The organism is Nonomuraea sp. ZG12 (assembly GCF_052068115.1).
In the GTDB taxonomy this organism is placed as follows: Bacteria; Actinomycetota; Actinomycetes; order Streptosporangiales; family Streptosporangiaceae; genus Nonomuraea.
The window spans coordinates 227970-284687 of sequence record NZ_JBQHCW010000009.1; the positions used below are offsets into that span (position 1 = coordinate 227970).

The following is a 56718-nucleotide window of genomic DNA, read 5'->3' on the forward strand; positions in this document are numbered from 1 at the left end:
GAGCTGGTCACCACGGGCAAGGCCAAGCGCCCCAAGATCGGCATCGTGCTGGACCGGGAGTACACCGGCGAAGGCGTCCGCATCGCCACCGGCAACCTGGGCGGCCGGCCGTCGGTGGACAAGGGCGGCCCCGCCCACCAGGCGGGCCTCAAGCCCGGCGACGTGATCGTGGAGATCGACAGCGTACGCCTGCAGGACGGCAACGAGCTGATCGCGCTGATCCGCAGCAAGGCGCCCGGCGCCAAGCTCACCATCAAGTACGAGCGCGACAACGAGGAGCACACGGCGACCCTGACGGTGAGCGCCGACGAGGAACCAGCCCCCACCCCGTCCTGACGCGCCCCGCCCGCTATGGGGGTTATAGGGTCCGGACGGGGCCCAAAAGGCTTTCGCCCTATGTGTGGTGAATTGGTACCGGCAGGAGAGGTCGGCTCACGCCGGACAGCCCTTACCCTGGGGATAGGCCGAGGCCGATTCCTCGGGGCGGTGGATTGCTAGGAGCTCAGGTGTTCGGACTTGGCTGGATGGAAATCGGCGCGCTGATCATCATCGCGTTGCTGGTCTTCGGTCCGAAGAAGTTGCCGGAAGTGGCTTCCCAGGCCGGCCGGACGCTGCGCAACCTGCGCCGGATGGCCAACAACGCGCGCGACGACCTGCGTGCGGGCCTGGGCCCGGAGTTCTCCGACTTCGACCCGGCCGACCTCAACCCGCGCAACTTCGTACGCAAGCATCTCCTGGACGACGTCGAGGACGACTGGAACGCCAAGCCCGAGCTGGACCCCGCGCCCGCCTACGCGGGCGCTCCCGGGGGCGAGCTGGGCTTCGGCGAGATCCCCCCGTACGACTCCGAAGCCACCTGAGACTGCCGCAGCTGAACACGTGAAGGCCCTCCCGGACATTCCGGGAGGGCCTTACCCATGGGCCCCTCCGAGGAGGGGCGAGCCGGGCGTGGGCGGTCAGGCGCGGTTGGGGGCGAGGCCCAACTGGAGGCCCTTGAGGCTGGAGGAGCGCTTGCTCAGCCGGTCGGCGATCTGGCGCAGCTCCGACGCGGCGGGCGAGTCGGGGTCGGTCAGGACCAGCGGCTTGCCTTCGTCGCCGCCCTCGCGCAGGCGCAGGTCGATGGGGACCTGGCCGAGGAGGGAGACGCGGGTGCCGAGGGTGCGGGTGAGCGCGTCGGCGACCGTCTGGCCGCCGCCCTCGCCGAAGACGTTGATGCGGTCGTCGCAGTGGGGGCAGGGCAGCCAGGCCATGTTCTCGATGACGCCGGCGATCTGCTGGTGGGTCTGGGCGGCGATGGAGCCCGCCCGCTCGGCCACCTCGGCGGCGGCCATCTGCGGGGTGGTGACGACCAGGATCTCGGCCGACGGCAGCCGCTGGGCCACCGAGATGGCGATGTCGCCGGTGCCGGGCGGCAGGTCGAGCAGCAGGACGTCGAGATCGCCCCAGTAGACGTCGGCGAGGAACTGGTGCAGGGCGCGGTCGAGCATCGGGCCGCGCCACACCACGGCGCTGTTGCCCGGCGGCTTGAACATGCCGACCGAGATGACCTTGATGTCATGCGCCACCGGCGGCATGATCATGTCTTCGACCTTGGTGGGCCGTTCGGCGGCGCCGAGCATGCGCGGGATGCTGTGGCCGTAGATGTCGGCGTCGACGATGCCGACCTTGAGCCCGTTCGCGGCCATGGAGGCGGCCAGGTTGACGGTGACGGAGGACTTGCCGACGCCGCCCTTGCCGCTGGCCACCGCGAAGACGCGGGTCAGCGAGCCCGGCTGGTTGAAGGGGATCTCCTTCTCCGGACCCCGGTCGCCGCGCAGCGTGGTCTGCAGCTTCTTGCGCTGCTCGGTGCTCATGACGTCGAGCTCGATCTCGACGGCGGTGACGCCGTCGAGCTTGGCCACCGCGGCGTTGACGTCGCGGCGGATGGTGTCCTTCATCGGACAGCCGGACACCGTGAGGTAGATCCCGACGCCGACCTTGCCGTCCGCGGCGATGTCGATGCTCTTGACCATGCCGAGGTCGGTGATCGGGCGACGGATCTCGGGGTCGATGACGGTGGCGAGGGCGGCCGTCACCTGTTCCTGGGTTGGTGCCATCGAAGTCTCGGCACACCCATGACCGAGGGGTGCCGTCCCTCCTTTGCCGGTATATGTAGGACAGGCGCTGGACGCCAGTTGAGGATGCCCCTCAATGGTATGAACCTGCGGAGCGGCCTCGGTAATCCACGTGGGCGAACCGAGCTTTCCCAGGCTACTCCGTGACCCCCCTGCCCGACGAGGAGCCGCCTCACCGGTGCTCCCCGAGCTCATCGCCCAGCCGCTGGAGCTCCGCGCGCAGATAGTCGCGGGTCGTCACCTCGCTCAGGGCCAGCCGGAGGCCGGCGATCTCGCGGGTCAGATACTCGATGTCGGCCCGGTTGCGCTCGGCCGTCACCCGGTCGTGCTCGTACTGTACGCGGTCCCTGTCGTCCTGCCGGTTCTGCGCGAGCAGGATGAGCGGCGCGGCGTAGGAGGCCTGCAGCGACAGCATGAGCGTGAGGAAGATGAACGGGTACGGGTCGAACTGGAGGCCGGCCGGGACCGAGGCGTTCCAGATGATCCAGATCGCCACGAAGACGGTCATGTAGACCAGGAAGCGGGCCGTGCCGAGGAAGCGGGCGATCCGCTCCGACAACCGGCCGAACGCTTCCGGGTCGTAGTGCGGCCGCCGTGCGCGGCGCAGGTCCCGTGGCTGGTCCAGGCGTTCTGTCGTCACGGTTGGGCCCTCTCGCGCCAGTCCTCGGGGAGAAGGTGGTCGAGGACGTCGTCGACCGTCACGGCGCCGACGAACCTGTTGAGCTCGTCCACGACCGGAGCCGCGACCAGGTTGTAGTTGGCCAGGTAGAAGGCGACCTCCCGGAGCGTGAACTCGGGCTTGATCGGGTCGATCGACGGGTCGATGACGCCGCCCAGCAGCGTGGACGGCGGATCGCGCAGCAGCCGCTGGAAGTGCGTCACGCCGAGGTAGGCGCCCGTGGGCGTCTCGTTGGGCGGCCTGGTGACGAACACCTGGGCGGCGACGGCGGGCAGCAGGTCCTGCTGGCGGATGTGCGCGAGCGCCTCGGCCACCGTGCTGCTCGGCGGGAGGATCACCGGCTCGGTGGTCATCATGCCGCCGGCGGTGTCGGGCGGGTAGGTGAGCAGCCGCCGCACCGGGGCGGCCTCGTGCGGCTCCATGAGCGCGAGCAGCTCTGCCGCCTTCTCCTCGGACAGGTCGTGCAGCACGTCGGCGGCGTCGTCGGGGCCCATCTCCTCCAGCACGTCGGCGGCCCGCTCCGGCTCCAGCATGCCGAGGATGGTGATCTGGTCGCCGGGGGGCAGCTCTTCGAGGATCTCGGCGAGCCGTTCGTCGTCCAGGGCGCGGGCGATCTCGATGCGCCGCTTGCCGGGCAGGTCGTGCAGGGCGCCGGCGATGTCGGCGGCGCGCATGGACTCGAAGGAGGCGATCAGCCCGGCGGCTCCCTGGTCCTCCTGCAGGATGTCGAACCCCGACACCTCGCTCCAGTCGACGATCGCGGGGTCGCGCCTGCGCCTGCTGCGGTAGACGGCGACCTTGGTGATCTCCCAGGTGGACGGCCTGGTCTCGGTCATCGCCACGTCGTAGACGGTCACCGGCTGCCCGTGCACCCGGACGGTCAGGTCCAGCATCTCGCCGATCACCAGCGTCTCGGTGGCGCGCTGCTCGAACCTGCGGACGTTGATCCGCCCGGTGAAGACGACCGCGCCGGCCTCGATGCCCCGCACCCGGGTGATGGGTAGGAACACCCTGCGACGTGGTTGCACCTCGACCACCATGCCGTGGACGCTCGGCGGCCGGCTGCCGCGCAGTCCGGTCACGACGTCCCTGATGCGGCCGATCTTGTCGCCGGCGGGGTCGAAGACCGGCGTGCCGGCCAGGCGAGCCACGAAGATCTGCACGTCAACCAGGCTAACAGTGCCATGGCATTGCGCCTGGGACCCGAGACGTGTCAGTATCAAACGTTTTCTACGCTCATTACTTCTCAGGCGGTGTGTCATGCGGTATACGGGGCTCGCGATCGCTTTCGTGTCCTCGGTCTGTTTCGCCTTCTCCGGCCCTATGGCGAAATATCTCATCGCCGCCGGAATGGCCCCGATGGAGGCCGTCTGGGTGCGCATGGCGGGCGCGGGGGTCCTGTTGATCGCCGTACTGGCCGTGGTGAAGCCGTCGGCGTTGCGGATCCCGCGCGAGCGGCTGCCGTTCTTCGCGATGTACGCGATCGTCGCCGTGGCCGGGGTGCAGTCCCTCTACTTCGCGGCGATCACCCGGCTGCCGGTGGGCGTGGCGTTGCTGCTGGAGTTCATGGCGCCGGTGATGGTGGTGGTCTGGGTGCGGTTCGTGCAGAAGGTACGGCTCGCCCGCGCCGCCTACGTGGGCGCGGTGATCGCGGTGATCGGGCTGGCCATCGTGGTGGAGGTCTGGGCCGGGCTCCAACTGGACGCGCTGGGCCTGCTCCTGGCGCTGCTGGCCGGCGCGTGCTGCGCCGGATATTTCCTGATGAGCGATAGCTTCGGGTCGGATGTGGACCCACTCGGCCTGATCGCCTGGGGGATGACCGGCGCGGCCGTGGTGCTCGTGCCGTTCTCCCAGCCGTGGAACATCCCGTGGAGCGCCTTCACCACGACCGCCACCCCCGACGGCGCCACCCCCCTGCCGGTGCTGGGCGCGTATCTGTGGATGGTGCTCGTCGCCACGATGGCCGGCTACATCCTCGGCGTGAACGCGGTGCGCCGGCTGTCGGCGGCGGTCGGGGCCACGGTGGCCTCGCTGGAGGTCATCGCCGGCGCCGTGGTGGCGTGGGTGCTGGTGGGCGAGGCGCTCGGCGCCTTCCAGATCATCGGCGGCCTGATCGTCCTGTCGGGCGCGCTGCTCGCCCAGACCGCCACCGTCGCCCGTCAGCCGGCGGCGGTGCTCGCGGAGCCGGTGCGTACCGGCTGAGGCGTGAGCCGCACGACCGTGGAGCTCTCGGCCCAGCGCTCGGTGAGGTGCTCGCTGTCGCGGGCGTTGAGCCGCTCCTTGGCGAGCAGGGCGATGGCCTCGGCCTCGGCCGACTGGTCCACCACCGTCGACTGGTCCACGACCGTGACGGCGGCCTCGAAGTCCACCAGCCTGGCGCCGTTGTCCTTGCTGCGCAGCGTGACGCGGACGGAGCCCAGCGCGGCGAGACCGGGCAGGTCCTGCTCCTGCCCGCCCGTGACCACGTAGAGGGAGCCGTCGTGCCAGGAGTGCCAGGCCAGGCGGGGGCGGTCCAGGTCCAGCCAGCAGATGCCGGACTTCTTGGCGCCTTCCTGGATGGCGGCTGTGGGGTCGCTCACAGCACGACTCTAACCCGGCTCCCGCCTCCGCGAGAGCCTGCACGAGTGCCTGTACGAGTGCCTCCGCGAGTGCCTCCGCGAGGGTCGGAGAGCCGGGGCGGGGACGTTGCCGCTAGCGTGTGTGCGCATGCGCTCACGTCGGTCCGTTCTCGCAGTCCCCGGCAGCAGCCCCCGCTTCCTTGAGAAGGCGCAGAGTTTGCCGGTCGACGAGGTCTTCCTCGACCTGGAGGACGCGGTCGCGCCACTGGCCAAGCAGGAGGCGCGGCAGAACATCGTGGCCGCCCTGCGCGAGGGCGACTGGACCGGCAAGACACGGGTCGTGCGGGTCAACGACCTGACGACGCAGTGGACGTACCGCGATGTGATCGAGATCGTGGAGGGCGCCGGCGACAGGCTCGACTGCCTGATGCTGCCGAAGGTGCAGGACCCGACCGAGATCGTCTGGCTCGACACGCTGCTCACCCAGATCGAGAAGACCATGGGCTTCGAGGTGGGCCGGATCGGCATCGAGGCGCAGATCGAGAACGCGCGCGGCCTGGTGAACGTCGACGCCATCGCCGGATCGTCGCCCCGGCTGGAGACGCTGGTGTTCGGCCCGGCCGACTTCATGGCATCGATCAACATGCGCACGCTCGTCGTGGGCGAGCAGCCGCCCGGCTACGAGGAGGGCGACGCCTACCACTACATCCTGATGAGGCTGCTCATGGCCGCCAGGATGCACGACCTCCAGGTCATCGACGGACCGTACCTGCAGATCAAGGACGTCGACGGCTACCGGCGGGTCGCCCGGCGCTCGGCGGCGCTCGGCTTCGACGGCAAGTGGGTGCTGCACCCGTCGCAGATCGACGCCGCCAACGAGGTGTTCTCGCCGTCGCAGGAGGATTATGACCACGCCGAGCTGATCATCGAGGCGTACGAGCACTACACCACGGTCGAGAAGCGCGGCGCGGTCATGCTGGGGGACGAGATGATCGACGAGGCCTCGCGCAAGATGGCGCTCGTCGTGGCGGCCAAGGGCCGGGCCGCCGGGCTGAGCCGTACGCAACGGTTCAGCCCGAACGGTTAGACCTTGAAGCCGATCGTGGTGAAGAACCAGAAGGACGAGGTCAGCCAGAGCCCGACCAGCGCGGTGAACGCCAGCCCGCCCAGCACCGGCAACGTCCAGCCCGGCGCGTCCTGCTTGCGCAGCGACAGCAACTTCGTGGTGAACACCCCGTAGAAGAAGCAGCCGAGCACCGAGTGGATCAACACCCGTGGCGCGTCGTACTGCAGGCCCAGGGCGTACAGGCAGTGGAAGGCGACCGGGATGGTGAGCAGGAAGGCCAGCCTCCCGGACCAGCGGTGCACGCCGGCCGGGATGTCGACGCCGAGCCTGCCCCACATGGACAGGGCCGACACGACCTGGACCACGGCGAGCACGGTCGCGCCCGTCGTCAGCCACACCTTCATCGGCAGCGCGGCGGAGAAGCCCGCGATGCCGACCGCGAACCCGGTCGGCGGGTGCACGCGCCCGTAGACGCCGAGCGCGACCATGATCAGGCCGCCGACGAACAGCGGCATCAGCAGGGAGGCGGTGTCACGCGCCGGAGGTCGCTGGATGGCGGTCATCGCATCTCCTCGATGAAGCCGTCGACGTCCTCAGGCGTGACGGTCGTGCCGTTGACGGATACGGGGCTGGTGGGCGAGTCGCCGTCCAGCTCGGGGATCGGCACCCGCTTGTCGTCCTGGAACGCGGTGCCGACCTGCGTGAAGCCGCCCTGCGGCCGCTTCAGCACGATCCAGCCGGCGCGTACCCTGGCGCCTCTGACGATCGCGCTGGCCCGGTACAGGCCGGAGGGCTTCACCGCGGTGGGGGCGACGAAGCTCCACTTCTTGCCGCCGACCGCGACCTGGCCGGTGGCCTTGCCGCCGGCCAGCTCGGCCGTGACCTTCGCGCCGCCGAAGCCTTCGAGTTCGAGGTCGCCGCTGCCCGCGTCGCCCTTGAACCAGGCCTCGATCTTGCCGTCGCAGAAGTAGCCGACGGCCTTGCCCTTGCGCAGACTGATGGCGATGAGGCCGCCGTTGCCCTTGACGCGGCCCGCGTAATCGGCCTTCTTCGGCGCGGGAGGCGTCGATTCCTCGAACGTGGGCGTGTCGGTGGGCGACGGGCTCGGCTCGGCCGCCGCCGTCTCGGTGCCCTCAGGGGTTTCCTCGGGTGCTTGGCTCGCTGTTTCTGTGTCGTTCGCTGTGGCGGCGGTGTTGTCCGCCGCCGGTGTCGCCGTGATGCTGGCGACACCCAGCCCCAACGCGAGCACGGCGCCCGCCGTCAGGGTGACGATAGGTCCCAGCCTTGACATGGACTTCTCCCAGGGTCGAAATGCTTACCCCCCGAGCATCCGCCGAAATAGCTCGACCGTCTGTGAACTATTGCGCACCGGCCGGACAGAATATACAGATGCAGGAGAACCCCGGGTCTCATCCGCCGTTCGGCGCGCAACCGCCCTATCCATACACACCACCCCAGCCACCACGGCCGTCGTGGTTTCTTCCGGTGCCCCTCGGCGCCCGTTATGACCACCTGGCCAGGACCACTGCGAGTGAGCTGTGGCGTCAGGTCGTCGGCACGCTCCTGGTCGCGGTGAGCTTCTTCGCCGTCGGCGTGATGGTGATCGGCGGGGGCGCCGTCGTGGCGTGGCTGCTGGAGATCCCGCCGCCGGCGGATCCGGAGCAGATCTCCAGCGACCCGGTGTTCGGGCTGGTGGTGTTGCTGCTGTCGCTCTCGGCCGTGCTCCCTCTGGTGTTCGGTACGGTCGCGCTGGTGCAGCGCCGCGCGCCCGGGACGCTGTCCTCGGTGGCCGGGCGGCTGCGCTGGTCGTGGCTGCTGCGTTGCTCGGGCGTGGCCGTGCTGGCGCTCGCGCTGGGGCAGATGGCGCAGTTCGCCGCGCTGGCGTCCACCGGGGAGACGGTGGACGGCATGTTCGGCTGGACCGGGTGGGAGCGGTTCCTGCCGGCGCTCATCGTCATCGTGCTGCTGGTGCCGTTCCAGGCGGCCACGGAGGAGTACATCTTCCGTGGGTGGTTCCTGCAGGCGTTCGGGACCCGGCTGCGCAATCCGCTGTGGGGCATCCTGATCAGCTCGGCGCTCTTCGCGTCGCTGCACGGGTACTCGTGGGCGGGGCTGGTCGACGTGTTCGCCTTCGGGGCGGCGATGGGGTTCCTGGCGGTGCGCACCGGCGGGTTGGAGGCGCCGATCGCCCTGCACGTGGTGAACAACATGGTGGCGTTCGGGCTGAGCGCGGCGGCCGGGCAGCTCGAAGACGCTCTTCAACAGGACAAGGTGCCGGTGCCGTGGCAGTCGCTGGTGGGGACGGTGGTGCAGCTCGGGGTGTTCATCATCGGGGTGCTTTACCTCACAAGAAAGCGGTCAATCAGCACTATTTCCGGATAAAACTCCGAGGGGTGCCGGGAATCTCGCTAGAGAGCTCTCGCCATTCCGGCTTCGGCATGCTGCTCTGGACGTTGTGGACGTACGAGAAAATCGGAGGTGATCATTTCCGGCGGCCGGGGTAAAAGTAGTCCCGGGTTCCACCAACTCGACGAGTTCGACTAGGAGGTACGGCGCGTGGCCTCCGGCGCCAGTGAACCGCCACGGCGACCGCCGGGTGACGACGATCCGCGTGCTGACGACGGGCGCGCCCCGGATCGGCATCCTTCCGATGAGCCCAGGATTCGGCATTCCCCGCCCGGCCCCTCGGACGACAGGACCGGCGCACCGCCGCTGAGCTCACCCTGGGGCATGCCGCCCTTCGCCGCACCCACCCCCGAGGACCCCCAGGACCCCCCGAAGGGCCGCAGACCGTACAGCTCCCCGACGGCGGAGCCCGAGGTCGAGCCGCGCCGCCGCCGCACGGTCGACCGCCCCGACAAACTCGTCGCCAGCGGCCCACCCCGCCCCACCACCCCGCCCTCCCAGCCGCCCTCCTCCGAGCCGCCGTCCTCTGGGCCGCCGCCATCCGATGCGCCGCCTGACGTCCGCGAGCAGCCGGCCCGCCGCGACCCCAGAACGGCCCCCTACCGCATGGCGCACCGCCCACCCGCCCCCGGCGCCGCCCCCACCCATGCCGGCGAGGACCCCGTACGCCCACCTGACGCAGCGTCGCCGTACGCCGGTGAGGAGCCCGTACGGGCATCCGACGCCGGGCCCGCGCACGGCGGGGAGGAGGTCGCGCGGGCCTCTGGCGTCGCGCATGACGACTTCGGGCACGACGAGGAGTTCGTACGGCCGCCCGATGAGCAGGCGGATGACGGCGAGGAGTCGGTGCGGCGGGTGGGTCGGCCGCCCGGCGGTCGGCCCACGCGGCCGGATCTGCTGGTCGCGTCCGGGCCGGAGCGGTCGTCCAGCGGCAGGCACCACCGGGGGCCGGCGCCGGCCGCCCTTCGACGGGCGGGGCCGATGCGGCGGCGGCGCGGTGTTCCCGTCCCGGTCGTGCTGGCGGTGGCGCTGGCCGTGCTGGTGGCGGGCGGGGTGCTCGTGTGGCAGTGGGGCGGCGCCGGTGATCCGGGGCTGAGCCTGGCCACGGGCACCGGGCGGTCGGGGGACGACCTGTTCACCGTCCCCGCCTCCACCGGCCAGGGCTCGGTCCAGAAGCTCAACGACGTGGTCGCGGTGGGCGGCGCGGTCGTGGCTGTGGGCAGTGACACCACGAGCCCGACGCCGCGCCCGCTCTTCCTGTTCTCGCCGGACGGCAAGAAGTGGCAGCTCGGCAAGGTGACCGGCTCGACCACGCCCACGGTGCGGCGGGTCGTCGGCGGCGCGGGCCGCTGGCTGGCCAGCGGCGGTGACGGGCTGACCGAGCGTGGCATGTGGACCAGCGCCGACGGGCTGACCTGGCAGGCCGTGGAACCGGCCGGTATGGCCGCCTTCCGCGACGGTGACCTGGTCAACGACATCGCCAGGACGGCCTCGGGTTTCGTCGCGGTCGGCCGGGTGGCCCAGCAGGACGGCGGTTCCGGGACGGCCGCGTGGCGGTCGACGGACGGGCGTGCCTGGGAGCGGGTGGAGACGCGCGGCCTGGGCGTGGGGGAGCTGAAGGCGGTGGTCGCCAAGGGTGACACCGTGGTGGCGCTGGCCCAGCCGGGGCAGGGCGACGGCTCGCGGGTGATCCGCTCGGCCGACGGCGGGCGCAGCTGGCAGGCGACCGGCTTCCAGCTGCCCGAGGCGCAGCCGAGGATCGGCTCGCTGGCGGTGGCGCCGAAGCGGTTCGTGCTGGTGCCGACGCGGCAGCGGACGATCGCGGGCGACGTGCGCGTCTACTGCTCGCCGACCGGCGCCGAGTGGTCGCAGTGCGGCACGATCGGCGGCCTGAGCAGGACGAGCCCCGGGGTGGAGTCGCTGATCTCGCACGCGTCCGGGGTGGCCGCGATCAGCCAGGCGAGCCTGGGCGGCTACTCGGTGCTGAACAGCGCGGACGGCCGCGACTGGGACGAACGGGCGGAGCTCCGCGACCTGGCGGGGGCGACGCTGCGCGGGTTCGCGATCTCGCGGGGCGGCACCCTGTTCGCGGGCGGCGACCAGGCGGCGGCGGACGTGGACAACCAGCTCGTCCTGATGACCGTGCCGTCGCGGGGCAAGCCGTCGCGCGTCCGGCTCGAACAGGTGGCGGGCCTGTCCAGGGTGGCCCGCGAGACCAGCAGAGTGGCCGGCCACGAGGGCAGGTACGTCGCGGTCGGCTCGGCGTCGGGCGACGCCGGCATCTGGACCAGCCTGAACTGGCAGGACTGGAGGTCCATCAGCCTCGGCGGCCAGGGCTCGCAGCAGCTGCACGACGTCGCCTTCGGCCGCCGCGGCTGGCTGGCGGTCGGCGGCACGCAGACGGCCTTGCAGGTCACCGAGCCGCTGCTGGTCACCTCCCGGGACGGACGCCAGTGGAAGAGGGTGGGGATCTCCGGTGACCTGGCGCGTCCGGGCGACCACCCGTACCTCGACGCGCGGGTGCTCGCCGCCGGGCCGGAAGGTTACGTGCTGGCGGGCGAGGACAGAGCACCTTCCGGTACGGTCTCCGCCGCCGTCTGGTTCACCCCTGACCTGCGCAGGTTCACCCGGTCCAAGAAGCTCCCGCAGGGCGGCTCGAACGTGCGCCTCCACGACCTGGCGGCGACCCCTGCCGGGTATGTGGCGGTGGGCGGCGCGGGGGCCGGCGGGGACGAGAGCGGCGTGGTCTGGGTATCCGAGGACGGCGTCAACTGGAAGGCCCGCAAGCGGGTGGCGCCGCCGGAGTCGACCTCGGCGGGGCTGCGGCAGGTGGCGGCCTTCCAGGACCGGCTCGTCGCGATCGGCACCGCGCAGCCGTCCACCGGCGGCCGGCGTGCCTTCTCCGCGGTCTCCGAGGACGACGGGGTCACCTGGACGACGGCCTGGCTCCCGGCGGAGCGGGCGGCCGAGGTCTACGACCTGGCGGCGGCGGAGCAGGGCCTCGTCGCGGTCGGCCGGCACGGCGAGCCGGGCGAGGGTGACAGCGCGGCGTGGATCTCCCGGGACGGCTCGGCATGGAGCCGCCTGGACCTGGCCCAGGACCGGCTGGGCGGTCCGGGCGGCCAGTGGCTGACAGCGGTCACGGTGGCGGGCGAGGAGGTGGTGGCACTGGGCCGCTCCACGACCTACAGCGACGACCACCTCATCCTGTGGACCTCCACCCTCACCGCCAGCCGATAGTCCCCGGCTGGAGATCAGTGCTCGGGCAGGACGTTCCAGAGGGTCAAGGCGTCCAGGAGGCCGGGCGTGAGCGGGAGGCGTACCAGGTCGTCGTGGGCGCACCAGCGGGCGTCGGCGGCGTCGTCCCCGGCGGTGAGCGAGCCGCCGGTCACGGTGGCGAGGTAGTCGCGGATGACGTACGTGTCGCCGCCGAGGCCGGGCCGGTCCACCGCGCCCGCGAGCTCGCCCACCCGCACCACCAGGCCGGTCTCCTCCAGCACCTCGCGCCGCACGGCCGCGCCGTCCGTCTCGCCGGGCTCCACCCGCCCGCCGGGCAGGGACCACAGCCCCTCGCCAGGAGGCCGGCCACGCCGGATGACGAGCAGCCGCCGCGAGGAGTCGAAGATGATCGCTCCCACACAATTTACGCGCACCTGACCAAGATTACGACGAGATAACGGGCAGCGGCCTTGACGGGGCGGTGGCCGAGGAAGCACCGTGGGTAGCTGTGAGAGCGGCTCCGACCTGCCCGCGGTGTTTTGGCCCGCTTCACGGGCCCAGTGCGTTGAGCGCATGGCGATGCGACGCGCACGGTGACGTCCTGCCCTATCAGCCACCCTGGCCGCCGTCGCAGGCGGCGGTGGAGGCGATGCGCAAGAACTCCCTGCTGCCCGTGTGGCTGCCCTGGCCGTTGCCCGCCGGCTGGCTGGTGACGGGCTTCGGCGAGGTGGGCGACGAGCACCGGGGAGGCCGGGCCAGCGTGGTCGCCCTGTCCGGGCCGGCGCTCCTGCACGGCCCCGCCGACCTGCTGATCATCGCCGAGGAGCCGGGCGTGGGGCTCGGCGCCGCGTTCGCCGGGCTGGACGGGCCCGATCCCGGCGAGGGATTCGACTCCGGGCCGCCGAACGCCAAGATCGAGGTGCTCGGCCACCCGACGCCGCTGTGGTGCGTGGGCGGCGCGCCCGACCGGGCCGTCTACGCCGGTGAGGCGCTCGGCAACTGGCTGTGGACCATCGCCTGGCCGGCGGAGGCCGGATGTCTCATCGGGCTGGGCGACCTGAGCCTGCTCGACCTGCGCGACCACGACCTCGACGTGCCCTTCGGGGCGTTCTCGCCGAGGCTGGAGGACTAGGACCGGCCAGATCCGGATCGCGCGGCGGCATGTCGCGAACGTGATTCGCTCATTCACCCAGACGGACTAGAGTTCGGAGGCGTGACAGCGCGTATCGAGCGAGTGGTGACCGAGGGCGTCGTCGACATCGACGACGTCGAATACAAGGTCGAGAACAACACCTGGATCATCGGCGACGACGACGAGGTGATCGTCATCGACCCGGCGCGTGACGCCGACAAGATCCTCGAGCAGGTCGGCGAGCGCGAGGTGCTCGCCGTGATCTGCACCCACGGCCTGCCCGACCACGTCGGCGCGGCCATCGAGGTGGCCAGCAGGGACGAGGCCGTCATCGCCCTCCACCCCAAGGACAAGCCGCTCTGGCGGGAGACCTGGTCGGAGACGTGGCCCGACATCGACATGGAGGACGACGGCATCTTCGGTGTCGCCGACGTTCAGCTCGACGTCATGGAGACGCCCGGCATCACGCCCGGCGGGGTCTCCCTCTACTGCGAGGGGCTCGGGGCCGTCTTCTCCGGCAAGACGCTGCAGGCCGACGGGCCGGGCAAGCTCGGCGGCGAGTATCCCCGCCTGGCCGACCAGCTGACCGCGATCGGCGGGCGGCTGTTCACACTGCCCGGGGAGACGCGTGTGCTGGCGTCGCACGGTGACGAGGTGACGGTCGGCGACCTGGAGCCGCACTTCGACGACTGGATCTCGGGTTCGCTGACCCGCACCGCGGCCGAGCCCGCCGCCGAGGGCCCGCTCTCCGACGGCACCAAGATCTCCGGCATCAAGCTCAACGGGGGCGACGAATAGGGTGCAGGACCAGCTCCCGCTGGAAGGGATGCCGCGGCGGCTCTACTCGTGCACGCCGTCGCGGTTGAACGCCTGGCTCGACTGCAGGCGCCGTTACCGGTTCAGCTATCTGGACCGGCCCCAGCCGTCCAAGGGTCCGGGCTGGGCGCACAACAGCGTGGGGGCGAGCGTCCACAACGCGCTGGCGGCCTGGTGGCGAGAGCCGTACGAGCGCCGTACACCGTTGACGGCGGCCATCCTGCTGACCAACGGGTGGATCGGGGAGGGGTTCAGGGACGCTCAGCAGTCGGCTGAGTGGCTCGGCCGCGCCCGTGACCTGGTGTCCGGATATGTCGCCACGTTAGATCCGTCGGATGATCCCGTCGGCGTCGAGCGCACCGTGGCCACCCGCACCAGCGTCATCGCGGTCTCCGGCCGCATCGACCGCCTCGACCGGCGCGGGGACGAGCTGGTGGTCGTCGACTACAAGACCGGGCGGCGGCCGCTGACCCAGGACGACGCGCGCTCCTCGCTCGCGCTGGCGATCTACGCGGTCGCGGCGACCCGGATGATGCGCATCCCCGCCCGCGCCGTCGAGCTGCACCACCTGCCCACCGGCGAGATCGTCGAGTGGCGCCACACGGACGAGTCGCTCGGCCGTCACCTGGCGCGTGCGGAGGAGATCGCCCTGGAGGCCTCCGCCGCCGACGAACGCTACCGAGAGGTCATGGGCCCTCCGGCCGCCAGGACCCGGCGGCCCTCAGGGGCCGCTGGCGGGCGCTCCGGCACGGCGGGTGGCGCTGGTGCCCCCACGGCGGCGCAGGGCGCGAGAGGCCCCTCTGGGGCGTCCCACGGCTCGCGTGAGGACAGGCCCTCCGTGGGGCCCGCACGGATCCCCGAAGAGCTCGACGCTCTCCTCGCGCCCAGTCCCGGCCCGATCTGCGGCTGGTGCGACTTCCGCCGCCACTGCCCCGAAGGGCAGGCCGCGGCCCCCGAGCGCCGCCCCTGGGACGCGCTCGCCGAGTGACCCGCGCGGTCACAGGGGGATGGGCCTGGTGTCCATGAAGTGAGTTTCGGCGGCGTTCCAGAACCTGACGAGCGCCGCCGCCGTCGTCTCCGGCGCCTCCACCGAGGGGGAGTGCACGGCGCCCGGCACCACCACGCACTCGGCGTTGAGGTTGGCGGCCATCTCCGACTGCGTCTCGGCCGACCAGCCGTCGTCGTGCTCGCCGTACAGCACCAGGGTGGGGAGCTCGACCTGACGCAGCTCGTCGACGCGGTCGTGCATGGTGACCACCTGCTCGGCCATGCACCGCAGGCCCGTGGGGGAGTTGGACAGCAGGCGCTTGCGCAGGAACGCGATGATGTCGTCCGGCACCCCGTTGGCCAGCGCCTCCGGCTCGAAGCCGGCGTGCCACACATGGTCGAGCCCCAGCTCGGGGATGTCGCGCATCATTCTTCTGGCATGATCCGCGCGCTTGCCCGCGATGGCGGCGGGACCGGAGCTCATCAGCGTGAACGAGGCGAACTTGGTGCGCCCGTCGATGACGGCCTCGCGCGAGACCAGCCCGCCGAAGGAGTGGCCCACCAGGTGGACCGGCTCGCCGTCGCCGATCTCCTGGGCCAGCGCGTCGATGTCGGCGCCGAGCGCCGCGCAGGTGTAGGCCGCCGGATCGTCGCCGCCCTGCGTTTCGTACTGGCCGCGCAGGTCGACGGCCAGCACACGGCGGCCCGACTGGGCCAGGGTCTGCAGGACCGCGATGAAGTCTTCCTTGCTCCCCGTCAGGCCGGGCACCATGAGCGCGGGCCAGCGCTCCACCACGCCGCTCACGGGCAACGCCTCAAGGGCCGCGAACATGCCCTGGGGCGTTTCGATCTTTCGGGGTGCAACGCCAGGAGGCAGGTGCAGGAATCGCGGCGTACTCACGTGGGGCAACAATACCCAGAGCCCAGCGCGTCAACACCGGTGAACGGACCACACCGGTGCGGTTTTGGGCGAAATGTGAGTAATGCCGGAGCTGGCGGCGTACAAGCGAAAGGCGCGCACCGCGGGTGCGGTGCGCGCCTTCATGGCTGTGCTCAGCTCGTGCTCAGCCCGTGCGGCGGCGGTTGCCGCCACCGCCACCGCCGACGCCGCCGCCACGCGGCTGGCGGCGCTGCTGCTTCCGCTCGGTGGCGGCGGACGGGGCGATGTCGTCGTCGTCCGTCGCCAGGTCCGGCGACTGGAAGATCACCGAGAACGGGCTGGCCGGAATGATCCGCTCCGGCTCCTTGCGGGCCGGGGGCTCCGGCGTGGACAGGAAGCTGGGAGCCTGCACTGCGGCCTGCTCTGTCGCTGTTTCGGTCACCGGGGTGGCCTCCATGATGGGCTTGGGTGCGGTGGCCGGCTCGGACACCGGGCCGTTGTCCACAACTGAGTCCACAACAGGGTCCACGACCGGCTCGCCGGCGGGCTCCACGTTGTCGACGACCGGCGCGGCCTGCGCCGGAGTGGTGCGGCGGGTGCGGCGGCGCGGCTCGGCGGCCACCGTCTCCACCTCATCCGTTGAGATGATCGCGGGCGTCTCCTCCTGACTGCGGGAGCGACCGTTCACGGGCTCGACCTCCGGCGTCTCGACGAGGACGGCCTCGTCGGCGGACTTGCCGCCGCGGGTGCGGCGGCGCTGGCGTGGCGCGCGAGCGGGACGCTCCCGCTCCTCACGCTCGTCACGGCGCTGTCCCCCACGCACTCCACTGCGTACGCGGGGCTTGCCCGTCTCGCCGAGGTCCTCCACCTGCTCCGCCGACAGGCCCGCCCGCGAGCGGTTGGCGCGCGGCAGCACGCCCTTGGTGCCTTCGGGAATGCTGAGCTCGGTGTAGACGTGCGGCGAGGTGGAGTAGGTCTCCACCGGGTCGGGGAAGTCGAGGCCGAGCGTCTGGTTGATCATCTTCCAGCGCGTCAGCTCCTCCCACTCCACGAACGTGACCGCGATGCCGGTGCGTCCGGCCCGGCCGGTGCGGCCGATGCGGTGCACGTAGGCCTTGTCATCGGCCGGGCAGTCGTAGTTGACCACGTGGGTGACGTCGTCGACGTCGATCCCCCGGGCGGCCACGTCGGTGGCGACCAGCACATCGATCTTGCCGTGCCGGAACGCGCGCAGAGCCTGCTCGCGCTGGCCCTGGCCGAGGTCGCCGTGGACGGCCGCGACCGCGAATCCACGCGTGTCGAGCTGCTCGGAGACCATGTCACAGGCCCGCTTGGTCTCGCAGAAGACCATGGTGAGCCCGCGGCCATCGGCCTGCAGCAGCCGGGCGACGATCTCGATCTTGTCCATCCGGTGCGCCCGCCAGACGATCTGCCGGGTCTGCGGCGGGGTGTCGCCGTCGCCTTCCTCGACGTCGGCGCGCACGCGGGTGGGACGGTTGAGGTACTTGCGGGAGAGCCCGACGATCTCGCCCGGCATGGTCGCCGAGAACAGCATCGTCTGGCGCTCGGCCGGGACCAGCTTGAAGATCCGCTCGATGTCGGGCAGGAAGCCCAGGTCGAGCATCCGGTCGGCCTCGTCGAGCACGAGGCTGTTGATCTGGCTCAGGTCCAGGTGCTTCTGCTTGACCAGGTCGAGCAGACGGCCGGGAGTGCCGACGATGACGTCGACCCCGGCCTTGAGCGCCTCGATCTGCGGCTCGTAGGCGCGGCCTCCGTACACGGTCAGCACTCGGGAACCGAGCTTGCCCGCGGCGGTGACCAGGTCTTCGCTGACCTGCACGGCCAGCTCGCGGGTCGGCACGACGACCAGCCCGCGCGGCTTCTTGCGGTTTTTGCGTGGCTTGCCGATGCCTTGCAGCATCGGGATGCCGAACGCGAGGGTCTTCCCCGTGCCCGTCCTGGCCTGACCGATGAGGTCCTGGCCGCTCAGGGCGAGCGGGAGAGCCATCTCCTGGATCGGAAACGGTGTCGTGATGCCCTCGGTCTCGAGGGCATCGGCGATTTCTGGTGTGACTCCGAGGTCTCGGAAAGTCGTCAGCGTGGCCTGCCTCAGTCTCAAATGAAGGCGGGCCTGCCGGGACCGACGGGCGGAAATGAATCCCCGTGCCTGGGTCCTCGCGGTAGAGCCAGCCCTCTCGCGTCATCAGCGACCGCGCACCCGGGGAGCGGGGGTTATCGGGGGAGATTCCCCCGAATTAACACAGTGCGGTCGCACTTTCACAGAGCAGTGTACTCGATACCACAACGTTGGCCGAGCTCAGATATGTTCCCGAAGATTTCGCCAAGTACGCTGCGAGGCATGAACGAGTCTCCTGGGGTCGCCGACCTGCTCGGCGTTCTGGCCTATGCCGAGCTCAGCGCATTCACGAGGATGACCGAGGACGCCGCGCACCTGGCACCCTCACTGGCCGACCGCGCCGCGCTGAGCGAGCTGGCCGTGGCGGAGTACGCCCACTTCCGGCTGCTCCGTGACCGGCTCACCGAGCTGGGAGTCGATCCCGAGCAGGCGATGCGGCCCTTCGCCGAGGCGCTCGACGCCTGGCACACCCAGACCAGACCGGCCGACTGGCTGCAGGCCCTGGTCAAAGCATACGTGGGGGTGGGCATCGCCCTCGACTTCTACCGGGAGGCGGCCAGGCGGCTGGAGCCGTCGATCGCGAAGCTGGTGGACGAGGTGCTGGCGGACGAGGGCCGGGCGGGCTTCGCCGTGGAGCGGGTCAGGGCGGGCGTGGCGGCCGATCCGGTGGCGAGTGGACGGCTGGCGCTGTGGGCGCGGCGGCTCGTCGGCGAGGCGCTCAGCCAGGGGCAGCGGGTCGCGGCGGCCCGGCCCGAGCTGGCCGGGCTGCTGGTGCGGTCGGGGGACGACGACCAGGCGGAGATCTCCCGGCTGTTCGCCGCGCTCACCGAGGAGCACGGCAAGCGGATGGCCGCGCTGGGACTCTGAGACCCTCTTCTGGGCCGGCGACCGAGGAGCGGCGCAGCTCCGCGCGGCGGCGGAGACCCTCTGAGACCTCCGGGCCGACCGTCGTCCGGCATCGTGCGGCGCGCGGGCCCGCAACGGTTGTACGGTGCGTGGTATGAGGGCCTCGCGCCGCTATGGCAGTTCCTTGACCAGATGTGGGCCGAATCGCTGGACTTCGCGCGCTGTACTGCGCAGGGGAAGCGCGGACTGTCCGACCGAACCCAAGCGAAATGTCCTTCTCCGCCGCCGGCGGCCCCGTGGCTGCCGGCTCGGCGAGCCCCAGCTTGGCGAGCCCCACGAGGATTGCTGAGGCCCGGCCAAGCCGGACGCGCTAGAGGGTGCCGCCGAAGCCTACGGGGCGGGTCTCGTCCTCACCGATCTCCAGGAATCCGAGCGACGAGACCGGCACCACGATGCGCCTTCCCTTCACATCGGTGATGGAGAACACCCCCCGATCGGCTGCGAGGGCCTTCCTGATCTCCTCTTCGACCTGGTCGGCTGACAGGTCGGTCTCGACAACGAGCTCACGGTGCACGGAACGCACGCCGATCTTGATTTCCATCATGCTCCCTTTCGACGGGGCTGGCTCATCCCATCGTGACCGCCGAACGGTGGAAAAACGCCGCTGATCGCGGCCAGCGAACGGGTTATGCCGTACGCGGAAAACCGCTGATGCCCCGCCAGGCCAGCCGGGCCATGAGCTGCTCGGCCGCGTCCTTGGGGATGGAGCCGTGGGTGGTGACCCAGTAGCGGGCGCTCACCTCGGCCATGCCGACCAGCCCGACCCCCAGCAGGTGAGCCTCGTCGCTGGTGCAGCCGGTGTCCTCCTGGATCACCGCGCTGACCATCTCCGCGCACTCGCTCAGCGACCGCTCGACCATCTGCCGCACCGGCGCCACATTGCGCAGATCGGACTCGAAGACCAGGCGGAAGGCCTCACCCTGGGTGGAGACGAAGTCGAAGAACGCGCTGAACGTCGCCTGGACGCGCAGTTTGTTCTCGTGGGTGGAGGCCAGCGCCTCGCGGCACCGGGAGACCATGTCCTCGACGTGCAGGTCGAGGAGCGCCAGATAGAGCTCAAGCTTGCCGGGGAAGTGCTGGTAGAGCACCGGCTTGCTGACACCGGCCCGCTCGGCGATCTCATCCATGGCGGCCGCGTGATAGCCGTTCTCGACGAAGACCTCCTGTGCCGCGCTGAGCAGCTGCCGGCGGCGGGCGAGTCGGGGCAGCCGGGTGCCCCGGGGCTTGGCGTCCGGGGTAGCGGTCACGCGGGTCTCCATGGGCTCGTACGGTTCGTGCCGACATCCTATGTGGGGGGAGTCGACGTCTCAGCGATAGTCGTCATCATCGAACTCGACCACCCGGTCCTGCTCCGCCGCGTCGGCCGGGTCCACTTCGAGCGGGGTCTCCCGGCGTGCCTGGGTCTCGCCCTCGCCGGTCTCGCCGAGCTGGCGCTGCTGCTCGGCGGCGTCGGCCTCCGGAGCCTCCATGGACAGCTCCTCGCCCTCGGCGAAATGTCCTTCGTCCCCGCGTATGTCCATCTCCGACATTGGTCCCCCTCTACGTGTGGACGCGTCCAGCCTACGCCCGGGTGAAAAGGTCGCCGTGCTCATCCACTCTGGCGAGCACGTCCGACGTGGTGAACACCAGATCCTCGGGGTTCTCGCAGGCTTCCACCTCCTTCCACAGCAGCGGGGTCGACACCGTCGGGTGCGCCCTGGCCCGCAGTGAGTAGGGGGCCACGGTGGTCTTCGCGGGATTGTTCTGACTCCAGTCGATGAACACCTTGCCCAGTCGGAGCTTCCTGGTCATCACGCTGAGCACCTGCTCGGGATGCTCCTTCGCGAGCATCTGGGCCAGCCGCTTGGCGTACGCCGACGCCTCGTCGCGGCCGTCCCAGTCGGCGTAGAGCTGCATGCCCTTGCTGCCGCTGGTCTTCGGCCTGGCGGTGAGCCCGTCGTCCGCCAGCACCGCGCGCAGCATGAGGGCCACCTCGCAGCACTCCACGATCGTCGCGGGCGGGCCGGGGTCCAGGTCGAACACCAGCGTGTCGGGCGGCAGCGCCTCGCCCTCGGCGGACACCCGCCACTGCGGCACGTGCAGCTCCAGGGCGGCGAGATTGGCGTAGTAGACCAGGGTCGGCAGGTCCTCGACGACGGCGAAGTCGATGGTCTCGCGGTTCTTGGTGCTGCCGGGCACGGGCAGCCGGACCCTGCGCACCCACTCGGGCGTGTGCTCGGGGGCGTTCTTCTCGAAGAAGCTGGCGCCCTCGACACCGTTCGGGTAGCGCTTGACGGTCAGGGGTCTGCCGTCGAGGTGCGGCAGCAGCACTGGCGCGATGCGGCTGTAGTAGTCGATGACCTCGGCCTTGGCGAATCCGACCTCCGGATAGAGCACCTTGTCCAGGTTGCTCAGCGTCAGCTCGCGCCCGTCGACCTTGACCGGAACCTTCGCCCTGCTCATCGGGCCGGGCTCACCTCGCTCGTCACAGCCTTATCTCCTTACCTCCGAAGGGAGTTTGTCCGGACGCAGGCCCCGCCACACGGGGTGGCGCAACCTCTGCTCGTCCGTCCACATGGTGTAGGCCACCTCCCCGACCAGATCCGGTCTAACCCATCGATTACGCCACGGAACCGGGTTGTGGAAGGGGCTGCGGGGGATCTCCAGCGGGCGCAGGATCGCGTACAACAGGTTGAGGACCTCGTCGGTGAAGCCGGTGCCGACGTGTCCGACGTACGTCAGCCCACGCGACGTGAACACGCCCATGATCAGCGAGCCGATCCCGGCGGCCCGGCGGCCCTTGCCGGGCTTCCAGCCGCCGATCACCACCTCCGTCGTGCTCAGGTTCTTGACCTTGACCCAGGAGGGGGAGCGCACGCCCGGCCGGTAGGGCGAGTCGAGGCGCTTGGCGACGACGCCTTCCAGGCCCTGCTCGTGGGTGGCGGAGAGCAGGTCGCTGTCTCCGGGGAAGTACGGCGGGGCGCCGATGTCCAGCTCGTCGAGCAGGGCGCGCCGGTCCTGGTAGGGCAGGTCGCACAGGGACATGCGATCCAGGTAGAGCAGGTCGAAGGGGACGTAGGTGACCGGGTAGCGGTCCACGATCAGCGGTTCGGGATCGGTCAGGTGCATCCGGTGCTGCAACCGTACGAAACTGGGCTTGCCGTGGGGGTCCAGGGCCACCACTTCGCCGTCGATGACCGCATTTTTGATGGCGAACCCCGAAATTTCGGGGTATCTGCGGGTGTAGTCGGCGCCGTGCCTGCCCGTCACCTTGAGGGCGTCATCCAGGTGCACGAGGGCTCTGATGCCGTCCCACTTGACCTCCAGGCCGTACCGCTCGCGATCGGACGGTAGTTCCCCAGGTACGGCCAGCATTGGTTCGAGGGGGTGTGGCATTGCTTGCACCATGACGGGTATGTGCCCATTAGCGACCCGCCCGCTACCGCTGAGGAGTGCCCATGCGCAGCATCTGGAAAGGTGCGATCTCCTTCGGGCTGGTCACCATCCCGGTCAAGCTCTACTCGGCGACCGAGCAGAAGGACGTCAGCTTCCATCAGGTGCACCGCGACGACGGCGGCAGGATCCGCTACAAGCGGGTCTGCACGATGGACGGCGAAGAGGTCCCCTACGCCGACATCGCCAAGGGCTACGAACTGGCGACCGGCGAGATGGTGGTGCTGACCGACGAGGACTTCGAAGGACTGCCGCTCAGCACCTCACGCAGGATCGACGTCCTGCAGTTCGCCCCCGCCGAGCAGATCGACCCCATCTACTTCGCCAAGTCGTACTACCTCGAACCCGACGCCCAGGGCGCCAAGCCGTACGTGCTGCTGCGTAACGCGCTGGAGAGCTCCGGCCAGGTCGCGGTGGTCAAGGTCGCCCTGCGCCAGCGCGAGTCCCTCGCAACCCTGCGCGTACGCGACGGCGTCTTCGTGCTGGAGACCATGCTCTGGCCCGACGAAATCCGCAAGCCCGACTTCGAGTTCCTCGAAGAGGACATCGAGGTACGCGCCCAGGAGCTCAAGATGGCCGAGTCGTTGATCACCACGATGGAGTCCGACTTCGACCCGACCGAGTACCACGACACCTACCGCGAGGCTCTGCAAGAGGTGATCGAGGCCAAGGTCGCGGGCAAGGAGGTCATCGCGCCGCCGGAGGGCGAGGAGGAGGCCGGCCCGGCCGTCGACCTCATGGCCGCGCTGCGGGCGAGCGTCGAGGCGGCCAAGCGCGAACGCGGCGGCGAGCCCGCCAAGCCGAGGAAGGCGGCGTCCAAGTCCACTTCCGCAAAGTCGACGGCGTCGAAGGACACCAAGGAGAAGGAAGCGGCCCCCAAACGCAAGACCCGCAAGTCCGCCTGAACACCCCTGCCACCCCAGCCCTTGTCAGGGTGGCCCGGCCGTGCCTGTGTTTGCCAGGGCGACTCGCCCCGCCGTGCCTGGTCTTGTCGGGATGGTTCGTCGTGCCGTGCCCGCCTTTGTCGCGGCGGCCAGGTCCGCCGTGCCCGCTCTTGTCAGGATGGCTCCTCCGCCGTGCCGCCTTTGTCACGGCGGCTCGTCCCGCCGTTTCCGGCCCTGTGAAGGCGGCTTGCCCCGCCGCGCTCGCTCGTCCCGCCGCCCGCCTGGTGTACGTGCGCTTGGGCCGCAGGACTGGCGTGCGCCGCGAATCGCGGTGAGCAACCGAGAGGTGCCCGTCAGTTGTCGGTACGGCGCGAGTACTGACCTTTGTGTACGGCTGTGTACGGCGCGCTGCCGGCGCGAGCGCGGCGTGCTGACCTGTGGCTACAACCCGCGTTCTGATCTGTGTACGGCCTGCGTGCTGATCTGTGTACGGCCTGCGTGCTGATCTGTGTGTACGGCCTGCGTTCTGGCATTTGTGTGCGGCGGGCGTAGTGGCGCTTGCGTGGCGGCGGTCGGGGGCGTCGGGTGCGCGGCGGTTTGTGCTGCGGCGGGTCAGTGTGCGGTGGGCGTGCTGGCGGTTGTGTGTACGGCCTGGGAGCTGACGGTTGGTCGTACGACAGGCCGGGTCCGTAGTTGTACGGCGGGGTGTACTGGCTTCAACGAGGGCTGGAAGCGCGCCCTGATGGGCTTGGCTAGGCGTACGGACTGCCGGGCTTCGCCGTCGGGCTTGGCCGGCTGGGGACGGGCTTCGTCATCGCCCAGGCGCCTGGCGCTGGAGACCGGTCGCGTCTGAGACGGCTGGTGCTTGGGCCGGTGGTTTCGGTCGGTGGTGTTCTTCTGGTCGAGGCGGCTTGTGAACGCATCATTCGACGGCTCACGAGATCACCAGCGGGCCGAAGGCGATCGGCTGGCTTGCGAAACCGGTTCTGGCCCGGAACAGATCAACCCATCTTCACCCGAGCCGCCCCTCGGCGCTTCGATGATCGTGCGGATGTCAGGCCCTTTGGTGATCTTGTGGTGGGTGAGCCTTGGGAACGCGATCTTGAGGTCTTGCTGTCTGAGGCGAGTAGATCGTTGGGTGGGACATAATCGGACAAATCGCAGCATTTCATTTGATAAATGCTTAATGCAAGCAATAAGGTTCTTGGGGTATAGCAAAATGGGGTCATTCCAGTTTATTTGCCCCCTCTCTCGGAAATGACTTTTGACGGATGACTCGTTAACGGCCATCCGAGACAGTACCGGTAATCCGGAAATGTCGAGAACGGGGCAACCGATCCTTTAGGGGGAAACGCAATGCCCAAGCTCAAGAGTGTTATCGCAGGAGTCGCCATCAGTACGGCGCTGACTGGGGGGGCAGTCAGTCTGGGCGCGATGACCACCGCAACCAGCGCCAACGCGGCCACCACCGTAAAGGCTGGCACGTCCGTCCTCGCCGGCTCGGGCTGCTGGCGCCACCGCCGCTGCGGTTGCGGCCACTGGCGGCACCACCGTCACCACCACGGTCGCCAGAAGATCCGCATCAAGCTGCATGTGCACAACAACAACCACAACAACAACCACAACGACAACCGCCAGGTCGCGAACGGCGACGACTTCTGACCGCCGAAGCTGAATGGGGAGCACGCTTCAGCTTGAACCTGTGTTGCATATCTGAATGCCATAGGGTTTCATCAATGCGATGAAGTCGAGCGCCTGCATGGGTGCCCGTATTCGAGGGTGACGTCGCTTTTCATCGAACAGCGACATTCACCGTTTGAATACGGGCATTCGGCGTTGCAAAATCACGAGAATGAAAGCCGGCGCCCCCTGCCCTGAATGCCGCCTCCGAACGGCTTCAGCACAATCCCGAACGGCCCGAGCGCGACACCTGACGGGCCAGAGCACGAGCAGACCTTGTCGCCCCCACCGCCCGTGGGCGTCAACGACTCCGCGCGGCTTGGCCGACCCCACATAGGGACACCCCCGACATTCCCAGGAGCCGACCCCAGGCACCACGGCGGATCCCCGGTCGCGCCACGTCAGATCGAGCGGCGTCGACAGGATCTGTCTCCACGCCGAACATCTGATCCCGGACGACAGGCAGTACAGGATCGCCCGCCCATCTGGCGCGACCCTCGCCGATCCATGCCTCAAGGTCCCCATAGAAGCCTGGCCGGGTCAGCTCCCAGATGGGTTGGTGCGACATCATCATCGGCACGCTGGATGACCTTGCTCTTGCCCTTCGAGCCGCCCTTGTCGGCGACGACCTGGGCCTGCGTCACGTCGGGCGCGTACCGGATCTCACCCAGCGGCAGAAGATCGACGGTTCAGTGGTGACCGAGGTTGACCTGGCGGTGAGGGAGGAGGCGCGTCGGGTGGGCGGCCGGAGGACGCGTTCCTGGGCGAGGAGGCCGGTGAGCCCGGCCGGGGGCGGCGTCGCTGGATCCTGGACGGCATCGACGGGACCTTGGTCTTCGTGCGCGGCGACGAACGCTGTGCCTTCGCCGTGGACGTGGCGGAAGGGCGGGGTGCGGCGATGGCTTCACGTCGGGGAGTCGCCCGAGGAGGTGCGGGATTACGCGCCGTTGTCCGTGATCGTGACCGAGGCCGGGGGCTGCAGCGGAGTTCGAGGACCGGCTCATCCAGCGATCGGCACTGCGGCGTTCTACCTGGGGTCCGGCGGTGTACAAGGGCTGCGTGCTTGATCCCGGCCGACGGCTCCATGGCCGAGCCCGTCGATGCGGAGACGTAGCCGGCGATGCGAGTGGCCGGGGTCACCGTTGATCGCCTTGATCCGGTGCTGGGAGAGGCACGGGACGAGGGGGGTGGGGAAAGTCGAATGCCCGTATTCGATGGATGAAGTTCGCTGCTCGGTGAGGAGCCGCGGTCCATCGAATACGGGCACTTATCCAGGTGCTAGGAGTTCATCGCAGATGCAACCCTATGACCCTTGGATGTTCGACTCAGGCTCAAGCTGACGCGTGATCCTTGGTCATTCGTCGTCGCCGCCGCCGTTGCCGCCGCCGTTGCCGTTGCCACCGTTTCTGGGCGTGATATCGATGTCGCGACGGTTGTCGTTGGTGTTATTGGTGTGGTTGTTGTTGTGCACGTGCACCCTCACGCGAACCTTGCCGTGGCGGTGGTGGCGGTGACCCCAGTGGCCGCCCCAGCCCCAGCCGCAGTGGTGGCGGTGCCCGCATCCCGAAGCCAGGACGGACGAGCTCGTGCTGACAGCGGTCTCGGCATTGGCCGCCGAGGTCATCGCGCCCACGGTGACCGCGCCACCCGTCAGCGCCGAGCTGATGGCGACACCTGCGAGAAGACTCTTGAGCATGGGCATTGCTTTTCCCCCTAAAAGGATCGGTTGCCCCGTTCTGATGTTTCCGGATTACCGGGAACTGTTGCGAATAACTGCTATATGTCATCCGCATCGTGTATATTTCCTGGCTCGGTGCTGGACAAACCGGGTACTGTCCGGCTTTGCTCCGTAATAGCATTTTCATTGCATTCATCAAGATCCGCCCCGATAAATGGCGAAGCCTCAGCGTGCAGAAACCACAGCGGGCATGGCAAAAGGCCCCCTGGCGAGCCAGGCGAGCCTTTCTTGTGAATGACGGTCTGATCTTGTGAATGACGGTCTGAATGGCGTACGGAGATCGAGCCGATTATGGAGCCGGGCCGAGTGCCCGTATTCGCCGGACGTCGTCCATAGACCACCCGGTGAATACGGACACTCATTCGCATGCCTCATCGGCGCGTGCCCGGTTGGTTCGACCGGCCGTACCGAGGCCGAGTGGAAGTCTCAGTCGGTGACGTCCCCGGTCTCGTCCTCTTCGGTCTCATCGTTCCTGTTGACGTTGTTGGTGCAGTTGCGGTTCTCGATCTTGATGGTGACCTCGCGCCGGTGGAAGTGCCGGAAGTGGTGGTCGTTCTTGCAGGTGTCGCCGGTGAGGACAGGCGCGCTGGCGACGGCGCTCGCCGTGGTGGTCAACACGCTCATGCCGACCAGGCCGCCGGCCAGTGCCGTGCTGATGGCGACTCCCGCGATAACACCCTTGAGCTTGGGCATTGCGTTCCCCCTGAATGATTTGATGGTCCGTTCCAGACTTTTCCGGATTACCGGAAAACATCCTGGGTGGCTAACCAACCACCCATTTAATGGCATTTCCTGGACAGGAGAGAAGTAAACTGTGTCTGTGCTATTTTGCCGTAGAGCAACGGCTTTATTGCTCACATAGAATGCCATCTGCCGCAATACTGCGACTTGTCCGAGCATGTCGTAATCGGTGCTGGCCGGCTAAAGGGCACGCGCCGCCTCGGGAAAGATGCCACCGTGTCCGAGCTCCGCCATCTTTCGCCCTCAAGGGTGTCCCGCACTTCCTTCGAGCCGACGCTGAGTTCCGCTACCGCCGCCCACCTGCCATCTGGTTGTCATGTTCTCCGATCTCGAAGGCCACAAACGACGATCAGTAGCCTTTATCCATAGTTGGAAAGTCATGAGATCGTTTAGATATCCATAAATGGAAATAAGCTGATATGTCCGAATCGGGATCACGGCCCACGGCGGAGCCCCGGTCCGGTGGCCGGCACTCCCCGCCACCAGCGCCCCGCCCTCCCCGTCTTTCGTATGGTTGGTACGTACCGCGCCGAAGACCGAGACCCGGTGCCACGGTCCCGGCAGCGGGACGCTCAGGTGACGGAGAGGAGCAGACGATGGCGGAGCCGGTCCCCCACTGGCCAGGACGCATGATCGGCCCGGTGCACGTCAGGTCCACCCCGAAGGGCGCCGCCGAGCAGGCGGTGTTCGTCCACGGCCTGGCCGGTTCGGCGACCAACTGGACCGACCTGATGGAAGAGCTGAGGGACGAGGTCACCGGGCACGCCATCGACCTGCCCGGAGCGGGTTTCTCACCCGAGCCCGCCGACGGCGACTACAGCGTCGCCGCGCACGCCATCGCGGTGATCGGTCTCCTGGAGCGCATCGGGCCCGCCCATCTGTTCGGCAACTCGCTGGGCGGCGCGATCTCGGTCAGGGTCGCCGCCACCCGCCCCGACCTGGTCCGCTCGCTGACGCTCATCTCGCCCGCGCTGCCCGACCTGCTGCCCCGGTACGGCCCGGTGCGGGTGGCGGCGGCCGCCACGCCGCGGCTGGGCGAGTGGGTGGCCGACAGGCTCAGGCTGGTCCCGGCCGAGCAGCGGATCAACGCCTCCTTCAGCATGGTCTGGGCCAACGCCCGCGCGGTGCACCCGGTGCGGTTGCGTGACGCGGTGGAGGAGCTGCGCCGGCGCGACTCAGTGCCGCACGCCGCCGCCGCGATGATCGGCTCGGCCAGGGGCATCGTGGCCGAGTACTTCCGCCGTGGCGAGGACAACCTGTGGCGGCAGGCGGAGCAGGTCCAGGCGGCCACCCTGATCATCCACGGCCGGCACGACCGGTTGGTGCGGCCCGCCATGGCCGCCAAGGCCGCCCGCTCGTTCCGTCAGGTCAGGCTGGTGCTGCTGCCCAGGGCGGGGCACGTGGCGATGATGGAGCTGCCGCAGGTCGTGGCCATCGAGGCGCGCCGTCTGATCAGTGAGACGCGATTGGGGAATGCCCCACTGCCCGGCTAGGTTTCACTGAGAGATAAGACCCCTGAAACGGGAGCGTTGAAAGTGTCGTTGCCACCGCTGGTCGAGCCGGCCGCCGAACTTACTGTCGACGAAGTGCGCCGCTACTCGCGCCACCTGATCATCCCTGACGTGGGGATGGCCGGGCAGAAGCGGCTGAAGAACGCCAAGGTGCTGTGTGTGGGCGCCGGCGGCCTTGGGTCGCCCGCGCTGCTCTACCTTGCCGCGGCAGGTGTCGGCACGCTCGGGATCATCGATTTCGACGTCGTCGACGAGTCCAACCTGCAGCGCCAGGTCATCCACGGTCAGTCCGACGTGGGCCGGCTCAAGGCCGAGAGCGCCGCCGCGTCAGTCCGCGAGATCAACCCCCTGATCGACGTCGTGGTGCACAACGCGACGCTGACCACCGAGAACGTCATGGAGATCTTCTCCGGCTACGACCTCATCGTCGACGGCACCGACAACTTCGCCACCCGCTACATGGTGAACGACGCCGCGGTGCTGCTCGGCAAGCCGTACGTCTGGGGCTCGATCTACCGCTTCGACGGCCAGGCGAGCGTCTTCTGGGCCGAGCACGGCCCCTGCTACCGCTGCCTCTACCCCGAGCCCCCGCCTCCCGGCATGGTCCCCTCGTGCGCCGAGGGCGGCGTGCTGGGCGTACTCTGCGCCTCGATCGGCTCGATCCAGGTCAACGAGGCCATCAAGCTGCTCACCGGCATCGGTGACCCGCTGGTCGGCCGGCTGATGATCTACGACGCCCTGGAGATGAAGTACCGCGACGTCAAGGTCCGCAAGGACCCCGAGTGCGTGCTGTGCGGCAAGAACCCCACGGTCACCGAGCTGCTGGAGGACTACGAGGCGTTCTGCGGCGCGATCTCCGACGAGGCCGCCGAGGCCGCCACCGGCTCGACGATCACCGCTCAGGAGCTCAAGGCGATGCAGGACGGCGGCGAGAGCATCTTCCTCGTCGACGTGCGCGAGCCCAACGAGTACGAGATCGTCTCCATCCCCGGCGCCACGCTGATCCCCAAGGGCGAGTTCCTCAACGGATCCGCGCTGGAGCGGCTCCCGCAGGACAAGCGCATCGTGCTGCACTGCAAGTCGGGCGCGCGCTCGGCGGAGGCGCTGGCGGTCGTGAAGAACGCCGGCTTCTCCGATGCCGTTCACGTCGGCGGCGGCGTGCTGAGCTGGATCAAGACGGTGGACCCGAGCCTGCCCGAGTACTGAGCCTGATCCCTGAACGGTCCAGTCCCGTCAACAGTCCGGTTTCTGAGGATGACGCAGGGTCGCCCGCATTAAGGTCGATCCTGTGGACAATCCTCGCCTCTGGCCCTCCCTCGTGGTGGCCTCCGCGCTGACCCTGGTCTGCGCGGTGGCCGCCGGGGTGGCGGCCGGTGAGGCGGGGACCGAGCTCACCCGCGGCCCGAGCGCCGCCGAGCTCCGAGCGGCGGCCGAGCGCGAGGTCGCCGAGCGCTGGCGCACTTGGGAGGCCGGGCGCATCTTCCCCGCGAGCCTGCCGTACTCCGCGGAGCAGGGCGGGCGGGAGCGGGCCAGCCGGATCGGCATCTCGCCCGACACCGGCTGCGCCGGCTCGGTCGACGCGAAGGTGGCCGAGGCGCTGGCCGTGGCGGGGTGCCGGGCCGTGCTCCGCGCCACCTACATCGACGCGCTGCGCGGCGTGCTCGTCACCGTCGGGGTCGTCGCGCTGCCCGACGAGCCGCGCGCCGCCCGCGCCAGGATCGCGTTCCCGGGCGCGGGCAAGCCCGTGCCCGGTCTGCGACCGCTGGCCTTCCACGGTACGGTCTCCCACCGTTTCACTCCTGCCGTGCGGCAGGCGGGCTCGGTACGGCAGGAGGGCCCGTACCTGGTGCTGACCACGGCCGGGCAGGTCGACGGCAGGCCGCCCGTGACGTCCGGCGAGCAGCGTCCGGCCGTCTACGCCTTCGCGACCGAGCTCTCCGAGCGGGTGCTGGCGGACCTGAGCGCGCCGGTGATGCCCGACTGCTCGGCCGAGGAGTGGCAGTGCTGAGCGAGGAGCGGCAGTGCTGAGCCGTGTCGGCGTGGCCGTGCTGGCGGGGGCGTTGCTGTTCGACGCGCCGCCCGCCGTCGCCGACGAGGTGCGCCGCGGCCAGCGTCAGGTGATCGAGGCGCTCGACCTGCGTACGGCCTGGCGGATCAGCAAGGGTGAGGGCGTCAGCGTGGCGGTGCTGGACTCCGGCGTCGATCCCGGGCACCGCGATCTGGCCGGTTCGGTGACCGTGGGCAAGGACTTCGCCGACGGCGCGAACCCGCCGGGGGTGCCGCCCCTGCGCATGCACGGCACGTACATGGCCTCGCTGATCGCCGGGCATGGGCACGGGCCGGACGGGAGGTTCGGCGTCATCGGGGTCGCGCCCGAGGCGGGGGTGCTGTCGGTGCGGGTGATCCTTGAGGACGAGGAGCCGGGCTTCAAGGAGTTCACCACCTCCCAGCGGTTCGAGAACTCCGTCGCCGACGGCATCCGTTACGCGGTCGATCAGGGCGCGGACGTGATCAACCTGTCGATCTCCAAGGAACTGCCGAACAGGCAGGAGCGCGCGGCCGTCCGTTACGCGATCTCCAAGGGAGTCGTGCTGGTGGCCGCGGCGGGCAACCAGGGCGCGGACGGCGGGACCGTTCCTCTCTCCTATCCGGCTCCCTTCTCCTATCCGGCGTCCTTTCCCGGTGTGGTGTCGGTGGGGGCGGCGGACGGGAAGCTGCGGCGGGCGGCGTTCTCCAAGCGGAACCCCTCGGTCGTGGTGGCCGCGCCCGGGGTCGACATCATGGGCGCCGGGCCCGACGGCGGGTATTGGGTGGGCAAGGGCACGTCTCAGGCGACCGCGCTGGTCTCGGGAGTCGTCGCCCTGATAAAAGCGAAATATCCAGAAATGTCGCCGCCGTTGGTGGTGCAAGCCCTGGCCGAGAGCGCGACCGACAGGCCGCCGGGCGGCTACGACACCGGCACCGGATTCGGCGTCGTCAACGCCGCCAGGGCGCTGGCTGAGGCCGGCAGGCTGGCCCGCCACACTGTGACGGCCGCGGCCGGCCAGGCGCACGACCCCGCCAGGCCGCTCGGCGGCGGCCCGACGGGCCCGGTCAGGGTCGTCCACCGGGACGGCGAGCATGTCATGGCCTACGGCTCCATCGCCGCGGCGCTGGCCGCGGGCGCCCTGGGCTCGCTGGCGGTCATCTTCGCTCTGGTCAGGAGAGTGCGACGCGCGCACAATTGCCAAGACGCATGATCCGCCATCTAAGGGGGACGAATTAGACACGTAGCCGAACGGGGAACGAGGCGGTGGTGAAGGCACGCAGGTCCACCTCAGGTCTGCCACGCGCCGGGGGAGCAGCCACGCCGGGACGGAGGAATCCGCTCGGAGCCACCGGCCGTGGTTCCCGTGTGCGCGACTGGCCTGCGGGCGGCAGCGCGAGCAGGACGGCCGCCAAGGAGCGGGCCGAGGCCGAAGCGCTCCAGCAGGGCATCCGCTACCGGCGGCTGTTCGTGGCGTTGCTCGGCACCATCGTGGCCCTGTCGGCCGTCATCGTGCTGCTGGGCACCGCCGGCCTGTTCAGGGAGACCCGGTCCCGGCCGCTGACCCCCGAGGAGCAGAACCGCTACAAGCAGGAGGAGATCGCCAGGCGCTGGCAGTCCTGGCCCGCCACGAGCGTCTTCCCCGAAGAGGTGAAGTATCTCGGGCTCGACCGCGTCCAGCAGTACGCCAGGCGCGTCGGCATCGCCCCCGAGACCACCTGCCGCAACGCCGTCGACTCCTCGATCGCCACGATCCTCGACGGCCACGGCTGCCTCACCATGCTGCGCGCCACCTACGTCGACCAGACCTCCACCTTCGTCATGACCGTAGGCGTGGCCGTGCTGAAGGACGAGGAGGCCAGGGTCTCCGCCGGTGAGGAGCTCACCCAGGACGACCGGGTGGGCGTGCTGCCCGTCGCCTTCCCCGGCACCGTGTCCGAACGGTTCCAGGCCCAGCAGCGCCAGCGCACCGGCTGGGTGGGCGCCGGGCCGTACCTCGTCTTCTCCACCGCGGGCTACGCCGACGGCCGCACCAGGGCCGCCATCCCCCCGGAGGAGATCCTGCACAGCGAGCTCTGGCCGGCGGCCAGGTCGGTCGGCAACCAGATCGCCTACTTCCTCGCGGACCCGCCCAAGGTGCCGCCCTGCACCCAGGGGAACGTGTGCTGACCGCCGTACGCGTGCTGACCGCCGTCATGCTCGCCCTGCACGCCCCCGTCGAGGCGCCCATCAGGGAGAAACAGCAGTGGGTGCTCGACGCGCTCAACGTCGAGCAGGCGTGGACCGTCACCAAGGGCAAGGGCGTCACCGTGGCCGTCATCGACAGCGCCGTCGACAAGGGCGTCAAGGAGCTGCGCGGCCGCGTCACCGTCGGCCCCGACATGAGCTCGTCCTCGGCGCGCGACCAGGCGGCGCCCGGCAGGCACGGCACCGCGATGGCCGGGCTGATCGCCGGCTCCGGCGCCGACGACGGCCTGATCGGCGTCGCGCCGGAGTCCCGCGTCCTGTCCCTGCCGCTGGCGCTGGACGAGGAGCCCGACCTCCACGCGATCCCGCCGCTGGAGGACCAGCGGAGCGCGACGCAGAGCCCGCTGGCCCGGGCGCTGCGCTACGCCGCCGACCACGGCGCCCAGGTCGTCAGCATGTCGATCGGCACCTACGGCCCGCAGCGCACCGAGCGCGAGGCCGTCTCCTACGCGCTCGGCAAGGGCGTCGTGCTCATCGCAGCCGTGGGCAACGACGGGCAGAGCGAGTACGCCAAGGAGAAGGGCACCTCCTACTGGAGCTTCCCCGCCGGCTATCCGGGGGTCGTCGGGGTGGCCGCCGTCGACAAGCAGAGCAAGGTCGCGCCGTACAGCAGTGACAATCTGTCCGTGCTGGTCGCCGCGCCGGGCTCGGGGGTTCCCGTGGTCAAGCGTGGCGGTGGCTACGAGGTGACCGACGGGACCAGCTCGGCGGCGGCGCTGGTGGCGGGGGTCGCGGCGCTCATCAAGGCACGCCATCCCGACATGCGGCCGGCCCAGGTGGCGCAGGCGCTGGCCGCCGGCTCCAGGGGCCGGCCCGCCGCCGGCTACGACGACAGGAGCGGGTTCGGGGTGGTCGACGCCGTGGCCGCGATGAACGCCGCCGAGCGGCTCGCCGGCGAGCGGCGTTCCCTGCCCGTGCCGGACGACCAGCACTTCGGGCAGGGGGAGAACTCGCCGCCGCCGTCGGCGCCCGGTCCCGATCCGTGGCGGCTGTGGCTCTACGGCGGGGGAGTTCTGGTGGCGCTCATCCTGTTCTGCGGGGCGATCGTCATGCTCAATCAGCGCAGACAGTAAAGATCCGCTATGGTCGCGCGTCATGGGATACGAGCTACGCGTGGTTCGTGAGTCTCCGCTGGCCTTTGGAGAGCTGGCGAGGGCGATCGCGCCGGCCGGTTTCGAGCTGCGCGGATCGGACGAGATCGTCGCCAGGCATGGCGGCGGCACGCACCCTGTGGGCGCATGGCGGGACCAGCTGATCGGGGAGCCCGGCTCCGACTGGCAGGTGGCGCAACTCGTCCGGCTGGCCGCCGCGCTCGGCGCCAGACTGGTCGGCGAGGACGGCGAGGTCTACGCGCTGCGCAACGGGGTCGTGGAGGTGCTGGCCGATGGCACCGCGATGGAGATCGGCAAGCTGGACGAGATGATCGACGCGGGCCCGGCGGCGTGGACGCCGTGAACCCGTTCGCCGAGGCGGTGCTCGAAGTCGTCGAGCGCATCCCGCCCGGCAGGGTCATGTCCTACGGCGACATCGCCGAGTATCTGGGCGAAGGCGGGCCGAGGCAGGTCGGCCGGGTGATGTCCACGTACGGAGGCGGTGTGCCCTGGTGGCGGGTGGTGCACGCGGACGGCACGGGCGCGCCGGATCACGAGGCGCGCTGCCTGGCCCATTGGCGGGCCGAAGGCACCGCGCTGAGGGGTGAGCGGGTGGACATGCGGAAGGCACGCTGGGATGGGCGTTCAGCCGATTTTCAGGAAGCGCCGTGACCTGCTTTTTCAGTTTAGGGGCGATTTGTTGACATGTGACTCCTATTAGCATGAGCAGAAACACTGACGGCGGCCCGAAAGGCGGTGCCCACCCGATGGCTACCGGCGTAACAGCCCAGAGCCCGGGCGGCGAAGCGGTCCCCGATCGCCTCAAGGCTGTCCAGGATCTCTGCGATCGCGGCGAAGCACTCGACGCCATCATGCGCGTGGTCGGCCCAGGCGGCCGTGACTCCGCGTTCGACACCGAGGTGCTCAGCGGCCCGCTGGGCGCGCGGATGGACCTGGCGGTCAAACGTGGCGCCGCGCGCAGGCGCGAGCTCCTCACCTTGCTGCGCCCCTACCTGGGGGGTGTGGACGCGGGCGTCAAACGTGAGCTGCCCGTGGCCCGCCGCCTCATCTGCCACCTGATCGAGCACCGCCCCGACGACGAGCTCGTCGACGGCGAGACCCTCACCAAGGTCGTCGCGGCGGCGGCCGAGCCGTCCAAGCGCATCCGCAAGGGCCTGCGCTGGTACGCCGACCTGCCGTTCCGCGACGAGCTGCCGGCCGAGCTCTACCGCCTCAAGCGCGCCGACATGGTGCCGGTGACCCACATCGACGACATCGTCTGGGTCGGCGGCAAGCTGCGCATCACCGGCTTCGCCTACCTCGCGGGCCTGTCGGTCCGCAGCCGCCGCTTCAACCGGGCGACCGTGGTGCTGCGCGGCCCGCGCTGGCTGCCGCCCGTGCGGCTGCGTACCCGCCGGGTGCTCGCGCCCGAGGCCACCCACACCGCCCGCGAGCCCGGCTGCAACTACGACTGGTCCGGCTTCAGCGCGGAGCTCAACCCGTGGGCGCTGCGCTGGCGCGGCGCGGTGCGCGGGGTCGTCCACGCCGCGCGCCGTCGCATGCGCCGTCGTCCCGCCGTGCGCGACGCCACCACCTGGCGCGCCGAGATCGTGTTCTGGAGCCGCGGCGCCAGGGCCACCGGCCTGCTGCGCGGCGCCTCCGTGGGCCGCAGTGAGCGTCCCGCCGGCCGCAAGCTGCGGTCCGGCCTGTGGGCCAGGCCGGTCTGGACCTCCGACCGCGCCCTGCAGGTGGCGCTCCAGCCCAACCGGGCCGAGCTGACCGGCGTCACCGTCGACGAGGACCGCCTCGGGCTGCAGATCTTCCTGCCCGATCGCGCGGTGACCAAGGGCCACGCCCGGCTGGGCGGCCACCGCATCGCCGCCGAGTTCACCCCCTCGGGCAAGGGCACCGAGGTGCTGATCAGCCTGGCGGTGCCCGCGCTGCTGCAGGAGAAGGACGGCCGCCGCCTGTGGGTCGAGCCCAAGGGCGACCCCGCGGCCTCCGTCATGCTGGGCGATCTGGCCAACACCAGGACGACCGTGGCGGACCGCGAGATCACCGTGCTCGGCGACCGGCGCGACCGCGTCGTCATCTCCGCGCACCGGATCCGCCCGGTGATCGTCTCAGCCGTGTGGGAGGGGCAGACGCTCGTCCTCAAGGGCGACTACCCCGACGCGCCGGGGTCGCGCTCGCTCACCCTGCGCCACCGCTCCGGCCTGTCCTACCTGATCCCGATGGAGCGCTCCGGCGAGGACTTCACCGTGCGGATCACCCCGGCCGCCATGGACCGTTTCGGCGAGTCGGTGCCGTTGTCGTCCGGCACCTGGAACATGACCGTGCGCCACCCGTCCGGCGAGATCGTCCCGGTCCGCATGGAGCACGCCTCCCTGGAGACCCTGGACGAGGAGCCGCGTGTCCTCGGCGGCCACGCCTTCCGGATGATCTCCACCCGCTTCGACGTGCCCGTGGTGATGTCGGAGGAGGAGCGGCCCGCGGACGAGAAGGGCGTGGCGGGCACCCACGTGCTGCGGCGCGTCTTCTACCCCGCCCAGCGCACCGAGCCGCTCAACGACGCCACCGTCTACGTCGTCAACGACGGCCGCCTGTACGCCGACAGCGTCCGGGCCGTCTACGAGGAGCGGCTGCGGCGCGGCGACGACCGTGAGCACATCTGGATCGTCAAGGACGGCGCGTTCGTCCCGCCGGGCCCGGCGACAGTGGTGCGCGCGGGCAGCCGGGAGCACCACGCGGCGCTCGCCAGGTCCCGCTACATCGTCACCAACGCCTTCCTGCCCGTCTGGTTCCGCTCCCGCGAGGGCCAGGTCGTCGTGCAGACCTGGAACGGCACCCCGGCCAAGCACATCGGCAACGACCAGGCGCACATGAACCGCGACCCCCGCCCGCCCATCTGGCACCGGCAGGCCGCGGAGGTGCGCGGCTGGGACGTGCTGCTGTCGCAGTCGCCGTGGGCCACGCCGGTGCTGCGCCAGGCGTTCGGCTATCAGGGCGAGGTCCTGGAGAGCGGCCTGCCGCGCAACGACGTCCTCACCTCGCCCGACAGGGACGAGCTGGCGGCGGCCGTGCGGGCCCGGCTCGGCCTGGCCGAGGGCAAGCGCGTGATCCTCTACGCGCCGACCTGGCGCGACTACGACCGTAAGAACGCCATGGTCAAGCTCGACCTGGCCAAGGCCCGCGAGGCGCTCGGCGCGGACCACGAGCTGCTGGTACGCGCCCACCCCATGCAGGCCACCCCCGCCGTCCCCGACATCGCCCGTGATGTCACCACTTATCCCGATATCGCGGATCTGCTGCTGGTGACGGACGTGCTGGTGACGGACTACTCCTCGGTCATGTTCGACTTCGCCGTGACCGGCCGCCCGATCGTGCTGTACGGCTACGACCTGGCGAAGTACGCCACCAAGCGGGGCCTGTACGTCGACCTGCCGGAGATCGCGCCCGGCCCGGTGCTGTCGACCTCGACGGACGTGGTCGAGGCGCTGCGCTCCATCGACGAGGTGGCGGCCGCGCACGCCGACCGCTACGACACCTTCAGGGCCACCTTCGTCCCGCGCGACGACGGCAAGGCGACGGCCAGGGTCGTGGACCACATCTTCTCCTGAGGGACCTGCTCACCGGCGCGCCGAGCTCCGGCGTGTCGGTGAGAATCCCGATATTTCCCCAGATACCGTGGGCGATCGCGCGGGGGCACCGGTCAAGTCGGCACGATCTACCCCTGTGGTCTGGTGGAATCTAGTGTTGTGAGTGGTCAGACCTGGCGACTGGTGCGCCGCAACAGTGCGGGGCCTGTCGAGGCCCCTGTGCTGGATGAACATCAGCGCGCCGTGGTGGAGCACCGGAGCGGCCCCCTGCTGGTGCTCGCCGGGCCGGGCACCGGCAAGACCACCACCGTCGTGGAGAGCGTCGTCGACCGGATCGAGCGGCGCGGCACCGACCCCGAGCGGGTGCTGATCCTCACCTTCAGCCGCAAGGCCGCCGGCGAGCTGCGCGAGCGCGTCACCGGGCGACTGCGCCGCACCACCCGCACGCCGCTGGCGCTCACCTTCCACTCTTACGCCTACGCGCTGCTGCGCCGCGAGGCCGTGCTGGCCGGCGAGCGGCCACCGCGCCTGCTCACCGGCCCCGAGCAGCTCCTGGAGGTGCGGCGGCTGCTGCACGGCGAGCTGCAGGACGGGGCGCTGGAATGGCCCGAGGACCTGCGCGAGCCGCTGAAGACCCGCGGGTTCGCCGAGGAGCTGCGCGACTTCCTGTCCCGCGCGGCCGAGCGCGGCCTGGACGGCGAGCGGATCCAGGAGCTCGGCAGGCGCCACGGCCGGGCCGACTGGGTGGCGGCCGGCCGGTTCTCCCAGCGCTACCAGGTCCGCTTCGACCTGGACCCCGATCCGGCGCTGGACTACTCCGAGCTGATCAGGGCGGCGGCGGGGCTGCTCGCCGATCCCGACGTGCGCCGACGCGAGCGCGCGGCGCACGACGCGGTGTACGTGGACGAGTACCAGGACACCGACCCGGCCCAGGAGTTCCTGCTGGAGCAGCTGGCGGGCGACGGCCGGGACCTGGTCGCGGTGGGCGACCCGGACCAGTCGATCTACGGGTTCCGTGGTGCGGACGTGCGCGGCATCCTGAAGTTCCCCGAGCGGTTCCGTACCAGAGAAGGGCGGGACGCGCCGGTGGTGGCCCTGCGGGTCTGCCGCCGCAGCGGCGCTGACCTGCTGACGGCCTCCCGCCGCGTCGCCGCCCGCCTGCCCGCCGCCCCCATGCCCGCCCCCAGGCCCGACGCTCCTCTGCCCACCGCTCCTGCGCCCGCCGGGGGCCGTTCGGGCGGCCACCGGGACCTGCTGCCGCTGCCGGAGACCCCGGAGGGGGACGTCCGGGTGCTGCTGGCCGACAGCACCAGCCAGGAGGCGGCGGTCGTCGCCGACACGCTGCGGCGCGCCCACCTGATCGACGGCGTGCCGTGGCACCGGATGGCGGTGCTCGTCCGGTCGGCGATCCGCCAGGTGCCGCTGCTGCGCCGGGCGCTGGTCACCGCCGGGGTGCCCACGATGATCGCCGGCGACGAGGTGCCCATCGCCCAGGAGCCCGGCGTCCGGCCGCTGCTGACGATGCTCCGAGTCGCCCTGGACGCCGCCGAGCTGGACGAGGGCGTGGCCGAGGAGCTGCTGACCGGCCCGCTCGGCGGCACCGACATGATCGGCGTACGCCGCCTGCGCCGCGCCCTCAAGATCGCCGAGAACGAGGCCACCGCCGCCGACACACCCGCAGACGAGGAGCCCACCGCCGCCGACCCGTCGGCAGGGGACGAGCCCGCCACTCTTCCGCTCGTGCCGCGCTCCTCCGGGGAGCTGCTGGTCGCCGCCGTCAAGGACGCGCGGGAGCTCGTACGGATCGAGCCGCACATCGCGCTGCCCGCCGAGCGGGTCGCCAAGCTGCTGGCCACGGCCAGGCAGGCGGTGCGGCAGCAGGGCAGCGCCGAGGAGGTGCTGTGGGCCGTCTGGCAGGGCAGCGGCCTGGCCGAGCGGTGGACGGAGCTGAGCCTGGCCGGTGGCGCCAGGGGCGCGCAGGCGGACCGGGACCTGGACGCGGTGGTGGCCCTGTTCGACCACGCGGCCCGCTTCGTCGACCGGATGCCCAAGGCCGGCCCCGAGGTGTTCCTGGACGACCTGGCCTCGCAGGAGATCCCCGGTGACACGCTGGCCGAACGGGCGCCCGACGGCGACGCCGTACGCGTCCTGACCGCCCACCGGGCCAAGGGCCTGGAGTGGGACGTGGTGGTCGTGGCCGGGGTGCAGGAGGGCGTCTGGCCGGACCTGCGGCTGCGCGGCTCCATGCTGGGCGTGGAGGACCTCGTGGAGGTGGTGGAGGGTGCGCGCCCGAACGCCGCCTCGCTCACCTCCAAGCTGCTGGCGGAGGAGCGCAGGCTGTTCTACGTGGCCGCCACGCGCGCCCGCCGCAAGCTGGTGGTGACCGCTGTGGGCGGCGAGGACACCGACGAGCGGCCCTCCAGGTTCCTGTCGGAGCTGCTGCCGGGTGCGGTGGAGGAGGCCACGGTCGACGACCGGGCCAGGTGGCTGAACATGTCCGCGCTGGTGGCCGATCTGCGCAGCGCCGTCACCGACCCCACCAAGCCCGCCGCGATGCGGCACAAGGCCGCCGAGCAGCTGGCCAGACTGGCCGCCGCGGGCGTGCACGGCGCGCACCCCAACGACTGGTACGCGCTGACCCCCATGACCGACGACCGCCCGCTGTCCTGGCCGGACGACATCGTCAGCATCTCCCCGTCGGCCGTGGAGAGCTTCACCAAGTGCGGCCTGCGCTGGCTGCTGGAGACCGCCGTCGGCGCCGCCGGGACCAGCTCCGCGCAGGGCCTCGGCACGGTGATCCACGCGCTGGCCGTGCTGGCCGCCACCGACCTGCCCAGCGAGGACCTGCTCGGCAAGCGGCTGGACGAGATCTGGACCGAGCTCGACTTCGGCGGCGTATGGTTCAACCGCAAGCAGCGCCAGGTCGCCGAGCAGATGATCGGCAAGTTCCTCCGCTGGCATCAGGAGAACCCGCGAGAGCTCGTCGCCCTCGAAGAGGCGTTCGTCGCCACGGTGGCCGACGGCGTCCAGATCAAGGGCCGCGTCGACCGGGTGGAGCGCGACGCGGAGGGCAGGGCGGTGATCATCGACCTCAAGACGGGCGGCGCCAAGCCCCGGCCGGGCGAGCTCGACCGTCATCCTCAGCTCGGCGTCTACCAGCTCGCGGCGCTGCTCGGCGCGTTCGCCAGGCACGGCATGACCGAGCCGGGCGGGGCCGCGCTGGTCCAGCTCGGCAAGGCGGCGGGCAAGACCGCCGCCGTCGAGCAGCAGCAGGGCGCCCTCGCCGAGGACCCGAACCCCGGCTGGGCCGGCGACCTGGTCGACACCGTGGCGATCGGCATGTCGGGGCCGTTCTTCCAGGCGAAGGTGAACGACGGCTGCCGCACCTGCGCGGCCAAGGCGAGCTGCCCCGTCAACGACAGCGGGGGACAGGTGTGCTGAACCCGGTCGAACTGGCCGACAAACTCGGCATCCTGCCGCCCACCCGCGAGCAGGCCGGCGTCATCGAGGCCCCGCTCGAACCCATGGTCGTGATGGCCGGCGCCGGTTCGGGCAAGAGCGAGACGATGGCCGGCCGCGTGGTCTGGCTGGTGGCCAACGGGCTGGTCAAACCCGCCAACGTGCTCGGCCTGACGTTCACCCGCAAGGCCGCCGCCGAGCTCGCCGTCCGGGTCAGGGAGCGGCTGAACGGCCTGGCGGAGGCGGGCCTGGTCGAGCCCGCGGCGCTCGACGAGGAGCCGACCGTCTCCACCTACCACGCCTACGCCGCCCGCCTGGTCACCGACCACGCCCTGCGCGAGGCGCTGGAGCCGACCATGCGCCTGGTCACGCCGGCCGTCTCGTGGCAGCTCGCCTCCCGGGTGGTGGCCATGTACGACGGGCCGATGGACCGGATCGAGCTGAGCCCGGCCTCGGTCACGGCCGCGGTGCTGGAGCTCGCCGGCGAGCTGTCGGAGCACCTGCGCGCCGCCCCCGACGTGCGCCGCGTGGGCGACTGGCTGCGCGACAGGTACGACGCGCTGCCGGGCCGGACGGTCGTCGCCCAGCGCAAGCCGCTGGCCGTGCAGGCGGCCAGGGAGCAACTCCTGCCGCTGGTGGAGGCGTACGAAAGGCTCAAGCGCGGCCGGGAGGTCATCGACTACGGCGACCAGATGTCGCTGGCCGCCAGGATCGCCGCCAACCACAAGGAGGTCGGCGAGATCGAGCGCTCCCGCTTCTCCGTGGTGCTGCTGGACGAGTACCAGGACACCAGCCATGCGCAGCTCGTGCTGCTGCGCTCGCTGTTCGGCGGCGGCCATCCGGTCACGGCGGTGGGCGACCCCTGCCAGTCGATCTACGGCTGGCGCGGCGCCTCGGCGGGCAACCTGCGCCGCTTCCCCCAGGACTTCAGGGCCGGCTCCGGCGACCTCGCCCCGGTGCGGCAGCTCAGCGTCAGCTTCCGCAACGGCGACCGGGTGCTCGACGTCGCCGCGCGCGTGCAGCTGCCGCTGCGCATGGAGGCGCGCGAGGTGCCCGTGCTGGTCCCGGGCCCCAACCGGGTCGATCGGGGCCGGGTCACCTGCGCCTTCCACGAGACGGCCGAGGACGAGGCCGGGTGGATCGCCGACGGCATCGCCAAGCTGCTGGGCAAGGAGGTCGCCCCCGACGGCCTGCCCTGGGGGGAGAAGGAGCGCAAGAAGACGCTCGCCATCCAGCCGCAGGACGTGGCGATTCTGGCGCGTAAGAGATCCCAGTTCCCCGCCCTGCGCAGGGCGCTGGAGGCGCGCGACATCCCCGTCGAGGTGGTCGGCCTGGGCGGTCTGCTCACCGTGCCCGAGGTCAACGACATCGTCGCGACACTGCGCGTGCTGTACGACCCGACGGCCGGCGACGCGCTGGCCCGGCTGCTCGCGGGGCCGCGCTGGCGGATCGGCCCCGCCGACCTGAGGGCGCTGGGCGAGCTCGCCCGCGAGCTGAACCGCGAGTCCCGGGACAGCCGCCGTGCCGACGACCCGCTGGACCAGGTGGTGGCCGACCTGGCCGAGGAGCGCGGCAGCCTGGTGGACGCGCTCGACGAGCTGCCCGACCGCGAGGCCTGGCTGCGTTCGTTCTCGCCGCTGGCCGCGACCAGGCTCGTCGCGCTCGCGCACGAGCTGCGCCAGCTGCGGGCCCACACCGGGCAGCCGCTGCCCGACCTGATCAGCGAGGTGGAGCGCAGGCTGGGCCTGGACATCGAGGTGGCGGCCCGCGGCGGCACGGTCAGCGCCTTCGCCGCCAGGGCCGACCTGGACGCCTTCCAGGACGCCGCGGCCCGGTTCGCCGGCGACTCCGAGGATCCGACGCTCGGCGCGTTCCTGGCCTACCTGCAGGCGGCCGAGAGCGAGGAGTTCGGGCTGGAGGCGGGCCGGGTCGGCGAGAGCAACAGCGTCAAGCTGATGACCGTGCACGCCTCCAAGGGGCTGGAGTGGCCCGTCGTGGTGGTGCCCGGCCTGTCGCAGCTCGTCAGCTCCAAGGGGACGATCGCCAGCGGCAGCATGTTCCCCGCCACGCCCGTCACCAACAGCCGCTGGACCGACAACCCCCGCAAGCTGCCGTACACGCTGCGCGGCGACGCCGCCGACCTGCCTCGCCTGGCCGGGCTCGGCAAGGAGGAGCTGGCGGTGTTCGACGAGCTCTGCCGCGAGCGGGACCTCATGGAGGAGCGGCGGCTGGCGTACGTGGCCGTCACCCGCGCCCACTACCACCTGATCGCCTCCGGCTACCGGTGGGGGAGCGCCTCCAAGCCGCTGGCGCCGTCGGACTTCCTGCTGGAGATCCGCGACACCGCCGACCGGGTCGCGTTCTGGGCGCCCGAGATCGCCGAGGGCGCCACCAACCCGCTGCTGGCCGAGCCGGCCGAGGCCGTCTGGCCGGTCACACCCGAAGGACTGCGGTACGAGTCCGTCCTCGACGGCGCCCGCCTGGTCGAGGCCGCACTGGACAGGGTGATGACGGCTCCTTCAGAGGACACGGCGGAGAATACGGCGCAGGGGGCGGGGGAAACGCTGCGCGCGTTCGAGGAGGAGCGGGTGCGGGCCTGGGAGCGCGACACCGACCTGCTGCTGCGTGAGCGGGAACTGCACCGGCGGCGCGGCTCCACCACCGTCGAGCTGCCGACCAAGCTGACCGTGTCCTCCCTGGTCACGCTGGCCGCCGACGCCCGCGAGCTGGCCCGCAGGATCCGCCGCCCGGTCCCGGTCAAGCCCGCGCCGCTGGCCCGGCGCGGCACGTCGTTCCACCGGTGGCTGGAGACCCGCTGGGATCAGCAGCGGCTCATCGACGACTTCGAGCTCGACCTGCTCCGGGAGCCGGAGGAGGCGGACGTGCGGCTGGCCGAGCTGCAGGAGCGGTTCGAGGAGAGCGAGTGGGCCGAGCGGAAGCCGCTCGACCTGGAGGTGCCGTTCGAGACCATGATCGCCGATCGGGTGGTGCGCGGCCGGATGGACGCCGTCTTCGAGCTGCCCGACGGGCGCTACGAGGTCGTCGACTGGAAGACCGGCGAGCCGCCCAAGGGCAAGGCGGCCAAGGCGGCGTCGGTGCAGCTCGCGGCCTACCGCCTGGCCTGGGCGCAGCTCGCGGGCGTGCCCCTGGAGAACGTGGGCGCGGCCTTCCACTACGTGCGCGCGAACCGGACCGTCCGGCCGGTGGACCTGCTCGACGCCGCCGGCCTGGTCGCCCTCATCGAGGCCGTCCCCACCCGCTCCTGACCTGCCGGTCCGAGCGGCTCAACCTCGTAGGTAGTGGAACTCCGGCCGGGGATGCATCAGGAAGTCGTGGTGGGAGATGTTCCAGGCGTAGGCCCCGGCCATCCCGAACACCACCGTGTCCCCCACTCGTACAGAAGTCACGATTTTTCGGGCGAAGACGTCTTTGGGGGTGCACAGCTGCCCGACGAGGGTGACCGGCTCGTCCACGACCCCCGGCCCCCGGCCGCCCGTGGCCAGGACGGTGAAGGGCTGGTCGTGCCCCTTGGTCACCGGCGTCCGCAGGTGGTGGGTGCCGCCCAGCAGGATCGCGTACGCCTCGCCACGCACCCGCTTCACGTCCACGACCCGGGTGACGTAGTGGCCGCAGTAGGCGGTGAGCGCTCTGCCCGGCTCGATGCGCACCACCTGCCCCGCCCGGCGGACCTCGGCCAGGCCCGCGCCGTACGCGACCCAGTCGAACCTCTCGGCGGGCGCGGCGTAGGACACGGCCATGCCGCCGCCCAGGTTCACCTCCGGCTGGTCGGTGTCCAGCAGCGTCCCGGCCAGCCGGAGCAGCGCGGACGCGTCCAGCCCGCTGGCCAGGTGGGTGTGCAGGCCGCGCAGCCTCACCCGGTCGGTGAACAGCGGCAGGCACTCCGCCACCCCCGTCTCGTCCATGCCGAACGGGCCGCTCATGGTGAGCGCGGCCCCCTCCACCGGCAGGTCCGGGTTGATCCGCAGCAGCACGTCGGCGCGCAGGCCGGTCGCGAGCAGGCGGCGCAGCTCGTACGGCGACTCCACGTGAATGCGGTGATGAGGCAGCCCCAGCTCCGCGTCCGTCTTGCCCGGACCGCCCAGGGCCAGCCGCCTGCCCGGCAGCAGGGCCGACACGTGCGCGTGCTCGCCGCCCGACGACACCTCGAAGCCGTCCACGTACCGGTCCAGCACGCGCAGCAGCTCGGCGTCCGGATTGGCCTTGACCGCGTAGTACAGCTCGACGTCCGGCAGCGCGTGCCGTACCGCCGCCGCGTGCTCGTCCAGCGCGGGCAGGTCGTACAGATAGGCGGGGGCGGCGGGGAGCCGCAGGGCGGCCTCCTGGACCTCTGGGGCGATCATGCGAGCGGGTTCGCGATCGGGACGTATCCGGCGGACCGGTCGGCCGCCCTGGCCCAGCGCACGCTCAGGTTGGCCTTGGCCGGGAGCGGGGAGCCCGCCAGGAGGTCCGACAGCGGCAGCGGCCAGCCCAGCTCGCCGGCCTGCTCAACGAGGATCTCGCGGGCCGCCTTCCATAGCTCGGGCAGGATCTCCTCCTCGACGACCGCGCCCCCGCCGTGACCCGCCACGGTGGCGGCGATCTCGACCAGGTGGTTGACCAGCAGGCAGTAGACGACCCTCGCCCAGCCGCGCTCGGCGTCGTACGACACGGCCCGCGCCACCTGCGGAGCGAGGCCGGTCAGGTCGTGGCGGCCGGTGACGAGCTTGGCGCCCTCCAGGTCGCGGAAGACGGCCTCCACGGGCAGCCCGGCCGGGTCCAGGCCCACCAGGACGTTCTGCAGGTGCGGCTCCAAAACCACGCCGTGGGAAAAGTAGAGCTCCAGCACCGGCCGCGCCACCGCCGAGACGTAGGCGGTCCACCACGCGATCGGATCGCGGCTCAGCGCCTCGGGCCGGGGCGTCCCGGCGGCGAGGGCTCCGGCCAGGATCGGGGTCACGCCGGGGGAGCCGCCCGTCCACGGCCCGGTTCTGACGATCACGCCGAGGCCCTCCAGCAGGCGCGTCCCGAGGCGGGCCGAGCGGTAGCCGGGTTCGGGCAGCCACCGCGTCCCCGGATGTTTTACGGAAATGTCAGCGAATATCGGGGCGAGGCGGCGGGTCAGCTCCACCGCCCCGGCCAGCTCGTACCAGGCGTTCTTCCGCACACAGTTGGTGATCCGCACATCCAGGCTGAACTTCAGGCACACCCCGGCATCCGGCGCGTACACCGTCCGCACCGACGAGGTCGGCATCACGACGGGCCCCGGCCCCAGATCCACCAGCTCGCTCCCCAGGGCGGGCCGCAGCAGGTCGAGCTGCCACGGATGCGCGGGCAGCAGCCGGTGACCGGCGGGCGCCTCCCCCAGGGCGTCGAGCGCCGTCACGTCGCCCTCCTGCGCCACCGCTTCCGCCCGCACCCCCAGCAGCCGCAGCGGGAAGCTCGCATGCGCCTCGGGCGCGTACCGCAGCCACCCCCGCCCGCCCCGCGCCTTCGGGCTCGGGTGGAACGGGTGCCCGTACACCAGCGCCTGCTCCGAGGCCAGCCACGGATCGGCCGGCGGCACGGCGGCGGCCCTGGCCCGCAGGATCGCCGCCATGGCCGTACGGCTCGCCGCCACCTGCCCGGCGAACTCCTCGTTGTGGCCGGGCCCCGCCCCACGCCCCAGATCCGCCTGCGCCAGCCGTACCAGCTCATCCGTCGTCAGCGGGTGCCAGGCGCCCGCTTCGAGGCGCTCGGGACGCCCCTCGAAGCGCAGCGCGGCGCCGCCGCGCGTGCGCGCCCGCAGCAGCGCGCCGCCCACCCGCAGCAGAAGGTACGGCGGAGTGGGCCAGACCAGGCCGCGCGGCCCGGCGACCTCCCGGACGCAGCAGCGCAGCAGTGCCGCGAGCGTCGCCTCCTCGGCTTCCTCGGCCTCCTCGGCAGGCGAGGTGCGGGCCAGACCGTGCATTCAAGCTCTCCTCAGGTAGTTGGGCCCGCTGGTGCCGTAGAACTTGTTCACGTCCGCCGCGCCGGTCCGCTCCTTGGCCACCAGCGTCCCGGCGGTGACCATGGACTTGCCGGTGAGCCGGGCGGCGTCGAGCGTCCTGGCCCGCAGGAGCCTGGCCATCGGGTCGTCGCCGTAGCCGTCGAGCGCCTCGGCCAGCGTGTCGCGCAGCAGCGCGGAGGCGCGGGCGTGCGGCAGTGCCCCGAACGCGATGGCGGCGCACGCCAGGTGGAGCGTGATGGTCACGAACACGTCGGCCAGGGCGTGCGGGTCCTCGGTCAGCATCCGCGCGTCGGCGAACTCCGGTACCTCGACCCCGGCCGCCGCCAGCCTGGCGGGGGAGGCCAGCAGCCCGTCGTTGTCCTTGACCAGCAGCTTCATCCCCTCGCCCGTGAAGACCAGGGACAGGTTCTGCTGATGGGCCTCCAGCGCGACGCCGTACTCGACGAACAGCCGGACGTTCCAGCGCAGCAGAAGGCGCAGATAGGCGGGCAGCACGTCGCCCAGCTCGGCCAGGACGCCCGGGATCGCCAGCGCCGCGACCGGCACCACCTTCCCGGCGGGGAGCCTGCGCACCATCCAGGCGAGGTACTCGTGCCCGGCGTGCGCGTAGGTCTGCTCGTCGGCGATCAGCACGTCGGAGTCGGCGAGCCCGCGCAGCAGCAGCTCCGCCCGCGCGCCGTCGCGCAGGGTGCCGGCCTTGATCGAGCGCCGGTTGCGCAGGCCGAGGGTGCTGGTGGGCAGCGGCAGCTTGAGATGCGTGCGGGCGTCCAGCTCCACGGTCCGCATCGACAGGGTGGGCCGTACGGTGACGCGCGGCTCCTCCAGCAGCCGCACGCCGTCGATCCCGCGCACCTCGTCCACGGTCAGCGGATGCACCGGGAAGAGCACCTCGCCGTCCGGCAGCTCCCGCGCCCGCACGTCGGCGGGCAGCGCGGGCGCCGAGCCCGGCTCCAGCATCCGACGGGGCACCGCCGCCCAGCGCAGCTCGAACGCGGGCGCGAACTCCGGCGCGTACGCCAGCAGATCGGCCTCTGACAGCCCCGGCCGGGCCCGTGAGGTCGGATAGACCGGATGGTCGGCGAAGGCCGCCAGCGACTCGTAGGAGGGCTTCCTGGCCAGGACGTCGGGCAGGTGCGCGTCATGCAGCTCCAGTGCGGCCAGCGCGGCCACGCACTCCTCGAAGAACGCCGCCACGCCCGCCGCGTCCTGCGGGTCGGCGAGCTCAGTCAGCGTCTCCAGCACCTGCTCCAGCCCGAGCTGCTGGCCGGGCGCCACCACGAAGTCCTGGAACGGCGCGCCGGGCGCCAGCCGCACCAGCCGCCCGTCCGCCAGTGTCAGCCCGACGCCGCTCCTGCTCCGGCCCACCCGGGACGACAGCCTGCCGTAGTCCTCGCGCAGCAGGGCGTTGAGCACCCGCGCGGCCAGGTACGCCTCCCTGGACCTCATCCGACGACCCACGGCCGGGTGGCGCGGTAGTCGAGCACGGCCGCGTCCACCCGGGCCCGGTCCGGCCCGACGGCCCTGATCACGCCCAGGTAGTCGCGGTTGGTGTGCGTCTGCTCCACCCGGTCGCCGACCCGGCGCAGCGGCCGGTGCCAGAGCCTGACGCCGTCCTGGGTGAGCTCCTCCGGCCCGGGGGCCGAGGTGATGGTGCCGGACCGGCCGGCGACCAGGCTGACCGCGCTGCCGTGCCGGTCGACCGAGGGGACCCGCGGCGCGCGCTCGCCCAGATGGACGCGCAGGATCCACTCGAACAGCGGCACGCCGAGCAGGTCGGCGAGCAGGAAGTCGCAGTGGTCGCCGATCACCCGGTAGTTGATCTCGACGATCCTCGGCCCGCGCGCGGTGCGCACGTACTCGGTGTGGCAGGCGCCGAAGCCCGCCCCGATGGCCCGCAGCGCGGCCAGGACGTGCTCGTGCGGCCCGTCCGGCGCCCAGTCCAGCCGCTCCTCGACGAAGTGCGGCAGCGGCCCCAGCGTGGTCTCGAACCCGCCGAGCACCTGGATCGTCTCACCGTCGCCGAGGGTCTCCAGCGTGCGCAGCGGGCCGTCCAGATACTCCTCCACGACCAGCGACTCGCCGGGCCGCCGCTGCCGGACCGATCGGACCGCTCCGGCCAGGCCGGACTCCACGAACAGCACGTCCTCGCTGGCCACCCCCTCCCGGGGCTTGACCACGAGCGGGTAGGGCAGCCCTTCCGGCACCGGATCCTCGGGCCGCAGCCGGACGGAGAGGACCCGCTCGATCCCCGCCTCCGCGAGCCTGCGGCGGGTCAGGAACTTGTTCTTGGCGGTCAGGCAGGCCCGCCAGTCCTTGCCGGGCAGCCCGAAGTAGGCGGCGGCCATGGCGGTCTCCGCCTGCAGATGATCGGAGTTGGAGAACAGGGCGTCGGGCCTGCCGAGGTGCTCGATCGCGTCGATCAGGGCGCGCGGGTCGCGCACGTCGCAGGCGACGGCGTCGGGATGCCGCTCCGGCCGGTCGGTGAGTATCGTCACCTCGCACCCCAGCGCGCGGGCGGCGGGCAGGAATCCGCCGGTCACCGAGTCGGTCGCTTTGAGCGCGGTCAGGTAGAGCCGCAACGCGAGGCACCCCCGAAGATCAGGTAAGGCTAACCTAACCCACAAGATCCTAGCCCCTCGAAGATCCTCCCGAAGCCGGGGATTCGTAATCGGAGGACAACCCCGAGGTCATAGGATGACATGGGATTTGAGAAGGGTGGGGGCCGTGGAAACCGCGGAAGAGCAACTCATCGGACCGCTGCTCCTCGCACGCGGCACCATCGACAGATCGGCGACGCTGAGGGCCGACGAGCCCTGGTTGGAACGTGCCTGGGCGGATCCGGCGACCCGGGTGCTCGTCGTCGACAACGGTCGCACCCTCGTCCGGCGCAGCGGCGACGAGGTCCACGCCGTGCTCCTCACCACCATGGACGCCCCGCCCGGCGAGCGCTACCTTCTGGGCGTCGACGACGGCGTCGCCTACTTCGCGGTGGCCGCGCCGCTGCCCGGCATGCCCAACGGCGAGGTCGGCGGCGAGGTCAACGGCCGCCTCTCCAGCGTCATGAGCCTGCGCGACGCCCCCGACGGCCAGGCGGTCCCCGCCGGGCTGCGGCAGGCGGGGGCCCTGCTCGGCGACCGCGACGCCGGCCTGCTGGTCTACGCGGTCGCGCTCGAAGCCTGGCACTCCACCCACGACTTCTGCCCGCGCTGCGGCACCCGCACCGAGGTGCGGGCGGGCGGCCACATCCGGGTCTGCCCACAGGACTCCAGCCAGCACTTCCCCCGGGTCGACCCCGCGGTGATCATGCTGATCCGCGACGCCGACGACCGCTGCCTGCTCGCCCGCGGCCCGCAGTGGCCCGAAGGCCGCCTGTCGATCCTGGCCGGCTTCGTGGAGCCCGGCGAGTCCCTGGAGGCCGCCGTCATCCGCGAGGTGGCCGAGGAGGTCGGCATCGCCGTCGCCAACCCGCGCTATCTCGGCAGCCAGCCCTGGCCGTTCCCGCGCAGCCTCATGCTCGGGTTCTTCGCCGAAGCCCTCACCACCGACCTGACGCCCGACGCCGAGGAGATCGCCGAAGCCCGCTGGTTCTCCCGCGAGGAGCTGGCCGAGGCCCTGGGGTCCGGAGAGGTACGTCTCCCGCCCGCGGTCTCCATCGCCCGCCGCCTCATCGAGACGTGGTACGGCAGGCCCCTTGAGGGTGACTGGTGAGCCCCCGCGCGACGCGGGGGCTCTGACCGTCAGACCGTTTCCGTTTCCAGGAGGGCCTTCACCTCGCGGGCCGACGGGTTGGTGCGGACCACGCGCCCCTTGGCGGTCTCGATCACCACGGTCGGCACGACCTGGTTGCCGTTGTTGACGCTCATCACGAACGCGGCCGCATCGGCATCGCGCTCGATGTCGATCTCGTCGAACCGGATGCCTTCTCGGGTCAGCTGGGACTTCAGCCGCTTACAGGGGCCGCACCATGTGGTGCTGTAGACCGTGAGCGCCATGTCAGGATTCCCTCCAAGGTCAGGAACGGGCGATCCGTGCAACAACCCCGGGAGCCCGGGTAATCCCTCACCCGATGCGCTCGGTTATCCACTTCTGTACACGCTCGGCCACGCTCACGTTACGGTGCAGCCCGGAGGCGTGCGCCGTGCCCGGCACGGTCACGACCTGCACCGGCACACCCGCCTTGGCGAGCGTCTGCTTCAGCAGCATGCTCTGCACCGGAGGCACGAACTCGAACTGCGAGTGCACGGTCAGCATCGGCGCGTCCTTGGCGCTGGCGTGCCAGGCGACCTCCATGCTGGCCCAGACCCGCGAGCACTTGCCCTTGGGCGCGCAGCCGCCGGCCAGCCGGATCGCCGCCTTGCGGAGGCGCGCCGCGTAGGGGTCGGCGGCCGTGGCGCCGTCGGTGTAGGCGCGCAGCGGCGAGATGATCGGCGACAGGCCCACGACGCCCTTGAGCCCCGGCATGCCGTTGCCGTAGGTGCCCACGGCCGCGGCGATGTGGCCGCCCGCGGAGAAGCCGGTCACCACGAAGTTGCCCGCGTCGAACGCCCACCTGTCGGCGTGCCGCTTGGCCGTGGCGATGGCGTCCAGCGCGTCGGCGCGCTGCGCGGGCCAGGCCGCCTCGGTGGAGAGCCGGTAGTTGAGGTTGAAGACCGTGTAGCCGCGGTCGGCGTACGTCCGAGTGATCTCGGTCATCTGCTTCTTGTCGCCGCTGGACCACCAGCCGCCGTGCACGATGAAGATCCCCGGGCGCTTCTGGCCGTCGGGCGTCCACCAGACGTCCATCTGCTGGTGACGGTGCTTGCCGTAGGAGACGGTCTCGGAGGCCAGGCCGCCCATTCCGTCCAGATCGGTCACGGAGGTCGTCGGCGTCGGACCCGGTACGGGGTCCGTGGACGCCGCTGCGGTCGCGGGCGCGAGCGCGACACACGCGAGCGCTATCGCGCTCAAGGAAACCGCTGTTCGCACGACCTTCCTTCCTCCTCCATGCTCAGGGACGGCCCCATTGTGATGGAAGAGACCAGTTCTTTGCACCTTGTTGCCTGGGAGTTGCCTGGGCGTTACCTGCAACGGGCGAATGCCGCACCTTGTCAGAATGGAGCCTGGACCGCCACCGGCTGGGAGGATGGACAGGTGAACAGCGTGGATGACGTGCTGTCCGGCCTCGATCCGGAGCAGCGTGAGGTGGCAGAGACCCTGCGTGGGCCCGTCTGCGTGCTCGCCGGCGCCGGCACGGGAAAGACCAGGGCGATCACGCACCGCATCGCTCATGCCGTGCGCAGAGGAGTGGTCGACGCACGCAGCGTGCTCGCAGTGACATTCACCACACGGGCGGCGGGCGAGCTGCGGCAGCGGCTGCACGCGCTGGGGGCGCCCGGGGTGCAGGCGCGCACCTTTCACGCCGCCGCGCTGCGGCAGCTCACCTACTTCTGGCCCCGGGTGATCGGCGGCGCGGCGCCGTCGGTGATCGAGTCCAAGCTCCCGGTGCTGGTGGAAGCCTGCCGTCAGATCCGGAAAAATCCGGATCGGTCCGAGCTACGGGACATCGCGGCCGAGGTCGAGTGGGCCAAGGTCACCCAGGTCGGCCCGGAGGACTACGTCGCGGCTGCGGCCAAGCACCACCGCACCTCTCCTGTCCCGGCCGAGGAGGTGGCCCGCCTCTACGAGTCCTACGAGCGGATCAGGCGCGAGCGCCACCTGGTCGACTTCGAGACCATCCTGGAGCTCACCGCCGCGGTGATGACCGAGCACCAGGAGGTGGCGGGGCAGATCCGCCAGCAGTATCGCTACTTCGTCGTCGACGAGTACCAAGACGTCAACCCGCTGCAGAAGCTCCTGCTCGACACCTGGCTCGGCGGTCGCAAGGACGTGTGCGTGGTCGGCGACCCCAACCAGACGATCTACTCCTTCACCGGCGCCACCCCCCGCTATCTGACGAACTTCGCCGTCGAGCACCCTGACGCCGCGGTCATCAAGCTGGTCCGCGACTACCGCTCCACGCCGCAGGTGGTCGACCTGGCCAACCTGGTCATCGCCAAGGGGCGGTCGCCGCACCGCGTGGAGCTGATCGCGCAGCGACCCGAAGGCCCCCGGCCGGCCTTCGCCGACTACGACGACGAGCCCGCCGAGGCCGCCGGAGTCGCCCGCGCCATCCGCAAGCTGATCGACCAAGGCGTGCCGTCCCGCGAGATCGCCGTGCTCTTCCGCACCAACTCCCAGTCGGAGGCCTACGAGCAGGCCCTGTCCAAGGCCGGCCTCCCGTACGTCCTGCGCGGCGCGGAGCGCTTCTTCGAGCGTCCGGAGGTACGGCAGGCGGTCGTGCTGCTGCGCGGCGCGGCCCGCTCCGCCGCCGGCGAGCCGCTGGCCGCCGAGGTCCACCACATCCTGGCGGGCGTCGGCCTGACGCCGTCACCGCCCGGCGGCGGCAAGGCGCGCGAGAAGTGGGAGTCGCTCAAGGCCCTGGCGGACCTCGCCGAGGACCTGGCCGCCACCGGCGCGGACCTCCAGGCGTTCGTCGCCGAGCTCGAACGCCGCGCCGCCGAGCAGCACGCGCCCCCGATCGAGGGGGTCACCCTGGCCTCCCTGCACGCCGCCAAGGGCCTGGAGTGGGACGCGGTCTTCCTCGTCGGCCTGACCGACGGCATGATCCCCATCATCTACGCCGAGACCCCGGAGCAGATCGAGGAGGAGCGCCGCCTGCTCTACGTCGGCATCACCCGGGCCCGCGAGCACCTGTCCCTGTCCTGGGCGCTGTCGCGCGCCCCCGGAGGCCGTAAGAGCCGCCGCCCGTCCCGCTTCCTCGACGGCCTCACCGGCCGCGCGCCCGCCGCCTCACGCGCGGCGGCGCCCGCCCGCGAACGCCGCCCGGTCGCGGCCCCGGTGAGCTGCCGCGTCTGCGCCAAGTCCCTGACCACGGCGCCGGAGCAGAAGCTCGGCCGCTGCTCCACCTGTCCGGCCGAGTACGACGAGGCCCTGCTGGAGAGCCTGAAGGTCTGGCGCGCGGCCACCGCCAAGGAGGCGAAGCTGCCGCCGTACGTCGTGTTCACCGACGTGACGCTGCAGGCCATCGCGGAGCGCGCGCCCACCACCGAGCAGGAGCTGCTGTCCATCGCCGGCATCGGCCGCGTCAAGCTCGACCGCTACGGCGAGGCGGTCCTCGGCCTCTGCCGTACCGCCTCTCCATGAGTCCCGCGGTGATGGCACCATGATGACGGGCGGAATTCCGGACACCGCCGATGCGAGGGGGATCTGTGAACGAGGCGCTGAAGGAGCTCCTCGACCTGCTCGACCTTGAGCAGCTCGAACTGGACATGTTCCGGGGGCGCAGCCCGGAGGAGCGCATCCAGCGCGTCTTCGGCGGGCAGGTCGCCGCGCAGGCGCTGGTCGCGGCCGGTCGCACCGTGGACTCCGACCGGCACGTGCACTCCCTGCACGCCTACTTCATCCGCCCCGGCGACCCTTCGGTGCCGATCGTCTACAACGTCGAACGCGTGCGCGACGGCAGGTCGTTCACCACGCGCCGGGTCAAGGCCATCCAGCACGGCAAGACCATCTTCACGATGTCCGCGTCGTTCCATGTCCTGGAGGACGGCGTGGCGCACCAGGCGGCGGTGAAGCCCGACGTGCCGGACGCCGAGTCGCTGCCCGCGTACCAGGAGCGGATGTCGAAGCTGCTGGGCACCCATCCGGAGCTGCGCGAGTGGGCCTCCCGCCCTCGCCCGGTGGACTCCCGGTACGCCTCCCCGCTGACCTGGGAGGCGTACGCCGACCCGGCGCTGCGCAGCGCCGAGACCAACGTCTGGTTCCGCTACGACGCCGACCTGCCGGACGATCCGCTGCTGCACGTGGTGCTGGCCGCCTACGCCTCCGACTTCACCCTGGTCGACACGATCTTGCTGGCGCACGGCATGGCCTGGGGCGCCTCCAATGTCATGGGCGCCTCCCTGGATCACGCCATGTGGTTCCACCGGCCGTTCCGGGCCGACGACTGGCTGCTGTACGCCCAGGAATCCCCCTGGTCAGGGGCGGCGAGAGGGCTCGCGCGGGGCGAGATGTTCACCGCTTCTGGCGAACTGGTGGTGTCGGTGGTGCAGGAGGCCATGATCCGTGTGACAAAGTCGTAAAATCGCAGGTAGAAAATATGTTGCCCAGTTCCCGGATCCCGGTTTAGGGTCTTGGACAAGCGAGTCGGGCATTCAGCCCGACGATCCCAGAGTGGAGGTGAGCCCCGGTGATCAGCATGAACATGACGGCCACGCAGTGGCTCGCTTCCGCATGCCGTGACTCGGTGAGGCTCGTCCATGGGCCGGCCAAGCTGCGGCGGGAGCAGTCTGCCCGACGTCAGGACTCCGCTTTCTACGCGCGTGCCCACTACGGTGCGGCCGCCCTGATCGCTCCTGCCCTCGTCGCAGGCGCCGAAGTGTCGACCCCGCAGTTCACCAAGGGTGGAATGTGCGGTCCGCAACCCTGGAGGGATGCGCCGGTCATAACCTGACCGGCACATAGCAGCCCCCAGGCCGCGGATCCGCACACAGGATCCGCGGCCTCTTTGTTTGTCCGTGATCCCCGAACACCCCCGAGGTGCCAGAACAAGCTCAAAAAGACCGATCGAAGGAGAAAGCAGATGGGGGCGAAGACGATCATGGACCTGATCGACGAAGCCGAGATCCCCTGCCGTACCGACCCTGACCTGTGGTTCGCTGAGTCACCGGAGGACGTCGAGTTCGCCAAGGCGCTCTGTGGCGGCTGCCCGATCCAGAAGGCCTGCCTGGCCCGCGCGCTCGAGCGCGAGGAGCCTTGGGGCGTCTGGGGTGGCGAGCTGATCCTCCGCGGGACCATCGTTCCCCGTAAGCGTCCGCGCGGCCGTCCGCGCAAGCACCCGGTCGCTGCCTGAACCAAAGCCAGTTCCACCACCGACTTCCGACAGAAAGAAGACAGGCAATGAGCATCCCGACGAGTCACATCTCGCTTCCGTCTCTCTACCATGAATTGGTAAACGACCGAATACAAACGCTTCATCAAGAGGCGCGAGAGCAACGCCTGGTCGCGCGCATCAGCCGCATCCAGCGAGCTGAGCGCCGGGTCCAGCGGGCGAACGAGCGCCTCAGCCGGGCCCTGAGCATGGAGGGCTGATCCGGGAGATCCTGCCGCCGGCGCAGGATCTCCCGGATCCTCCGACATCAGCTTGGTGACCATCGATCGCCCCGCGGGGAACACGACCTGTTCCCCGCGGGGCGGTGTCGTTTCCGGGCCGGGGTCGTTCCCGGCGTTTCTTTTTCCGGTGTTTCTTTTTCCGGCGTCAGCCGTCAGTGCGCGACGGCTCCGGAAGCGGCGACCACGCGCGGCTCGTCCTCGGCCGACCACAGACGGGTGGCCAACCAGGCGATCCCCACCGCTGCAACGACCAGGCCGATGAGATAGACCGGCA

Annotated in this window: 50 protein-coding genes and 1 pseudogene (2 of these 51 running past the window's edge); 28 read left to right on the forward strand and 23 right to left on the reverse strand. The window is 70.8% G+C overall.

Going from position 1 to position 56718, the window contains the following annotated elements:
* Both ACTMTF_RS25560 and ACTMTF_RS25565 read left to right on the forward strand, forming a co-directional pair.
* Window positions 1-336 carry the 3' portion of a trypsin-like peptidase domain-containing protein gene (locus tag ACTMTF_RS25560; protein WP_441112943.1) on the forward strand. 1500 nt of this gene lie to the left of the window's left edge, so the window shows 336 of its 1836 coding nt (coding positions 1501-1836); its start codon lies off the left edge, out of view; the stop codon is at window positions 334-336.
* Between the two features lie 170 nt (window positions 337-506).
* Window positions 507-860, forward strand: a complete 354-nt coding sequence (locus ACTMTF_RS25565; RefSeq protein WP_397011702.1) for a sec-independent translocase — start codon at window positions 507-509, stop codon at window positions 858-860.
* Window positions 861-956: 96 nt separating this feature from the next.
* On the opposite strand, the gene ACTMTF_RS25570 is transcribed toward ACTMTF_RS25565, so the two are convergent.
* The 3 genes from ACTMTF_RS25570 to ACTMTF_RS25580 all read right to left on the reverse strand — a co-directional run bounded on the left by ACTMTF_RS25570 (window position 957) and on the right by ACTMTF_RS25580 (window position 3956).
* Window positions 957-2096, reverse strand: a complete 1140-nt coding sequence (locus tag ACTMTF_RS25570; RefSeq protein ID WP_441112944.1) for an Mrp/NBP35 family ATP-binding protein — start codon at window positions 2094-2096, stop codon at window positions 957-959.
* Between the two features lie 190 nt (window positions 2097-2286).
* Window positions 2287-2754, reverse strand: a complete 468-nt coding sequence (locus tag ACTMTF_RS25575) for a DUF1003 domain-containing protein (RefSeq protein WP_441112945.1) — start codon at window positions 2752-2754, stop codon at window positions 2287-2289.
* Window positions 2751-3956 carry a magnesium transporter MgtE N-terminal domain-containing protein gene (locus tag ACTMTF_RS25580; RefSeq protein WP_441112946.1) on the reverse strand — a complete coding sequence of 402 codons (1206 nt, stop codon included), beginning with the start codon at window positions 3954-3956 and terminating at the stop codon, window positions 2751-2753. Before ACTMTF_RS25580 ends, ACTMTF_RS25575 begins: the two co-directional genes overlap by 4 nt.
* 97 nt (window positions 3957-4053) lie before the next feature.
* On the opposite strand from ACTMTF_RS25580, the gene ACTMTF_RS25585 reads away from it, so the two are divergent.
* The gene (locus ACTMTF_RS25585; protein ID WP_441112947.1) at window positions 4054-4995 is read left to right on the forward strand and encodes an EamA family transporter; all 942 of its coding nucleotides are present in this window, start codon (window positions 4054-4056) and stop codon (window positions 4993-4995) included.
* On the opposite strand, the gene ACTMTF_RS25590 is transcribed toward ACTMTF_RS25585, so the two are convergent.
* Window positions 4953-5372, reverse strand: a complete 420-nt coding sequence (locus ACTMTF_RS25590; RefSeq protein WP_441112948.1) for a hypothetical protein — start codon at window positions 5370-5372, stop codon at window positions 4953-4955. The genes ACTMTF_RS25585 and ACTMTF_RS25590 overlap by 43 nt on opposite strands.
* A 127-nt stretch (window positions 5373-5499) precedes the next feature.
* Here ACTMTF_RS25590 and ACTMTF_RS25595 point away from each other — a divergent pair, with 127 nt between their 5' ends.
* On the forward strand, window positions 5500-6438 hold the full coding sequence (locus tag ACTMTF_RS25595) for an HpcH/HpaI aldolase/citrate lyase family protein (RefSeq protein ID WP_441112949.1): 939 nt from the start codon (window positions 5500-5502) through the stop codon (window positions 6436-6438).
* On the opposite strand, the gene ACTMTF_RS25600 is transcribed toward ACTMTF_RS25595, so the two are convergent.
* Window positions 6435-6980, reverse strand: coding sequence for a DUF6529 family protein (locus ACTMTF_RS25600; protein WP_441112950.1), 546 nt, complete (start codon window positions 6978-6980; stop codon window positions 6435-6437). The genes ACTMTF_RS25595 and ACTMTF_RS25600 overlap by 4 nt on opposite strands.
* Window positions 6977-7708: a hypothetical protein gene (locus ACTMTF_RS25605; protein WP_441112951.1), complete on the reverse strand. Its 732-nt coding sequence runs from the start codon at window positions 7706-7708 to the stop codon at window positions 6977-6979. Before ACTMTF_RS25605 ends, ACTMTF_RS25600 begins: the two co-directional genes overlap by 4 nt.
* A gap of 194 nt (window positions 7709-7902) precedes the next feature.
* Here ACTMTF_RS25605 and ACTMTF_RS25610 point away from each other — a divergent pair, with 194 nt between their 5' ends.
* Window positions 7903-8799, forward strand: a complete 897-nt coding sequence (locus tag ACTMTF_RS25610; RefSeq protein WP_441112952.1) for a lysostaphin resistance A-like protein — start codon at window positions 7903-7905, stop codon at window positions 8797-8799.
* 348 nt (window positions 8800-9147) lie between these two features.
* On the forward strand, window positions 9148-12063 hold the full coding sequence (locus ACTMTF_RS25615) for a hypothetical protein (RefSeq protein ID WP_441112953.1): 2916 nt from the start codon (window positions 9148-9150) through the stop codon (window positions 12061-12063).
* A gap of 14 nt (window positions 12064-12077) precedes the next feature.
* Here the strand turns inward: ACTMTF_RS25615 and ACTMTF_RS25620 are convergent, their stop codons facing one another.
* Window positions 12078-12461: an NUDIX hydrolase gene (locus ACTMTF_RS25620; RefSeq protein ID WP_441112954.1), complete on the reverse strand. Its 384-nt coding sequence runs from the start codon at window positions 12459-12461 to the stop codon at window positions 12078-12080.
* Window positions 12462-12550: 89 nt separating this feature from the next.
* Between ACTMTF_RS25620 and ACTMTF_RS25625 the strand changes: the two genes are divergently transcribed.
* The 3 genes from ACTMTF_RS25625 (at window position 12551) to ACTMTF_RS25635 (ending at window position 14978) form a co-directional block, all read left to right on the forward strand.
* A complete protein-coding gene (locus ACTMTF_RS25625) occupies window positions 12551-13174 on the forward strand; it encodes a DUF6758 family protein (RefSeq protein WP_441112955.1) in 624 nt (207 codons plus the stop codon).
* 81 nt (window positions 13175-13255) lie between these two features.
* Entirely contained in the window at window positions 13256-13972 is a 717-nt protein-coding gene (locus ACTMTF_RS25630) for an MBL fold metallo-hydrolase (RefSeq protein ID WP_441112956.1), read from the forward strand.
* A gap of 1 nt (window position 13973) precedes the next feature.
* Window positions 13974-14978, forward strand: coding sequence for a RecB family exonuclease (locus ACTMTF_RS25635; protein ID WP_441112957.1), 1005 nt, complete (start codon window positions 13974-13976; stop codon window positions 14976-14978).
* 9 nt (window positions 14979-14987) lie between these two features.
* Here ACTMTF_RS25635 and ACTMTF_RS25640 read toward each other — a convergent pair whose 3' ends face one another.
* Together ACTMTF_RS25640 and ACTMTF_RS25645 are read right to left on the reverse strand one after the other, a co-directional pair.
* Window positions 14988-15878, reverse strand: a complete 891-nt coding sequence (locus tag ACTMTF_RS25640; RefSeq protein ID WP_441112958.1) for an alpha/beta fold hydrolase — start codon at window positions 15876-15878, stop codon at window positions 14988-14990.
* Between the two features lie 163 nt (window positions 15879-16041).
* Window positions 16042-17865, reverse strand: coding sequence for a DEAD/DEAH box helicase (locus tag ACTMTF_RS25645; protein ID WP_441112959.1), 1824 nt, complete (start codon window positions 17863-17865; stop codon window positions 16042-16044).
* A gap of 351 nt (window positions 17866-18216) precedes the next feature.
* On the opposite strand from ACTMTF_RS25645, the gene ACTMTF_RS25650 reads away from it, so the two are divergent.
* Complete coding sequence (locus ACTMTF_RS25650; protein ID WP_441112960.1) at window positions 18217-18861, forward strand: ferritin-like fold-containing protein; 645 nt, start codon at window positions 18217-18219, stop codon at window positions 18859-18861.
* A 349-nt stretch (window positions 18862-19210) separates the two neighbouring features.
* On the opposite strand, the gene ACTMTF_RS25655 is transcribed toward ACTMTF_RS25650, so the two are convergent.
* From ACTMTF_RS25655 to ligD (ACTMTF_RS25675), 5 genes are all read right to left on the reverse strand, one after another.
* Entirely contained in the window at window positions 19211-19444 is a 234-nt protein-coding gene (locus ACTMTF_RS25655; protein ID WP_441112961.1) for a DUF3107 domain-containing protein, read from the reverse strand.
* 82 nt (window positions 19445-19526) lie between these two features.
* Window positions 19527-20147, reverse strand: coding sequence for a TetR/AcrR family transcriptional regulator (locus ACTMTF_RS25660; RefSeq protein WP_397011667.1), 621 nt, complete (start codon window positions 20145-20147; stop codon window positions 19527-19529).
* 60 nt (window positions 20148-20207) lie between these two features.
* Window positions 20208-20429 (reverse strand): hypothetical protein, encoded by a 222-nt coding sequence (locus ACTMTF_RS25665; protein WP_441112962.1) that lies wholly within the window; start codon window positions 20427-20429, stop codon window positions 20208-20210.
* Window positions 20430-20460: 31 nt separating this feature from the next.
* Window positions 20461-21342, reverse strand: a complete 882-nt coding sequence (ligD, locus tag ACTMTF_RS25670; protein WP_441112963.1) for a non-homologous end-joining DNA ligase — start codon at window positions 21340-21342, stop codon at window positions 20461-20463.
* 30 nt (window positions 21343-21372) lie between these two features.
* The gene (gene ligD, locus ACTMTF_RS25675) at window positions 21373-22254 is read right to left on the reverse strand and encodes a non-homologous end-joining DNA ligase (RefSeq protein WP_441112964.1); all 882 of its coding nucleotides are present in this window, start codon (window positions 22252-22254) and stop codon (window positions 21373-21375) included.
* 83 nt (window positions 22255-22337) lie between these two features.
* Between ligD (ACTMTF_RS25675) and ku the strand changes: the two genes are divergently transcribed.
* From ku to ACTMTF_RS25690, 3 genes and pseudogenes are all read left to right on the forward strand, one after another.
* Window positions 22338-23237 carry a non-homologous end joining protein Ku gene (gene ku, locus ACTMTF_RS25680; RefSeq protein WP_441112965.1) on the forward strand — a complete coding sequence of 300 codons (900 nt, stop codon included), beginning with the start codon at window positions 22338-22340 and terminating at the stop codon, window positions 23235-23237.
* A 1335-nt stretch (window positions 23238-24572) separates the two neighbouring features.
* Window positions 24573-24878 carry a hypothetical protein gene (locus ACTMTF_RS25685; RefSeq protein ID WP_441112966.1) on the forward strand — a complete coding sequence of 102 codons (306 nt, stop codon included), beginning with the start codon at window positions 24573-24575 and terminating at the stop codon, window positions 24876-24878.
* A gap of 772 nt (window positions 24879-25650) precedes the next feature.
* A pseudogene (locus ACTMTF_RS25690) lies at window positions 25651-26010 on the forward strand (hypothetical protein); the annotation flags it as partial.
* 240 nt (window positions 26011-26250) lie between these two features.
* Here the strand turns inward: ACTMTF_RS25690 and ACTMTF_RS25695 are convergent.
* Together ACTMTF_RS25695 and ACTMTF_RS25700 are read right to left on the reverse strand one after the other, a co-directional pair.
* Window positions 26251-26598: a hypothetical protein gene (locus tag ACTMTF_RS25695; RefSeq protein WP_441112967.1), complete on the reverse strand. Its 348-nt coding sequence runs from the start codon at window positions 26596-26598 to the stop codon at window positions 26251-26253.
* A 462-nt stretch (window positions 26599-27060) separates the two neighbouring features.
* Window positions 27061-27327, reverse strand: coding sequence for a hypothetical protein (locus ACTMTF_RS25700; protein ID WP_397011652.1), 267 nt, complete (start codon window positions 27325-27327; stop codon window positions 27061-27063).
* Window positions 27328-27971: 644 nt separating this feature from the next.
* Between ACTMTF_RS25700 and ACTMTF_RS25705 the strand changes: the two genes are divergently transcribed.
* The 11 genes from ACTMTF_RS25705 (at window position 27972) to ACTMTF_RS25755 (ending at window position 44574) form a co-directional block, all read left to right on the forward strand.
* Window positions 27972-28868, forward strand: coding sequence for an alpha/beta fold hydrolase (locus ACTMTF_RS25705; RefSeq protein WP_441112968.1), 897 nt, complete (start codon window positions 27972-27974; stop codon window positions 28866-28868).
* Between the two features lie 42 nt (window positions 28869-28910).
* The gene (gene moeZ / locus ACTMTF_RS25710; RefSeq protein WP_397011648.1) at window positions 28911-30092 is read left to right on the forward strand and encodes an adenylyltransferase/sulfurtransferase MoeZ; all 1182 of its coding nucleotides are present in this window, start codon (window positions 28911-28913) and stop codon (window positions 30090-30092) included.
* Between the two features lie 82 nt (window positions 30093-30174).
* Window positions 30175-30894, forward strand: coding sequence for a hypothetical protein (locus ACTMTF_RS25715; protein ID WP_441112969.1), 720 nt, complete (start codon window positions 30175-30177; stop codon window positions 30892-30894).
* Window positions 30895-30907: 13 nt separating this feature from the next.
* Window positions 30908-32125 (forward strand): S8 family serine peptidase, encoded by a 1218-nt coding sequence (locus ACTMTF_RS25720; RefSeq protein ID WP_441112970.1) that lies wholly within the window; start codon window positions 30908-30910, stop codon window positions 32123-32125.
* A 155-nt stretch (window positions 32126-32280) separates the two neighbouring features.
* Window positions 32281-33081, forward strand: a complete 801-nt coding sequence (locus tag ACTMTF_RS25725; protein ID WP_441112971.1) for a hypothetical protein — start codon at window positions 32281-32283, stop codon at window positions 33079-33081.
* On the forward strand, window positions 33075-34232 hold the full coding sequence (locus ACTMTF_RS25730) for a S8 family serine peptidase (protein WP_441112972.1): 1158 nt from the start codon (window positions 33075-33077) through the stop codon (window positions 34230-34232). Before ACTMTF_RS25725 ends, ACTMTF_RS25730 begins: the two co-directional genes overlap by 7 nt.
* A 22-nt stretch (window positions 34233-34254) precedes the next feature.
* Complete coding sequence (locus ACTMTF_RS25735) at window positions 34255-34614, forward strand: hypothetical protein (protein ID WP_397011639.1); 360 nt, start codon at window positions 34255-34257, stop codon at window positions 34612-34614.
* On the forward strand, window positions 34602-34922 hold the full coding sequence (locus ACTMTF_RS25740) for an MGMT family protein (RefSeq protein WP_397011637.1): 321 nt from the start codon (window positions 34602-34604) through the stop codon (window positions 34920-34922). Before ACTMTF_RS25735 ends, ACTMTF_RS25740 begins: the two co-directional genes overlap by 13 nt.
* Window positions 34923-34972: 50 nt before the next feature.
* Entirely contained in the window at window positions 34973-37870 is a 2898-nt protein-coding gene (locus ACTMTF_RS25745; RefSeq protein ID WP_441112973.1) for a CDP-glycerol glycerophosphotransferase family protein, read from the forward strand.
* 198 nt (window positions 37871-38068) lie between these two features.
* Complete coding sequence (locus ACTMTF_RS25750; RefSeq protein ID WP_441112974.1) at window positions 38069-41290, forward strand: ATP-dependent helicase; 3222 nt, start codon at window positions 38069-38071, stop codon at window positions 41288-41290.
* Complete coding sequence (locus tag ACTMTF_RS25755) at window positions 41284-44574, forward strand: ATP-dependent helicase (RefSeq protein WP_441112975.1); 3291 nt, start codon at window positions 41284-41286, stop codon at window positions 44572-44574. Before ACTMTF_RS25750 ends, ACTMTF_RS25755 begins: the two co-directional genes overlap by 7 nt.
* 18 nt (window positions 44575-44592) lie before the next feature.
* Here ACTMTF_RS25755 and ACTMTF_RS25760 read toward each other — a convergent pair whose 3' ends face one another.
* The 4 genes from ACTMTF_RS25760 to ACTMTF_RS25775 are packed head-to-tail and all read right to left on the reverse strand — an operon-like array spanning window position 44593 to window position 49873.
* Window positions 44593-45669, reverse strand: a complete 1077-nt coding sequence (locus tag ACTMTF_RS25760) for a type III PLP-dependent enzyme (RefSeq protein ID WP_441112976.1) — start codon at window positions 45667-45669, stop codon at window positions 44593-44595.
* Window positions 45666-47255 carry an IucA/IucC family protein gene (locus ACTMTF_RS25765; RefSeq protein WP_441112977.1) on the reverse strand — a complete coding sequence of 530 codons (1590 nt, stop codon included), beginning with the start codon at window positions 47253-47255 and terminating at the stop codon, window positions 45666-45668. Before ACTMTF_RS25765 ends, ACTMTF_RS25760 begins: the two co-directional genes overlap by 4 nt.
* Window positions 47256-48740, reverse strand: a complete 1485-nt coding sequence (locus ACTMTF_RS25770) for an IucA/IucC family protein (protein WP_441112978.1) — start codon at window positions 48738-48740, stop codon at window positions 47256-47258.
* Window positions 48737-49873: an ATP-grasp domain-containing protein gene (locus tag ACTMTF_RS25775; protein WP_441112979.1), complete on the reverse strand. Its 1137-nt coding sequence runs from the start codon at window positions 49871-49873 to the stop codon at window positions 48737-48739. The genes ACTMTF_RS25770 and ACTMTF_RS25775 overlap by 4 nt, the downstream gene beginning before the upstream one ends.
* Before the next feature lie 145 nt (window positions 49874-50018).
* On the opposite strand from ACTMTF_RS25775, the gene nudC reads away from it, so the two are divergent.
* Complete coding sequence (nudC, locus tag ACTMTF_RS25780) at window positions 50019-51002, forward strand: NAD(+) diphosphatase (RefSeq protein ID WP_441112980.1); 984 nt, start codon at window positions 50019-50021, stop codon at window positions 51000-51002.
* Between the two features lie 29 nt (window positions 51003-51031).
* On the opposite strand, the gene ACTMTF_RS25785 is transcribed toward nudC, so the two are convergent.
* Window positions 51032-51286, reverse strand: coding sequence for a glutaredoxin family protein (locus ACTMTF_RS25785; protein WP_441112981.1), 255 nt, complete (start codon window positions 51284-51286; stop codon window positions 51032-51034).
* A gap of 67 nt (window positions 51287-51353) precedes the next feature.
* Window positions 51354-52148 carry an alpha/beta hydrolase gene (locus ACTMTF_RS25790; RefSeq protein ID WP_441112982.1) on the reverse strand — a complete coding sequence of 265 codons (795 nt, stop codon included), beginning with the start codon at window positions 52146-52148 and terminating at the stop codon, window positions 51354-51356.
* Window positions 52149-52433: 285 nt separating this feature from the next.
* On the opposite strand from ACTMTF_RS25790, the gene ACTMTF_RS25795 reads away from it, so the two are divergent.
* The 3 genes from ACTMTF_RS25795 to ACTMTF_RS25805 all read left to right on the forward strand — a co-directional run bounded on the left by ACTMTF_RS25795 (window position 52434) and on the right by ACTMTF_RS25805 (window position 56184).
* A complete protein-coding gene (locus ACTMTF_RS25795; protein WP_441113011.1) occupies window positions 52434-54476 on the forward strand; it encodes an ATP-dependent DNA helicase UvrD2 in 2043 nt (680 codons plus the stop codon).
* 65 nt (window positions 54477-54541) lie between these two features.
* Window positions 54542-55414 (forward strand): acyl-CoA thioesterase, encoded by an 873-nt coding sequence (locus ACTMTF_RS25800; RefSeq protein WP_397011615.1) that lies wholly within the window; start codon window positions 54542-54544, stop codon window positions 55412-55414.
* A gap of 500 nt (window positions 55415-55914) precedes the next feature.
* Window positions 55915-56184 carry a WhiB family transcriptional regulator gene (locus ACTMTF_RS25805; RefSeq protein WP_441112983.1) on the forward strand — a complete coding sequence of 90 codons (270 nt, stop codon included), beginning with the start codon at window positions 55915-55917 and terminating at the stop codon, window positions 56182-56184.
* Window positions 56185-56596: 412 nt separating this feature from the next.
* Here ACTMTF_RS25805 and ACTMTF_RS25810 read toward each other — a convergent pair whose 3' ends face one another.
* Window positions 56597-56718, reverse strand: the 3' portion of a protein-coding gene (locus ACTMTF_RS25810; protein ID WP_441112984.1) for a hypothetical protein. 469 nt of this gene lie beyond the right edge of the window; the window shows 122 of its 591 coding nt (coding positions 470-591); its start codon lies beyond the right edge, outside the window; it ends in the stop codon at window positions 56597-56599.

What these genes read in the sequence shown, in the direction of transcription:
- ACTMTF_RS25570 (WP_441112944.1), bottom strand. Translation starts at nt 2,096, where the DNA reads ATGGCACCAACCCAGGAACAGGTGACGGCCGCCCTCGCCACCGTCATC.
- ACTMTF_RS25585 (WP_441112947.1), top strand. Translation starts at nt 4,054, where the DNA reads ATGCGGTATACGGGGCTCGCGATCGCTTTCGTGTCCTCGGTCTGTTTC.
- ACTMTF_RS25595 (WP_441112949.1), top strand. Translation starts at nt 5,500, where the DNA reads ATGCGCTCACGTCGGTCCGTTCTCGCAGTCCCCGGCAGCAGCCCCCGC.
- ACTMTF_RS25600 (WP_441112950.1), bottom strand. Translation starts at nt 6,980, where the DNA reads ATGACCGCCATCCAGCGACCTCCGGCGCGTGACACCGCCTCCCTGCTG.
- ACTMTF_RS25605 (WP_441112951.1), bottom strand. Translation starts at nt 7,708, where the DNA reads ATGTCAAGGCTGGGACCTATCGTCACCCTGACGGCGGGCGCCGTGCTC.
- ACTMTF_RS25615 (WP_441112953.1), top strand. Translation starts at nt 9,148, where the DNA reads ATGCCGCCCTTCGCCGCACCCACCCCCGAGGACCCCCAGGACCCCCCG.
- ACTMTF_RS25645 (WP_441112959.1), bottom strand. Translation starts at nt 17,865, where the DNA reads ATGGCTCTCCCGCTCGCCCTGAGCGGCCAGGACCTCATCGGTCAGGCC.
- ACTMTF_RS25650 (WP_441112960.1), top strand. Translation starts at nt 18,217, where the DNA reads ATGAACGAGTCTCCTGGGGTCGCCGACCTGCTCGGCGTTCTGGCCTAT.
- ACTMTF_RS25655 (WP_441112961.1), bottom strand. Translation starts at nt 19,444, where the DNA reads ATGATGGAAATCAAGATCGGCGTGCGTTCCGTGCACCGTGAGCTCGTT.
- ACTMTF_RS25665 (WP_441112962.1), bottom strand. Translation starts at nt 20,429, where the DNA reads ATGTCGGAGATGGACATACGCGGGGACGAAGGACATTTCGCCGAGGGC.
- ligD (WP_441112963.1), bottom strand. Translation starts at nt 21,342, where the DNA reads ATGAGCAGGGCGAAGGTTCCGGTCAAGGTCGACGGGCGCGAGCTGACG.
- ligD (WP_441112964.1), bottom strand. Translation starts at nt 22,254, where the DNA reads ATGCTGGCCGTACCTGGGGAACTACCGTCCGATCGCGAGCGGTACGGC.
- ku (WP_441112965.1), top strand. Translation starts at nt 22,338, where the DNA reads ATGCGCAGCATCTGGAAAGGTGCGATCTCCTTCGGGCTGGTCACCATC.
- ACTMTF_RS25685 (WP_441112966.1), top strand. Translation starts at nt 24,573, where the DNA reads ATGCCCAAGCTCAAGAGTGTTATCGCAGGAGTCGCCATCAGTACGGCG.
- ACTMTF_RS25695 (WP_441112967.1), bottom strand. Translation starts at nt 26,598, where the DNA reads ATGCCCATGCTCAAGAGTCTTCTCGCAGGTGTCGCCATCAGCTCGGCG.
- ACTMTF_RS25700 (WP_397011652.1), bottom strand. Translation starts at nt 27,327, where the DNA reads ATGCCCAAGCTCAAGGGTGTTATCGCGGGAGTCGCCATCAGCACGGCA.
- ACTMTF_RS25705 (WP_441112968.1), top strand. Translation starts at nt 27,972, where the DNA reads ATGGCGGAGCCGGTCCCCCACTGGCCAGGACGCATGATCGGCCCGGTG.
- ACTMTF_RS25735 (WP_397011639.1), top strand. Translation starts at nt 34,255, where the DNA reads ATGGGATACGAGCTACGCGTGGTTCGTGAGTCTCCGCTGGCCTTTGGA.
- ACTMTF_RS25745 (WP_441112973.1), top strand. Translation starts at nt 34,973, where the DNA reads ATGAGCAGAAACACTGACGGCGGCCCGAAAGGCGGTGCCCACCCGATG.
- ACTMTF_RS25760 (WP_441112976.1), bottom strand. Translation starts at nt 45,669, where the DNA reads ATGATCGCCCCAGAGGTCCAGGAGGCCGCCCTGCGGCTCCCCGCCGCC.
- ACTMTF_RS25765 (WP_441112977.1), bottom strand. Translation starts at nt 47,255, where the DNA reads ATGCACGGTCTGGCCCGCACCTCGCCTGCCGAGGAGGCCGAGGAAGCC.
- ACTMTF_RS25770 (WP_441112978.1), bottom strand. Translation starts at nt 48,740, where the DNA reads ATGAGGTCCAGGGAGGCGTACCTGGCCGCGCGGGTGCTCAACGCCCTG.
- ACTMTF_RS25785 (WP_441112981.1), bottom strand. Translation starts at nt 51,286, where the DNA reads ATGGCGCTCACGGTCTACAGCACCACATGGTGCGGCCCCTGTAAGCGG.
- ACTMTF_RS25805 (WP_441112983.1), top strand. Translation starts at nt 55,915, where the DNA reads ATGGGGGCGAAGACGATCATGGACCTGATCGACGAAGCCGAGATCCCC.